Annotated in this window: 40 protein-coding genes and 1 tRNA gene (1 of these 41 only partly in view); 20 read left to right on the top strand and 21 right to left on the bottom strand. The window is 62.4% G+C overall.

Annotated features, from left to right (window positions below; translation table 11 throughout):
• Positions 1–845 (top strand): divergent polysaccharide deacetylase family protein (locus QQK63_RS14420; protein WP_284283234.1); only part of this gene is annotated, 845 nt, incomplete at its 5' end.
• Between the two features lie 19 nt (positions 846–864).
• Here the strand turns inward: QQK63_RS14420 and trpE are convergent.
• From trpE to ssb, 4 genes are all read right to left on the bottom strand, one after another.
• Positions 865–2,376, bottom strand: coding sequence for an anthranilate synthase component I (gene trpE / locus QQK63_RS14415; RefSeq protein WP_277828440.1), 1,512 nt, complete (start codon positions 2,374–2,376; stop codon positions 865–867).
• The gene (locus tag QQK63_RS14410; protein ID WP_277828438.1) at positions 2,376–4,229 is read right to left on the bottom strand and encodes a peptidylprolyl isomerase; all 1,854 of its coding nucleotides are present in this window, start codon (positions 4,227–4,229) and stop codon (positions 2,376–2,378) included. The genes trpE and QQK63_RS14410 overlap by 1 nt, the downstream gene beginning before the upstream one ends.
• A gap of 118 nt (positions 4,230–4,347) precedes the next feature.
• On the bottom strand, positions 4,348–5,535 hold the full coding sequence (locus QQK63_RS14405) for an aminotransferase (protein ID WP_277828436.1): 1,188 nt from the start codon (positions 5,533–5,535) through the stop codon (positions 4,348–4,350).
• A gap of 127 nt (positions 5,536–5,662) precedes the next feature.
• Entirely contained in the window at positions 5,663–6,187 is a 525-nt protein-coding gene (gene ssb / locus QQK63_RS14400; protein ID WP_277828434.1) for a single-stranded DNA-binding protein, read from the bottom strand.
• A gap of 211 nt (positions 6,188–6,398) precedes the next feature.
• Between ssb and QQK63_RS14395 the strand changes: the two genes are divergently transcribed.
• Positions 6,399–6,974, top strand: coding sequence for a lytic transglycosylase domain-containing protein (locus QQK63_RS14395; RefSeq protein WP_284283232.1), 576 nt, complete (start codon positions 6,399–6,401; stop codon positions 6,972–6,974).
• Here QQK63_RS14395 and QQK63_RS14390 read toward each other — a convergent pair.
• A complete protein-coding gene (locus QQK63_RS14390) occupies positions 6,966–7,562 on the bottom strand; it encodes an RNA polymerase sigma factor (RefSeq protein WP_277828430.1) in 597 nt (198 codons plus the stop codon). The two genes, QQK63_RS14395 and QQK63_RS14390, sit on opposite strands and share 9 nt — an antisense overlap.
• A 308-nt stretch (positions 7,563–7,870) precedes the next feature.
• Between QQK63_RS14390 and QQK63_RS14385 the strand changes: the two genes are divergently transcribed.
• Positions 7,871–8,137, top strand: a complete 267-nt coding sequence (locus QQK63_RS14385) for a hypothetical protein (RefSeq protein WP_277828428.1) — start codon at positions 7,871–7,873, stop codon at positions 8,135–8,137.
• 77 nt (positions 8,138–8,214) lie between these two features.
• Here QQK63_RS14385 and ilvN read toward each other — a convergent pair whose 3' ends face one another.
• The 3 genes from ilvN to QQK63_RS14370 all read right to left on the bottom strand — a co-directional run bounded on the left by ilvN (position 8,215) and on the right by QQK63_RS14370 (position 12,509).
• A complete protein-coding gene (ilvN, locus tag QQK63_RS14380; protein WP_277828426.1) occupies positions 8,215–8,775 on the bottom strand; it encodes an acetolactate synthase small subunit in 561 nt (186 codons plus the stop codon).
• 74 nt (positions 8,776–8,849) lie between these two features.
• Positions 8,850–10,538: a BCCT family transporter gene (locus tag QQK63_RS14375; RefSeq protein WP_277828424.1), complete on the bottom strand. Its 1,689-nt coding sequence runs from the start codon at positions 10,536–10,538 to the stop codon at positions 8,850–8,852.
• Positions 10,539–10,754: 216 nt separating this feature from the next.
• On the bottom strand, positions 10,755–12,509 hold the full coding sequence (locus QQK63_RS14370) for an acetolactate synthase 3 large subunit (RefSeq protein WP_277828422.1): 1,755 nt from the start codon (positions 12,507–12,509) through the stop codon (positions 10,755–10,757).
• 590 nt (positions 12,510–13,099) lie between these two features.
• Here QQK63_RS14370 and QQK63_RS14365 point away from each other — a divergent pair.
• The 3 genes from QQK63_RS14365 to QQK63_RS14355 all read left to right on the top strand — a co-directional run bounded on the left by QQK63_RS14365 (position 13,100) and on the right by QQK63_RS14355 (position 17,622).
• Positions 13,100–14,188, top strand: coding sequence for a TRAP transporter substrate-binding protein (locus QQK63_RS14365; RefSeq protein WP_277828420.1), 1,089 nt, complete (start codon positions 13,100–13,102; stop codon positions 14,186–14,188).
• 116 nt (positions 14,189–14,304) lie between these two features.
• The gene (locus QQK63_RS14360) at positions 14,305–15,216 is read left to right on the top strand and encodes a TRAP transporter small permease subunit (RefSeq protein WP_277828418.1); all 912 of its coding nucleotides are present in this window, start codon (positions 14,305–14,307) and stop codon (positions 15,214–15,216) included.
• Positions 15,217–15,270: 54 nt separating this feature from the next.
• Positions 15,271–17,622 carry a TRAP transporter large permease subunit gene (locus tag QQK63_RS14355; protein WP_277828416.1) on the top strand — a complete coding sequence of 784 codons (2,352 nt, stop codon included), beginning with the start codon at positions 15,271–15,273 and terminating at the stop codon, positions 17,620–17,622.
• A 275-nt stretch (positions 17,623–17,897) separates the two neighbouring features.
• On the opposite strand, the gene QQK63_RS14350 is transcribed toward QQK63_RS14355, so the two are convergent.
• The 3 genes from QQK63_RS14350 to QQK63_RS14340 all read right to left on the bottom strand — a co-directional run bounded on the left by QQK63_RS14350 (position 17,898) and on the right by QQK63_RS14340 (position 19,804).
• Positions 17,898–18,734 (bottom strand): arginyltransferase, encoded by an 837-nt coding sequence (locus QQK63_RS14350; protein ID WP_277828413.1) that lies wholly within the window; start codon positions 18,732–18,734, stop codon positions 17,898–17,900.
• Positions 18,735–18,847: 113 nt separating this feature from the next.
• Entirely contained in the window at positions 18,848–19,297 is a 450-nt protein-coding gene (locus QQK63_RS14345) for an RDD family protein (protein WP_277828411.1), read from the bottom strand.
• A gap of 78 nt (positions 19,298–19,375) precedes the next feature.
• Entirely contained in the window at positions 19,376–19,804 is a 429-nt protein-coding gene (locus tag QQK63_RS14340; RefSeq protein ID WP_277828409.1) for a DUF2852 domain-containing protein, read from the bottom strand.
• 167 nt (positions 19,805–19,971) lie between these two features.
• On the opposite strand from QQK63_RS14340, the gene QQK63_RS14335 reads away from it, so the two are divergent.
• Positions 19,972–20,061: transfer RNA gene (locus QQK63_RS14335), tRNA-Ser, on the top strand.
• Between the two features lie 578 nt (positions 20,062–20,639).
• Positions 20,640–21,545 (top strand): PRC-barrel domain-containing protein, encoded by a 906-nt coding sequence (locus QQK63_RS14330; protein ID WP_277828407.1) that lies wholly within the window; start codon positions 20,640–20,642, stop codon positions 21,543–21,545.
• 136 nt (positions 21,546–21,681) lie between these two features.
• On the opposite strand, the gene QQK63_RS14325 is transcribed toward QQK63_RS14330, so the two are convergent.
• The 10 genes from QQK63_RS14325 to QQK63_RS14280 all read right to left on the bottom strand — a co-directional run bounded on the left by QQK63_RS14325 (position 21,682) and on the right by QQK63_RS14280 (position 33,639).
• Positions 21,682–22,041 carry a PRC-barrel domain-containing protein gene (locus QQK63_RS14325; RefSeq protein ID WP_277828405.1) on the bottom strand — a complete coding sequence of 120 codons (360 nt, stop codon included), beginning with the start codon at positions 22,039–22,041 and terminating at the stop codon, positions 21,682–21,684.
• Positions 22,042–22,245: 204 nt separating this feature from the next.
• Complete coding sequence (locus QQK63_RS14320) at positions 22,246–26,562, bottom strand: chemotaxis protein CheB (protein WP_277828403.1); 4,317 nt, start codon at positions 26,560–26,562, stop codon at positions 22,246–22,248.
• Between the two features lie 500 nt (positions 26,563–27,062).
• On the bottom strand, positions 27,063–28,235 hold the full coding sequence (locus tag QQK63_RS14315; RefSeq protein WP_277828399.1) for an AI-2E family transporter: 1,173 nt from the start codon (positions 28,233–28,235) through the stop codon (positions 27,063–27,065).
• 707 nt (positions 28,236–28,942) lie between these two features.
• Complete coding sequence (locus tag QQK63_RS14310) at positions 28,943–29,470, bottom strand: sigma-70 family RNA polymerase sigma factor (RefSeq protein WP_277828397.1); 528 nt, start codon at positions 29,468–29,470, stop codon at positions 28,943–28,945.
• Positions 29,471–29,676: 206 nt separating this feature from the next.
• Complete coding sequence (locus tag QQK63_RS14305) at positions 29,677–30,168, bottom strand: YciE/YciF ferroxidase family protein (protein ID WP_284283231.1); 492 nt, start codon at positions 30,166–30,168, stop codon at positions 29,677–29,679.
• Between the two features lie 110 nt (positions 30,169–30,278).
• The gene (locus QQK63_RS14300) at positions 30,279–30,503 is read right to left on the bottom strand and encodes a hypothetical protein (protein ID WP_277828393.1); all 225 of its coding nucleotides are present in this window, start codon (positions 30,501–30,503) and stop codon (positions 30,279–30,281) included.
• A gap of 154 nt (positions 30,504–30,657) precedes the next feature.
• Positions 30,658–31,002 carry a hypothetical protein gene (locus QQK63_RS14295; RefSeq protein WP_277828391.1) on the bottom strand — a complete coding sequence of 115 codons (345 nt, stop codon included), beginning with the start codon at positions 31,000–31,002 and terminating at the stop codon, positions 30,658–30,660.
• Between the two features lie 696 nt (positions 31,003–31,698).
• Entirely contained in the window at positions 31,699–32,745 is a 1,047-nt protein-coding gene (locus QQK63_RS14290) for a DUF3618 domain-containing protein (protein WP_277828387.1), read from the bottom strand.
• Positions 32,735–33,136, bottom strand: coding sequence for a phage holin family protein (locus QQK63_RS14285; protein ID WP_284283230.1), 402 nt, complete (start codon positions 33,134–33,136; stop codon positions 32,735–32,737). Before QQK63_RS14285 ends, QQK63_RS14290 begins: the two co-directional genes overlap by 11 nt.
• Entirely contained in the window at positions 33,133–33,639 is a 507-nt protein-coding gene (locus QQK63_RS14280; protein ID WP_277828383.1) for a hypothetical protein, read from the bottom strand. Before QQK63_RS14280 ends, QQK63_RS14285 begins: the two co-directional genes overlap by 4 nt.
• 1,249 nt (positions 33,640–34,888) lie before the next feature.
• Here QQK63_RS14280 and QQK63_RS14275 point away from each other — a divergent pair.
• The 12 genes from QQK63_RS14275 to QQK63_RS14220 form a co-directional block, all read left to right on the top strand.
• Entirely contained in the window at positions 34,889–35,524 is a 636-nt protein-coding gene (locus tag QQK63_RS14275) for a helix-turn-helix transcriptional regulator (RefSeq protein ID WP_277828381.1), read from the top strand.
• Entirely contained in the window at positions 35,521–36,174 is a 654-nt protein-coding gene (locus QQK63_RS14270; protein WP_277828379.1) for a response regulator transcription factor, read from the top strand. Before QQK63_RS14275 ends, QQK63_RS14270 begins: the two co-directional genes overlap by 4 nt.
• 281 nt (positions 36,175–36,455) lie before the next feature.
• Positions 36,456–37,775: a nucleotide sugar dehydrogenase gene (locus QQK63_RS14265; RefSeq protein ID WP_277828377.1), complete on the top strand. Its 1,320-nt coding sequence runs from the start codon at positions 36,456–36,458 to the stop codon at positions 37,773–37,775.
• A gap of 7 nt (positions 37,776–37,782) precedes the next feature.
• Positions 37,783–39,243: a glycosyltransferase gene (locus QQK63_RS14260; protein ID WP_277828374.1), complete on the top strand. Its 1,461-nt coding sequence runs from the start codon at positions 37,783–37,785 to the stop codon at positions 39,241–39,243.
• Positions 39,244–39,270: 27 nt separating this feature from the next.
• Positions 39,271–40,404: an efflux RND transporter periplasmic adaptor subunit gene (locus QQK63_RS14255; protein WP_277828372.1), complete on the top strand. Its 1,134-nt coding sequence runs from the start codon at positions 39,271–39,273 to the stop codon at positions 40,402–40,404.
• Between the two features lie 70 nt (positions 40,405–40,474).
• Positions 40,475–41,905, top strand: coding sequence for a mannose-1-phosphate guanylyltransferase (locus QQK63_RS14250; protein ID WP_277828370.1), 1,431 nt, complete (start codon positions 40,475–40,477; stop codon positions 41,903–41,905).
• Between the two features lie 187 nt (positions 41,906–42,092).
• Entirely contained in the window at positions 42,093–43,439 is a 1,347-nt protein-coding gene (locus QQK63_RS14245) for a right-handed parallel beta-helix repeat-containing protein (RefSeq protein WP_284283229.1), read from the top strand.
• Positions 43,439–44,869 (top strand): MBOAT family O-acyltransferase, encoded by a 1,431-nt coding sequence (locus QQK63_RS14240; protein ID WP_277828366.1) that lies wholly within the window; start codon positions 43,439–43,441, stop codon positions 44,867–44,869. Before QQK63_RS14245 ends, QQK63_RS14240 begins: the two co-directional genes overlap by 1 nt.
• 10 nt (positions 44,870–44,879) lie before the next feature.
• Complete coding sequence (locus QQK63_RS14235; RefSeq protein ID WP_277828364.1) at positions 44,880–45,992, top strand: alginate O-acetyltransferase AlgX-related protein; 1,113 nt, start codon at positions 44,880–44,882, stop codon at positions 45,990–45,992.
• Positions 45,985–46,794, top strand: a complete 810-nt coding sequence (locus QQK63_RS14230; RefSeq protein WP_277828361.1) for a hypothetical protein — start codon at positions 45,985–45,987, stop codon at positions 46,792–46,794. The genes QQK63_RS14235 and QQK63_RS14230 overlap by 8 nt, the downstream gene beginning before the upstream one ends.
• Positions 46,791–48,119 carry an alginate O-acetyltransferase AlgX-related protein gene (locus QQK63_RS14225; protein WP_277828359.1) on the top strand — a complete coding sequence of 443 codons (1,329 nt, stop codon included), beginning with the start codon at positions 46,791–46,793 and terminating at the stop codon, positions 48,117–48,119. The genes QQK63_RS14230 and QQK63_RS14225 overlap by 4 nt, the downstream gene beginning before the upstream one ends.
• Positions 48,116–48,128, top strand: the 5' end (the start) of a protein-coding gene (locus QQK63_RS14220; protein ID WP_277828357.1) for an alginate O-acetyltransferase AlgF. Its footprint extends 614 nt past the window's final position; the window shows 13 of its 627 coding nt (coding positions 1–13); its start codon is at positions 48,116–48,118; its stop codon lies beyond the right edge, outside the window. Before QQK63_RS14225 ends, QQK63_RS14220 begins: the two co-directional genes overlap by 4 nt.

Genomic DNA, 48,128 nt, shown 5'->3' with positions numbered 1-48,128 from the left:
CCCCCGATCAGCCGCGCCGCCTGCCGCAGGTGCCGCCCGCCACCGGGGTGGCGCCCGCAGCACCCGCCCTGCCGCAGGCAAGCGCTGCGCCCGTGACGCCCCCGCCCGCACCGCCTGCCGACCTTGCGCCGCAGCCCGGGCCGGAGCCCGAAACCACGGCACCCAACGCGCTCCGCGACAATGCCGAAGCCTTCTCCGCACCCCCCGGCACACCGCTCATGGCCGTCGTGCTGATCGACGATCCCGCAACCCCGCTCGACCCCGTGGCCCTTGCCGATGTCAGCTTTCCGATCACCTTCGCCATCGACCCGACGCGCCCCGATGCGGCCGAACGTGCGGCGGCTTTCCGCGCCTCCGGATTCGAGGTGGTGATCCTCGCAGCCCCCGCCATCGCGCCGGGCGCAACCCCCGCCGATGTCGAGGTGGCCCTTGCCGACGCAACCGCGCAGATGCCGCAGGCCGTCGCGATGATGGATGACCCCTCGGGCCGCATCCAGTCCGACCGCCCGGTGCTTGACGCCACCATGGGCGCGCTCGGCGCCACAGGGCATGGCTTCATCGCCTTTCCGCAGGGGCTGAATGCCGCCGAACAGACTGCACGGCGGCTGGGCGTGCCCGGCACGACCTTCTTCCGCCTGCTTGACGACGAGGATCAGCGCGCCACGGTCATCACGCGCTTTCTTGGCCGCGCGGCCTTCGACGCCGTGCAGACCGGCAGCGTGATCGTCGCGGGCCGGACGCGGCCCGACACGGTGACGGCGCTCTTTTCATGGGCACTCGCCAGCCGTGCCGAGGGCGTGGCGCTGGCGCCCGTCTCGGCGGTCTTGACGAACCTTCCCGAATAGGGCGCGATCCCGCCGCCTGTCAGCGGTTCCCACGCCCCGAGAACAGGCCCGCATCCTCCGCCGCCCGGCGGATCGCGCGCGACTTGTTCACGGTTTCCTCGAATTCCGCCTCGGGGTCGCTGTCATAGACCACGCCGCCGCCCGCCTGGATGTAGAGCTTGCCATCCTTCAGCACGGCGGTGCGCAGGGCGATGCACATGTCCATGTCGCCGCCCGCGCTGAAATAGCCCACGCCCCCGCCATAGACGCCGCGCTTTTCGGGCTCCAACTCGTCGATGATCTCCATCGCCCGCACCTTGGGCGCGCCCGAAACCGTGCCCGCAGGCAACCCCGCCAGAAGCGCGGACAGCGCATCTTGATCCTCGCGCAACTCGCCCACCACGTTCGACACGATGTGCATGACGTGGGAATAGCGCTCGACGATGAATTCCTCGGTCGGCCGCACCGTCCCGATCTTGGCAACCCGGCCCACGTCGTTCCGGCCAAGATCCAGCAGCATCAGATGCTCGGCCAGTTCCTTCTGGTCCGCCAAGAGATCGGCCTCGAGCGCCCGATCCTCCTCGGGCGTGGCCCCGCGCTTGCGCGTGCCCGCGATGGGCCGGATCGTGACCTCGCCTTTGAACACCCGCACCAGGATCTCGGGGCTTGCGCCAACCACCTGGAAAGGTCCGAAGTTGAAAAAGAACATGAAGGGCGACGGGTTCGTGCGCCGGAGCGCGCGGTACAGCGCAAAGGGGGGCTCGGGAAACTCCTGCGTCCAGCGCTGAGAGGGCACGACCTGAAAAATGTCGCCCGCGCGGATGTAATCCTTGGCCGTCTCGACCGCTGCCAGATAATCGGCCTTGGCGAAATTCGACACGGGCTCGGCCACTGTGCGCGCCTCGCCCATCTCGCGGCTGGCCATGGCAGGCGCGCGTTCCAGATCGCGCAGCGCATCCGCCACCCGCTCGGCGGCCTGCGCATAGGCGGCGCGCGCCGACAGGCCCGAAGAAACCCAAGCGGGGGCCACCACCGCCACCTCGCCCTTCACCCCGTCCAGAACCGCGATGACCGAGGGGCGCATCAGCACCGCATCGGGCAATCCAAGCGGATCGGGGTTCACGTTCGGCAGGTGCTCGACCAGCCGGATCATGTCATAGCCCAGATATCCGAACAGCCCCGCGGCAGCCGCGGGCAGGTCCTCGGGCATGTCGATGGCGCTTTCGGCCAGCAGCGCGCGCAAGGCCTCCAGCGGGGGCGCGTCGCAAGGCTCGAAACTCTCGCGATCATAACGCGCCGCCCGGTTCAGGCGGCTTGTTTCGCCATGGCATTCCCAGATCAGGTCCGGCTTGCAGCCGATGATCGAATAGCGCCCGCGCACCTCGCCGCCGGTCACCGATTCAAGGATGAAACTGTCTCGCCCCGCATCGGTCAGCTTCATCATCACCGATACGGCCGTATCCAGATCGGCCGCCAGCCGCGCATAGACCAGCTGGTTCTTTCCGGCAGTCCAACCCGCCTCGAAGGCGGCGAAATCCGAGATCTGCGCCATCAGGGGAACTGCGTGTGAACGGCGTTGATCATCGACTGGTCCAGTCGGATGCCGACTTCGGCTTGCATCGCCTGCCCATAGGCCTCGAAAATATCCTGCGCCATGGATTGCGCCACGGTCTGCCCGATGATCTGTGTCAGGATCTGGGTCGTCGGATCATCCCGCGCGCCGGGGTTGATCGCATCGAGGCGCGCGATCAGAGCACGGTCCGCTCCCGGCACCAGAACCACGTCACCGGGCTGCGACAGGCGGAACACCTGCGCGACCAGCGTGGGGGGCGCATCGGGGATGAAATCCTGCCGCCGCACCGCGACCTCCGCCGTGACCGCGCCCAAACTGTCCAGCGTCGCGCCCGTCGCCATCTCGGCCACCATGGCCTCGCCCCGCGCGGCCAACTGGTCGCGCAGCACGCCCGCCCGCCAGCTTTCGACCACCAGCGCCCGCACCTCGTCGAAGGGCGGCAGGGTGGGGGGCACGACCTCGTCCAGCCGCAGGGCGAACAACCCGCCGTCGCTCAGTTCCAGCAGTTCGGGGAAATCTCCCTCCTCCGCCGCGCGCGCGGCCTCGCGGAAGGCGTCATAGCCCGCGATCCCCTCTTCCGAGGCAGGCGTCAGGTCGATGGTGCCCAGCCGCATCTCGGTGTCGGCAGCCAGTTCCTCCAGCGTCGCACCCTCGGCCAACAGGTCATCGACCGGATCGCGCAGGTCGTCGATCACGCGCCGCGCCGCCTCTGCGGCCAGTTCCGCGCGCAATTCCTCTTCCGCCTCTTCGAACGGCACTTCGGAGGCATCCAGAACCGCGTTGACCCGGAACAGCGCGGGCCCCAGCGCCGATTGAACCGGCCCGATGATCTCGCTCTCGGTGTCGCTGAAAATCGCCTGGGCCGCCTCCGCCGACAGATCGCCACGCGCGACCTCGCCCAAATCCACATCTTCCAGCGACAGGCCGCGTTCGGCCACCAGCGCGTCGAAATCCGTCTCCCCCGCCGCGATCGCGTCGAAGGCCGCCTGCGCCGCCGCCTCGTCGATGAACACCAGCCGCTCCAGCAACCGCCGCTCGGGTTGGCGGTAAAGATCGGCCCGCGCCTCGTAAAGATCGCGCAGTGCGCCCGCGTCGATCTCCACATCGTCCATCAGCATCGAGGGCGTCACCCAGGAATAGGTGATCCGCCGCGCCTCGGGCCGGGTGAAGCGGTCCGGGTTCGCCTCGTAATGGGCTTGCAGATCGGCCTCGCTCGGCGCGGGCAGACCACCGGGCAGATCCGCCTCGGTGATCGTCAGGATGCTGAAATCGCGTGTCTCGCCCTGGTAGGCGACCAGCGCCTCTGCAATGGCCGGGTCGGGCTGCAACCCGCCCAGAACCGCCACCTGCAACAGGCTGCGCGCGGTATCCTCGCGCATGTCCTCTTCGAAATCCGCGGGCGTCAGGCCGTTTTGGCGCAGCACCTGCTCATAGGCCTCGCGGTCAAAGGTGCCGTCGATCCCCTGAAAGGATTCGATCCGCGTGATCTCGCGCGCGACCGCCTCGTCGCCCACCGACAGGCCCATCCGCGCCGCCTCGTTGGCCAGCGCCGCTTGCGCCACCAGCGATTGCAACACCGCCTGGTCGATCCCCTGAGCCTGCAGGTCCGACAGTGTCACGGGCTGACGCGTCTGGGCGATGCGGGCGCGGATTTCCTGATCGAGCGCACGGGCGTAATCCTCGGCCGTGATCTCGATGTCGCCGACGCTGCCGATCCGGCTGCCGCCGCCACTGAACGACCCGATGCCGAACCCCGCAAGGGCCACGAACAAGAGCCCGAGGATGATCCAGACGAAAAGGTTCGAGGCCTTTTTCGCAACCGATTTCGCCATGGTGCGCGGGTCCTTCCAGTGGTTTGGTCCGTCAGGGCCGCGTCCGGCCCCCTTGGTGTCGCGGTTGATTACGCTCTCGCGTCCGGCGCGGCAAGGGTGGCGGCGCCTCCCCGCTTCGTCACAGGTCCAGCGCCGCGAGCCTGTCGACCACTTCGGCCAGCCCACCCGCATCGGCATTGGCAAAGGCAATCCGGAGCGTTGCCTCCGCCTGCCCGGTGCCGCCCTCCGCCTTGCGCGGCCCGAACATCGTGCCGGGCAGGACCAGCAGGGCAGCCGCATCCACCATATCCCGCGCCACGACGTCGGAATCCTTGGCAAAGGGATGGCGCACATAGGCGAAATACGCCCCGCAGCCCATCAATTCCCAACCCGACAGCCGCTGGAACCCCGCGACAAGCGCATCGCGCCGCGCCAATATCTCGGCCCGCTCGCCCGCCAGCCAATCCTTGAGGTTCCGCATCCCCCACAGCGCCCCGATCTGCCCCACCTGCGGCGGACAGATCGCGACGGTATCAAGGAATTTCTCCACCTCCGCCAGCCGCGCAGGCGACGCCATGATCGCCCCCACCCGATGCCCTGTCAGCCTGTAGGCCTTTGAAAAGGAATACAGATGGATCAGCGTGTCATCCCAATCGGGATCAGCGAACAGACCATGGGGCGCACCGGGCTGCGAATGGAAATCGCGGTAGGTCTCGTCGAGGATCAGCGCCACCCCCCGCTTGCGCGCCAGATCGAAGAAGGCGCGCAAGACCTCGGGCGGATATTCCCGTCCCGTGGGATTGTTGGGGCTGACCAGCACGATGGCCCGCGTCCGGCCCGTCACCAGCGCCGCCGCCCGCTCGGGGTCGGGCATCAGGTCATCGCCGGTGGGCAGGGGCACGCAAGCAACCCCTTCCATGTCCAGCCACATCTTGTGATTGAAATAGAAGGGCAGGGGCACGATCACCTCGTCGCCCGCGCCCGCCAGCGTCGACATGACGGCCGTGAAGGCCTGGTTGCAGCCGGCCGTCACCGCCACTTGCGCCGGCGTAATCGCGCCGCCATAGGCCTGCGACCATTGCGCCGCCAGTTCCGCGCGCAATTCCGGCATCCCCAGAACCGGGCCGTAGAAATGCGACGCCGGGTTCTCGATGAGCGCATCCGCCATCGCCCGCGCAAGGGCTGTGGGCGGCGGATCGACCGGCGCCGCCTGGCTGAGCAAGATCAGCGGCCGCTCGGGCGAAAATGTCTTGCCCTCGATCCAGCGCCGCGCCTCCATCACCGGGGGCGCAAAGGTGCGCGTGTAGGTCGGATTGATCGGTGTCATCTGCCCAAGGCCCATGTCCAAAGGCCGCCCCCGTGATCCGGGGCTGCCCGTCTTTGCTTCCAAAATACGCCCGCCGGAGGCGTCCCGCGCCTGCCGCGAAAGCAACGTTCAGGGTGTCTCGCGGTCCTCAGAACGGGATCTCGTCGTCGACATCGCTGCCGCCGCCACCGCCATAGCCGCCGCCCGACGACGGGCCGCCCCGGTCATCGGGATAGCCGCCGCCGCGATCATCGCCATAGCCGCCCGAGGCCCCGCCGCCATAACCGCCGCCACCGCCACCGCTGCCGCTGCCGCCGCCGTCACGCCCGTCCAACAGCGTCAACTCGCCCCGATAGGGCCGCAGCACCACTTCCGTCGAATAGCGGTCGGCCCCCGACTGGTCTTGCCATTTGCGGGTTTCCAGCTGGCCTTCGATATAAACCTTAGACCCTTTGCGCAGGTATTGCTCCGCGATCCGCGCCAAAGGTTCCGAAAAGATCGCGACCGAATGCCATTCGGTCTTCTCGCGGCGCTCGCCGGTGTTGCGGTCCTTCCAGTTTTCCGAGGTGGCGATGCGCAGGTTGCAGACCTTGCCGCCATTGGGAAAGCTGCGCACCTCGGGGTCGCGGCCCAGATTGCCGATCAGGATCACCTTGTTGACGGATCCGGCCATGTCTCTTTCTCCCCGTTCTGGCATGTGCTGGCCACCGCTGCGAGTCGGCGGCGCGTCCCGCTTAGATCATCCTGCCATGGTCAAGAAAAGGTTAAAGGCATCTTTCGGCCCGCGCAGCCTGCACGGGGACGCGCGGCATGGCGCTGGAATTTCCCCCCGGAATGCCCTATTTCTGCGCACCATGACGCCGTCCCGATCGCCGATGTCCCCTGTGCTGTCCCTTCGCCTGCTTGTGGTTGCGCTTGCGCTCGTGCTCACGGGTGTCGCGGCCCGGTCGCTTCATGCCGACCCGATGGAACGGATCAACCGCGCGCTCGGCGTTCTCGACAGCCGGGCATCCACGCAATACGCGGCCTCGGTCCGGCTACGCCCCGATTTCGACCCGGACGCAACCGCCATCCCCCGCTTCGAAGGCCGCTACGACGGCCCCTGGCTCGAAGTGGCCCGCGCCGCCGCCCGCCGCCACGGCATCCCCGAGGATCTGTTCCTGCGCCTCGTCCAGCAGGAATCGGGCTGGAACACCGAGGCCGTCAGCCACGCCGGCGCCATAGGCCTCGCCCAACTCATGCCCGACACGGCCGCGCTTCTGGGGGTCGATCCGCATGACCCTACCGCCAATCTCGACGGCGGCGCACGCTATCTCGCCATGCAATTCCGCGATTTCCGCCGCTGGGATCACGCGCTTGCCGCCTACAACGCCGGGCCCGAGGCGGTGCGCGAGCATGACGGCATCCCGCCCTTCGCCGAAACGCAGGATTACGTCCGGGTCATCCTCGGCTCATCGTGATTGCGCCTGCCGCCTCTGTGCGGCCCCCGCGGCCAGATCCTCCATGACAGCCGCCTCCGCGCCCAGCCCCAACTCCCGGCGCAGCGCGCGCCGTCCCCGCGACAGCCGCGAGGTCACCGTGCCAAGCGGCAGGCCCGTCTCCGCGGCGATCTCGGCATAGCTCAACCCCTCCACAGCCCGCAGCCGCAGGAGCGCGCGCTGATCCTCTGGCAACCGGTCAAGGGCAGCCAACGCCCGCCGTGCGGCCAGATCCGCCTCGGGATCCGCGCCCGCGTCCGCAGTCTCGTCGGGATCGGGTGCGGTTCCGGCATGATCGCCCGGCGGCACACCCCTTCCCCTTGTGCGGGCGCAATTCCTCAGCGTGGCAAAGGCATAGGCGCGCAGATCGGTGACAGGGGGCGCATCGCTCGCCCCCGTTTGCGCCATCGCCAACCGCGACCAGACCCGAAGCAGGGTTTCCTGCACCAGATCGTCGGCATCCTCCGCCGATCGGCTCAGGCGGCGCGCGCTGCGCCTCAAGTCTGGCAAAAGCGCGATAAAGGCGCGGGCCGTGGCGGGCGGACGCCCGGCGGGGCAGGGGGCTGTCATCGGGCGATCTCCTATCAAGGCCGATGGCCTCAGCACCGCCGATCCCGCGCCCCGGCACAAGCCCGCGCGCCCGCCAAGGCCCCCCTGCGCCATGCCCCGCCCATCCTCGGCGACCTTCCGCAGATCGCGCGCAGGCGCCGCCGCCCTCGGCAAGACGTCGCCCGCTGCCCGCGCTCTTTCCGGCAAGCCGCCGCCGCATGTGCCGCGCGGCGAGGGGGCGCGGGATCAAATCGCCGCTTTCCCGGTCTTCCTTCCCGAGGGCGGACAAACCGCCTTCGCTTCGCAACAAGGTCAAGGAGACCCGACACATGACGACACGCACCATGTTCCGCCGCGCCCAGCCGATCGCCTATGCCGCGCTCATCCTCGGGCTGGTGGGGGCAGGCCATGCCATGGGGCAGGCCCTCGTGCTCGATGCCGATGGAGACGGGATGGTCAGCTATGACGAGGCGCAGACAGCGCTGCCCGACCTGACCGAGGCCGAGTTTGCGGCCCTCGACGCCAATGGCGACGGGATGCTCAACGCCGAGGAAATCGCCGCCGCCGCAGACGCGGGCCTGATCCCGGCCGGCTGATCGCCCCGAGACGGTCAACAAAAGGGGGCGCGGGGTATCATCCCCGCGCCCCGATCATGTCTGGGGATGCGGCGGCCCTAGACCCCGCGCGCGATGGCCGCGACGCCGGTGCGCGCCAGCCGCACCTCGCCCAAGGGCCGCATCAACTCGCAAAAGGCATCGACCTTTTCCGGCGTGCCGGTGATTTCGAAGACGAAACTCTGCAGCGTGGAGTCCACCACGTTGGCGCGAAAGATCTCTGCGATGCGCAACGCCTCGACCCGGTGCTCGCCCTTGGCGATGACCTTGATCAGCGCCAGTTCCCGGCTGACGAAGGGGCCCTCGACCGTCAGGTCATGGACCTCGTGCACCGGCACCATGCGCTCCAGCTGCATCTTGATCTGGTTGATCACCTGCGGCGTGCCGCTCGTCACGATCGTGATGCGCGACCGGTGGCCCGCGCGGTCCACCTCGGCCACGGTCAGGCTCTCGATGTTGTAACCCCGCCCGGAAAACAGGCCGATCACGCGCGCCAGCACGCCCGCCTCGTTTTGCACCAGTACCGCCAGCGTGTGGGTTTCCACCGTGTCGGACATATGGCTGCGAAGATCGTAGGCGGAATGGCTCGACGAGCCTTTCTCGATGTTGAGCGGTGACATGGGCGGCCCCTGGCATGAAAACGGCCCGCCCGGTTTAGCCGGGCGGGCCGCGATGGGAAAGGGTGCAATTGGGCTTATTCGGCAGGCGCCGCCGCCTTCAGTACCCCGTGTTCGCTGCGCAGGCCCAGGTAGATGCACAGGCACAGCGCCAAAAGCACCAGCGTGAAGGGCAGGCCGGTCGAGATGACCATCGCCTGAAGCGAGGCAAGGCCGCCCCCGATCAGAAGCGCGATAGCCACCAATCCCTCAAACGTGCACCAGAATATCCGCTGCGGCACCGGCGCGTCGATCTTGCCGCCCGCCGTGATCGTGTCGATCACAAGGCTGCCACTGTCCGACGAGGTGACGAAGAACACGATCACCAAAACGATGGCGAGCGTCGAGGTGATCGCGGCCAGCGGCAGGCTTTCGAGCATGGCAAACAGCGACAATTCCGGGCTGTAGCTCTCGATCACATTGGCCATGACCGCCGACCCGTCGGGATCGGCCACCATGTCGTTGATCGCCGCCCCGCCAAAGACCGCCATCCACAACACGCAGACCAGCGAGGGGATGATCAGCACGCAGGTCAGGAATTCGCGCACCGTCCGGCCCCGGCTCACCCGGGCGATGAACATGCCGACAAAGGGCGACCAGCTGATCCACCAGGCCCAGTAAAAGGCCGTCCAACCCTCGCGGTAGCCGTCATCCTCGCGCCCGAAGGGGTTGGACAGCGGCACGATCTCTTGGGCATAGGCGACAAGTCCCCGGCCGAATTCGGTCAGGATCGTCGCCGCCCCCGCCGCGAAGAGCACGAACAGCAGCAACAGCACCGCCAGCACCATGTTGATCTCGGACAGGACCTTCACGCCCCCGTCCAGTCCCCGCAGCACCGACACCAGCGCAATCGCCGTGATGCCGATGATCAGGATCACCTGCACCGTCGTGCTGTTCTCGATGCCATAGACATGCTCAAGCCCCGCATTGGCCTGCTGCGCGCCGAGCCCGAGCGATGTCGCAAGCCCGAAGAGCGTGGCGAAAACGGCAAGGATGTCGATGACATGGCCCCACCAGCCCCAGACACGCTCCCCCAGAAGCGGGTAGAAGGCCGAGCGGATCGAAAGCGGCAGCCCCTTGTTGTAGGTAAAGAGCGCCAGCGCCAGCGCCACCACCGCATAGATCGCCCAAGGATGCAGCGCCCAATGGTAGGATGTGGCGGCCAGCGCCATCCGGCGTGCCTCCTCCACATTGCCGGCGATCAAGGCGCCATTCTCGTCAAAGGGCCTGATCGCACCCAGCGGCGCATCGCCCCAAGGCGTGCCGAAATAATAGGCCGGCTCCAAAACGCCGAAAAACATCAGCCCGATGCCCATGCCCGCCGCGAAGAGCATCGCGAACCAGCCCGCATAGGAATAATCGGGCGTCGCCTCCGCGCCGCCCAGCCGGACCTTGCCCACCGGCAAAACGATCAGCGCAAGGCAGAAGAGGACAAAGACATTGGCCGACAGCATGAAGAACCAGTCGAAACTCGACGTCAGCGCAGGCCTGAGCCAGCCAAAGAACTCCGCCGCCTGTCCGGGGGCCAACAGCGCATAGGCGACGAACGCCACCACCGACAGGCCCGAAATCGCAAAGACCGGGTTGTGGATGTCAAAGTCGAAGCGGCCGACGCTGCCTTCGATATTGTCCTGCCCGATATCGTATTCCGTCTCGATCGGGTCATGATGCCCGTCAGGCTCGGGAATGCCCTGAACGTTCAGGTCATCCGGGTCTGATTGTGCCATGTTCTGTCCCTTTCCTTGGGGCGCGCGGCGGGCGGCACGAGGCCCGCGCCGATGGTCGCCACCGCCCCGGTCAATGTTCAAAAACGACATGTGTAAGGTCGCTTTGTTACTATTGCCGCGCCCCGATAGACAACCCCATGCGCCCAATTCTTCCGAAAAACCAAAGAAAAACGGGCCCCGAAGGGCCCGCTTGTCCGTCTTGCGATAGGGTAGGGATCAGACCAGAACGCCGCCTTCGGCCCCGATCACACCCTTGGTTTCCGCCTCGCCCAAGAGCATCTCGTTATGCGCCTTGCCCGACGGGATCATGGGGAAGCAATTCTCGTGCTTCTCGACCAGACAGTCGAAGATCACCGGCCCCTCGTACGCCAGCATCTCCATGATCGCATCGTCCAGATCCTTGGGATCCTTGCACAAGATGCCCTTGCAGCCAAAGGCCTCGGCCAGCTTCACGAAATCGGGCAGCGCCTCTGACCAGCTGTGGGAATAGCGCTCACCATGCAGCAATTCCTGCCACTGGCGCACCATGCCCAGACGCTCGTTGTTCAGGATGAACTGCTTGACCGGCAGGCGGTACTGCACCGCCGTGCCCATCTCCTGCATGTTCATCAGCCACGATGCCTCGCCCGCAACGTTGATGACCAGCGCATCGGGATGCGCGATCTGCACCCCGATCGAGGCCGGCGTGCCATAACCCATCGTGCCGAGGCCGCCGCTCGTCATCCAGCGGTTGGGATCCTCGAAGCCAAGGAATTGCGCCGCCCACATCTGGTGCTGGCCCACTTCGGTCGTGATGTAGCGGTCGCGCCCCTTGGTCAGGGCCTCCAGACGCTCCAGCGCGTATTGCGGTTTGATCGTCGTCTCGGAATTCTTGTAGGTCAGGCATTTCACCGCCCGCCACTCGGTGATCCGACCCCACCATGTCTTCAGCGCGGCCTTGTTCGTCTTCGATCCGCGCGCCTTCCAGACGCGCAGGACCTCTTCCAGAACCTGCGTCACATCCCCGATGATCGGGAAATCGGCATGGATCACCTTGTTGATCGACGAGGGGTCGATATCGACATGCGCCTTTTTCGAGCCCGGGCTGAAATCCGCGATCCGGCCCGTGATCCGGTCATCGAACCGCGCCCCGATGTTGATCATCAGGTCGCAGCCGTGCATCGCCAGATTGGCCTCGTAAAGCCCGTGCATCCCCAGCATGCCCAACCAGTTCTTGCCCGATGCCGGATAGCTGCCCAGACCCATCAGGGTCGAGGTGATGGGGAAATCGGTCGCGGCCACCAATTCGCGCAGCAGCGCGCTCGCGCGCGGGCCCGAATTGATCACGCCGCCGCCGGTATAGAATACCGGGCGCTCGGCCTGTTCCATCGCTTCGACCAGCGCCTCGATCATCGCGGGATCGCCCTTGGTCCGGGGCTGGTAATGCGCGACCTTGGCCTGCGGCTTTTCCACATAGATGCCGGTGGCGAATTGCACGTCCTTGGGGATGTCGACCAGAACCGGGCCGGGGCGGCCCTGCGTCGCGATATGGAAAGCTTGGTGGATCGTGTCCGACAATTGGTCGGTATCCTTCACCAGCCAGTTCATCTTGGTGCAGGGGCGCGTGATGCCGACCGTGTCGGCCTCCTGGAACGCGTCCGAGCCGATCATGAAGGTCGGAACCTGCCCCGTCAGGACCACGATCGGGATCGAATCCATCAGCGCATCGACCAGGCCCGTCACCGCATTGGTCGCGCCCGGCCCAGAGGTCACCAGAACGACGCCCGGCTTGCCGGTCGAACGGGCATAGCCTTCGGCGGCATGGACCGCGCCCTGTTCATGCCGCACAAGGATGTGGCGGATGTTGTTTTGCTGAAAAATCTCGTCGTAGATCGGCAGCACGGCACCGCCGGGATAGCCGAATACGACCTCGACACCCTGATCCTTCAGAGCCTCGACCACCATTTTCGCGCCGGTCATCTGCCGTGTCATCGCGTTTGTCCTTTCCCATCGACATCATCGTCCGCGGTGCTTGTCGCGTGGCGCCCGCATGGCCACTGGCATAAAAAAAACCCCCGGCTTCGATCCGAGGGCGCATGGGAGAACGGTATGGCTGCCGTCATCGACCCATGCGCACGGTCCCTACAAGTACGAGAATGGAGATCATCGGTCCGAGCCTTTCGCCAAGTGAGCGGAAACTAGGCGTGGCCTCTTCGGGCGTCAACCGCAAAAGGCACCTTTCCTTTCGTGTGGCAGGGCCTTCGCGCAACGAACGGAAAGCACAAAGCTTGCGCGCCACAAGATTCGTGCTTGCCTGCGGCTGCGGCCCGATGCGGCGCGTGGTGCTGCCATCCGTCGCAAGTTTTGCCGCCATTTTCGCCGGGGCGGCTCAACTTCTAGGTGAAAAAGCCGGCAAAAGGGCGATTTTGGTAAGATCATTTTACAAAAAGTGTCGGTTCAAGGTCGAAAACCTGTTTCCGGACCGGAATCGCCGCGCTAGGGTGCGCCTACTTCGTGGGGCCAACCCACGACTGCGGCCCGAGGGGGGCCGTGGGAATTCCATCATCCGGGGAGGATACCATATGGATCGTCGTTCGTTCCTCAGAACGTCCGCACTTGGTGGCGCGGCCGCCGCCACCACCACCTTGGCTGCACCCGCCATCGCGCAGGGCAACCGCACGCTCACCCTCGTCACCTCCGTGCCTGATGGCTTCGCGGTGTTCGACGACGCGGCACAGCTCGCCATCGACTACATCACCGCGATGACCGACGGCCAGCTGTCGTTCAACAAGATGCCCGCGGGCAGCCTCGTGGGCGCGTTCGAAGTGTTCGATGCCGTGTCCGCTGGTCAGGCCGACGTGTATCACTCGGCGGAATACTACTTCCTCAACCAGCACCCGGCCTTCGCCTTCTTCACCGCCGTGCCCTTCGGCATGACGGCGCAGGAAATGGCCAACTGGTACTACCGTCGCGGCGGTCAGGAACTGCACGACAACCTGTCCTCGCTGTTCAACCTCAAGCCGCTGATGTGCGGTCAGACCGCGATGCAGCCCGGCGGCTGGTTCAACATCGAGATCAACTCGGTCGAAGACCTGCAGGGCCTGCGCTTCCGTATGCCCGGGCAGGGTGGCCAGGTGCTGGGCCGTCTGGGCGCCTCCGTCCAGAACATCCCCGGCGGTGAAATCTACCAGGCGCTCGCGTCGCGGCAGATCGACGGCGCGGAATGGATCGGCCCCTACGCGGACGAGCGGATGGGCTTCCAGGAAGTCACCAACATCTACTACGCCGCAGGCTTCCACGAGCCGGGCTCGACCCTGTCGCTGGTGTTCAACCTCGAGATCTGGGAATCGCTGACCCCCCAGCAGCAGACGATCTGCAAGGTCGCCTGCGAGGCAGCCCACGCGCAGAACACCGCCCTCTCGCTGGCCGAAAACGGCGCCGCACTGGCCCGTCTGCAGGCCGCAGGCGTGCAGGTTCGCCAGTTCCCCGAAGACGTCTGGGATGCCTTCGGCACCGCAGCCGCCGAAGTCCGGATGGAGAACATGGGCGACCCGATCTACGCCGAGATCGCCAACAGCGTCTTCGCCTCGATCGAGGAATCCTCGGGCTGGTACGAAATCGCCGACGGCGAATTCATGCGCCAGCGCAACCGCGTGAACAACGCGGGCTGATCCGGGCCGATGCCTACCACCGTCCGGCCCCCTCGCGGGCCGGACGGACCCATTCTTGCCATGACCAAGACATGTGACGCGCCCCGTGCCGGGGCCGCGCGCCAGGGGGCCACCGCATGATCGACTTCATTCTTTGGGTGCTTCAGAATATTGCGCTCGCGCCGTATTACCTGTTCACCGCGATCACCAATCCGGGGGCATGGCTCGACTGGTCCAACCCCGAAGCGGTGATGCGCTTCATCTATTACGGGGCCTCGGTCGAACTCTTCTTCGTGGTCTTCACCACCGCGCTCGTCATCACGCTTCTGGGGATGTTCTGGAACCGCGAAATCCTCTGGGTCGCGGTCCGCATCCTCGAAACCTTCGCCAATGCCGTCGGGCGCACCGCCGCGTGGGCGGGCCTCGTGATGGTGCTGGTGCAGGTGATGATCGTCTTCCTGCAGCGGATCTTCCGGGTTGCGGAAATCCAGCTCGGGCCGCTCGGCACCGCCTTCGCGCAAGATCTCAGCTGGTGGGCCGAGGGTTTGAAATTCTACAACGCCCTCGTGGTCTGCCTGTGCGTCGCCTACACCTTCGTGCAGGGCGGGCATGTGCGCGTCGACCTCGTCTATTCGGCGGTGAAGTTCCGCACGAAAAAGGTGATCGACATGGTCGGCTGCCTGATCTTCATGCTGCCCGCGATCACGCTCACCTATCTCTATTCGTGGTTCTTCATGTGGCGCCACTTGATGACGCCCTCGGTGACCTCGACCTCCGATCTCGACCGGATGGTGGCGCAGTCCCGCATCTTCCGCTGGAACGTCGAAACCATCGGCTTCAGCCCGAACGGCTTCAACGCCTATTTCCTCTTCAAGATCCTGATCGTGCTCTTCTGTGCCATGGTCTTCATCCATGCCATCGCCTTCTTCTGGCGCTCCTACCTCGAATGGGTCGAGGGCGAAGGCAGCGAGAACAAGTATCTCGACCGCGACAAGACGGGCGACGAGGCCGAAGATCTCGAGCACGCCATTCACTCAGGGTCCACCTGATCCAAACGACACGCCGCCGCGATAAACCGCGCTCGAGCAAAGGGACGTAACAGCATGCTTTTCGGATTGGATGGGGTCGAGATCGGTCTTGTGATCGTCTTCCTGACTCTCTTCGCCGCGATCCTGACCGGCTTCCCGGTCGCTTTCGCCATCGCCGGCGCCGGCGTGATCTCCTTCGCGATCATCGCGGCGCTCGATAGCGCGGGCCTCCTGATCCATCAGGCCATCGACACCGGCTCCGCCGAATACCGCGCCCTTGTGGCCGAAGGTGTGGTGCGCGACGCCATATCCGTCTTCCGATACCCCGAATTGCCACGGATCGAGGAATCGGTGTTCCCGGGTGGCTGGGAACAGGCGCTGGAACGCAACATCTCCTTCATCGTCAACCGCATGAACGAGCGTGTGATCGCGGGCCAGTCGATCGAAACCCTTCTCGCCGTCCTCATGTTCGTGATGATGGGTATCGTCCTCGAACGCTCCAAGATCGCCGAGGATCTCCTGACCACCATGGCGCGCGTCTTCGGGCCGCTGCCGGGCGGTCTGGCCGTCTCCATCGTGATCGTGGGGGCCTTCCTCGCCGCCTCGACCGGGATCGTGGGCGCGACCGTGGTGACCATGGGCCTCTTGGCCTTGCCGACCATGCTGCGCAACAACTACTCGCCCGAACTTGCCACCGGCGTCATCGCGGCGTCGGGCACGCTCGGCCAGATCATCCCGCCTTCGATCGTCATCGTTCTTCTGGGCACGCTGGTGGGTGATCTCTACGCCACCGGTCAGGAAACCCGCGCCGTTCTCGCGGGTTGCACGGATGCGCTGACCTTCCTCGGTCAGCCTGCCGTTCTGTCCGTCGGCACGCTCTTCCAGGCGGCGCTCTTGCCGGGTCTCTTCCTCGCACTCCTCTACGGTCTCTATGCCTTCGGCTTCGCCCTCCTGCGCCCCGCCTCCGCACCGCCGGTCGTGGTCGAGGGTGGCGGCGGCGAACCCATCACCCGCAAGGAAGCGCTCACTTGGTATCTCTTCGCGCCCGTCGGCCTGATTTTCGCCGTGGTTCTCGCGGCCTCCGGCGGCATCATCGGCGGTCAGTCGATCACCGTCTCCGACTATGCTGAACAGGACAATAGCGGCATCCTGCGCACCGCTGTTTCCGAACAATGCCAGGCCTCGATGATCGACCTGCACGGCCAGGAACGGTGGGACGAATCCGTGGCGGCACGCTCCGCCATGGCGGATGCCGGCCAGACCGGCGAAGCCGTTCTCCTGACCGAAGAGGAACTGGTCGAAGCCCGCGCCGCGGCCCTCGAGAACGCACCGCCCATCGGGTCGGGCGTGGCCGTGGTCTTCACGCTGCTCTCGCTCGCCCTGATCCTCGCGCGCGGCGTCTCGCCCTCCTCCAACCCCGCACCGCTGATCGCGGGCGGCGTGGGCGTGGTTCTGGCTCTGATCGCGGACATCCTCTTCATCGGTCCGCTCTCCTCCAGCGGCGCGACCTTCACGATCCTCGCCATCCCCTTCCTCGTGACGCTCTACGGCGCAAGGGTGGCCATGATCCGCCTCTCGCAGAACGAGCTGTTGCGCGTGGTCTTCCCGCCGCTCATCTTGATCGTGGCCGTTCTGGGCTCGATCCTCGGCGGCATCACCAACCCCACGCCCGCCGCGGCACTGGGCGCGGCCGGCGCGATCATGCTCGCCGCCTACCGCAAGCTGAAGGAAGAGAATGGCAAGTCCAAGATCGTGATCTGGGCCTCTTTCGCCCTCGTCATCATGATCCTCTTCGGGGTGAACTTCGACCTGCGGATCACGCGCTCGGATGTGCCGCTGCAAGATTGGGTCGCCTATGTCATCGCGCAGGGTGCCTATCACTTCGCCTTCTTCGGCCTGCTCTACAGCTGCTGGGTGCTGTTCCGCTCGAACATCCTCAGCCCGGTGGTGCGCGAAACGGCCAAGGTCACCTCGATGGTCTTCACCATCTTGATCGGCTCGCAGCTTCTGAACCTCGTGCTCATCTCCTTTGGGGGCGAGCATCACATTCAGCAGTACCTGCGCAGCTTCGACAACGAGATGGTCGTCTTCCTCGTCGTGATGCTGATCCTCTTCATCCTCGGCTTCGTGCTCGACTTTCTCGAGATCATCTACATCGTGGTCCCCATCGTGGGTCCGGTGATCTACGGCGGGACGCTCGACCCGGCTTGGGTGACGATCATGATCGCGGTGAACCTGCAGACCTCCTTCCTGACCCCGCCCTTCGGCTTCGCGCTCTTCTACCTCCGAGGGGTGGCGCCGAAATCGGTGACCACGGGTCACATCTACCGGGGTGTCATCCCCTTCGTGGGTATCCAGGTGATCGGTCTGGGCCTCCTGTGGCTCTTCCCGGGCATCGTGACGATCCTGCCGAGGCTCCTCGGCTAGGGCAGGGCACCGCCCCCTGCACCACGACACGCGAAAAGGCCGCCCCGAACCGGGCGGCCTTCTTGCTTTGCAAAACGTTAATCCTGAAACCGGTCCGTTAACTTACGTAAAGGCCCCGCGCGGTCGACAAGGGTGCCTTAACCCCGATCATGGTTACAATTTGCCTGCTCAGGCTGTCGCTCGTTCACCTTCCGTCAGGAAATGTCCCGCGGCGGTAACCCTTTCGAAAGGATCGGCCTGTGCCGTTAACCAATTGTCAGGGACTTTGCGGCCCCTCACTCCTCAGAACGGAGGTCGGGCAGCGTAATCTGCGCCACCTGCTGCGCGATCGGATCGACCGACAGGGGATGGGTCTGGTTCGAATAGCCGCCCGGGTCTCCGATGGGCTGCCACTGCCCGTCGACATAGACTTCCAGCGCCGGGAAACGGGCCTTGTAGCCCATCTTGGACGAACCGGGCACCCAATAGCCAAGGTAGACAAAAGGCAAGCCCGCCTCGCGCGCAAGCGCGACGTGGTCCAAGATTACATGGGTTCCCAAGCTGTCGCCCATCCGGTCCGGATCGAAAAATGAATAGACGAGGCTCAACCCGTCATCGAGGATATCGGTCAGGCAGACCGCCACCAGCGGCGCGTCCTCACCATGGCTCGGCGCGCTTTCGTCGCGGTATTCGATCACGCGTGTCCTGACCGGCGTTTCCTCGATCATCGCGGCGAATTCGAACACATCCATATCCGCCATCCCGCCATCGGCATGACGCGCATCCAGATATCGCCGGAACAGCGCATATTGCGCCTCCGTCGCCCAGGCGGACCGCGCCCCGCGCCGCAACCCTGCGTTGCGCTTCAGCACCCGGCGATGCGCCTTTTTCGGTACGAAATCCGCCACCCGGATCCGCGCCGAAAGACAGGCCGCGCAATCGGTGCAGGACGGGCGGTAAAGGACGTTCTGAGACCGTCGAAACCCCTGCTTGCTCAAGGCGTTGTTGAGCTTTTCCGCCTGTTCGCCCTGCAGGGCCGTGAACAGTTTCCGCTCCCGCCGCCCGTCGAGGTAGGGGCAGGTTTGCGGAGCCGTCACGTAGAATTGCGGCGCGATGGGAAGGGTGTGACGCATGGACAAGTTCCGGCCGGGGCCGATGGATCAATTCAGCCAGAGGGTGCACCAGCCCAACGGGCGGCCGCAACAGTTTTTTAGGCAAGGATCGACGCGTGCGATCGTCACATCCGTCACCGCAGCGGGCGGTTTATGGCAACCGATCCGATCAACAGGTCATGCAAGCCTTGGTGGCGCGCGCCAAAGGCCATCATCACGATGGAGATCACCTGCAAGATCACGAAGCCCGTGGCCACCATATAGCCCAGAGTATGCAGCAGCGCCTCGCCCCCGGTCAGCCGCGCGCCGGTCGGGCCGCGCAATTCAAGGTTCATCACCCGCATGCCCCATGTCGCCGAACCGGACGCGACAGTGCCCGCACGGTAGAGAAAATTGACCGCGATGAAGGTCACGGGCCAGATCCACCACAGGGCCGACAGCGTCAAAAGCCCCAGAACAAAACTGATCGCGGTCACGACGATCACGTCGATCACCCAAGCAAACAGGCGCTTTGCAGGCACGCCATCGTAAAAGGCGCGGTCATAATCGGGGTCAGGCAGGGCGGTGTTCATGGGCAGGGACATGGCGCGGCTCTTGCGAAAAGAAAAGGGGAAAGGGCGCAAAAAAGCCCCGCCGCTACGGCGGCGGGGCGGGGCAGGGCTTCAGGCTTCAGCCGTATCGCCCGTCTGGCGGCCGCTCTTGGCACGGTCATCCATGAACTGGTCGAACTCCGCCTTGTCCTTGGCCTCGCGCAGCCGCTGGAGAAAGGCCTCGAAAGCTTCCTGCTCCTGTTCCAGACGACGCAGGGTGTCAGCCTTGTAGGCGTCAAAGGCGCTGTTGCCCGAGGACCGCGTGACCCCATGGCCCTTGATTGCGGTGCGGTAGCGGGACGAGCAGGAGGAATTGAACATGCGTTTGCTCCAGATCATGTAGGCAAGAAGGGCAAGGCCGAGCGGCCAGAACAGGATGAAGCCCAAAACCATCGCGGCGATCCACGCGCCTTTGCCGCGCGCATCCAGCCAATCCTCGGCTTTGGAAAACCAGCCGCGTGCATCGGGCACGGGGCCGGTGTTGGTCAGGGTGTCGGTCATCTGGGGCTCCTCTGCGGAATGTTAATGTGAAAGACATTTACACAGATGGGAGCCCACCTTCCGCCATCAAGGGGTGCGGATGAAAAAAGTTAAAACGCTTCACATAAGCGGAAACCGACGCTTCGCTCTTGCCTTCGCGCCCATGCCTGCGCTATCCCGCCGCGAACGGACAGTTGGCCGAGTGGTCGAAGGCGCACGCCTGGAAAGTGTGTAGGCGGGGAACCGTCTCGAGGGTTCGAATCCCTCACTGTCCGCCACTACCCTTTCGTTAACGATTTGATTTCCCGTTTAATTTCCCCACCGCATCCTCAGCAGGGTATCGCGCGGGGTATCAATTGGCGCTGGAACAACGATTCCGATACGCCAGACGTTTCCGTCACAACCGATTTTAAGCCACCCGGCGGTTCAAGGCGAGTCATCGGGCCCCAAGCCCAGGTTTGGTCGCGAAAGGCCCTTCGAGAACCTCCTCGATCTGCTTCCCGTGCCGAATGCTGTCTCCCAAAAGTCGATCGGCCAAGGCGATGAGCCATTCCTTATGAAGGTAGAGCCAGGCGTGGGCTGCTGCTTCGGCCAGGCGCAGGTGCTCGTCGGTGCGCTCGCGCGCAGCCGTCGCGCAGACAACTGCCCAGCGACGCGAATGTTCCTTCGATGAATGCGGCTGTCGTTGCCCCTAAGGGTGCAGGCAGATCTCCGCTCAGCGGGAGGGGGCGGAGCACTCCGGGGTCATCGGGCGATCACGGCAAAGGGAACGGACATCGCCAGCGGGCGTTGTCCTTGATGTTGGGCGAGCAAGCGGTCGGCAATCGATCCGCACTTCGCCCAAGGAGGATTTCGCATGAAAATGCTGCTTTCCACGACCGCTCTCGTCATGGCGCTGTCGGTGCCAACTCTGACATCAGCGCAAACCCAAGCGCCGACCCAAAACCCCAATAACGAGCAGCAAGACACCATGATGCAGGGGTTTCTGGACCAGCGCCGCGCTACTGACCTTTTTGCCTCGGAGATGATGGGCCACGACGTCTACGCGCGCCGAACCACGGAGGGCACAATGCGTTCCGCAGACGGTTCGATGCGGACTGGAGGCGATAGGCACTCCATGGCGATGATGGATCGTGTCGAACTGGATGATATGGATAACATCGGTCAGATCAACGAGATCGTGTTGTCGAACACCGGAGAGGTGCGCGCCCTTGTGATTGGCGTTGGTGGCTTCCTCGGCATGGGCGAGCATGATGTTGCGGTGGCAATGGAACAGATCAGCTTTGCCACTGACGCCGATGATCGCTCCGAGATGTATATTGTGGTCAATACCGGCGCCGAGGTGATGCGCGATTACCCCTCGTACAATCGTTCCACCCTCGCGATGTCGGATGGCCAACAGGAGGGCGACGACGTCCGCGCGGACGAGACCGGCTTCACGGCACCTCAAATGACGCGTGAGGGCTACGACCGTGTCGAAGCTACCGAGCTTTCGACCGACGTGCTGATGGGAAAAACGGTCTATGACGTGAACGACGAAGATGTCGGTGAGGTCACGGACATGATCATCAACGACGCCGGAGAGATCACCAACGTTGTCATCGATTTCGGCGGATTTCTGGGGATCGGTAGCAGTCAGGCATCGCTGACCTTCGACGAGTTGACCATCCTGTCGACCGAAGGATATGGCGACGTTCGCATCTACGTCGATGCCACTCGCGAGCAGATCCAGGCCCTGCCGCAATATCAAGCATCCAACTGACCGGTTCGCCTGTCTGACCCTTGCGGACCTTTCCGCAAGGGTCAGGCGGTGTGACTTTGATGCCAGCTGACGAAAGAGGCCGCACAATTCGTTTGTGCGGCCTCATTTCAATCAAAGGTAGACTGAGTTGCCGATATCACATTTTGTGATGCGGCATCGCCTTCAGCTTTTCCTTGGTCGTATCGAGATTGACCCGCAGATCCGAGCCATCTGTTTCCCGCAGGATTGTCAGGTCGCCAAACGGGATCAACACGGAATGCGCGCCCATGCCCAGAAATCCGCCGACATCGATTACGGCATGGTTGATCTTCCCATCCGTTCCGACCTTCAGCGCACTGATTGATCCGATGGTTTCTTCGTCGCGGCCATAAACGTGCGCGCTTTTGACATCGGCGGTCGTAAGGTCATGGTTGTTTGCCTGGGCGTAGCCATCACGGACAAAACCGTAGGCGCCGCCCGTACCCATTCCGTGCTTGGTGTTTGCATGATCTGTCATGGCGTTCTCCTTGGATCCCGAAGCTTGGGATAGCTGGAAACAGGTGCCCCCTGCCGGGTTGCGAATTGTCCCCTGTCCGTTGCGTGCCAATTTTTGCCCTCGGGCACGTCAAGTTCGCAGCGGACCGGATACATCAAGCAAACGCGCGGTCTGGCAGGAGCGTTCCGACAGTCAGAGAAATAGCCGTGCAGGATCGCGATGGGATCAGTTGCCCACCACATCTGCCAACAAGGCCAGCCGCACCAGTTCCGGCAGCGATGCCGCTCCGGTTTTGCGCATCACCGCGGCGCGGTGGTTTTCGACCGTGCGCTGATTAATTCCGAGGTCGGCAGCGATGATCTTGTTCGGGACGCCTTCCAGGACCTCTGCCATGACCTGACGTTCGCGTTTGGTCAGATCCTCGAACCTCAGACGCGCTGCCTTGCGCGCCTCACCCGGTTGGTTGCCGTCCTTGCCGTCTTTGCCATCCTTCGCCGTCGCAAGTGCATGCTGCACGCTGGCCAGCAGGTCGGCGGCACTTGCCGGCTTTTCGATCAGGTCCGACGCGCCGGCCTTCATGGCGGCCACGGCTAGGGCTGCGTCTCCGTGTCCGGTCAGCATCACGGTGGGAAGTCGCGCCTTTTCCGATCTCAACCGGTCGATCAAGGCGACACCTTTCATACCGGGCAGCAGGTTGTCGATCAGCAGACAAGCGCCGTTCCCGGGTCGTGGGGCCGCGAGAAAATCCTCGGCTGAGGCGTAGGTCATGACCATGTAACCTTCTGCCTCAAACAGACGACGCATGACTTCGCGGACAAACGGATCGTCGTCGATGACATGAATGCTCGTTCTGGACGAGCGTGGGACAGGGTCGGACGTCCCCCGTTCGGCACGCGCCGTCCTGATAAGGTTTGAAATTTTCGCCAGCAGGACATCGGGCATCACAGGTTTGGTGACCTGATGGCAGGACGAGGCCGCGATCCTCGTCAGCGTGTCGGAGGTGATGTCGCCGGTCAAGATCACTGTGGGCACCGCTGTGCCGAGAATTTCTGGCAGATCCTGCGCCAGCTTCAGGCCGGTTGCACTGCCGTGCAGGTCGTAGTCCGTCAGCACCAGATCCGGTACCGTGCCTGCGCTGCTTGCCCATTCTGCCGCCGACTTCGAATTCGACAATGCAATCACCTGATGTCCCCCTTTTTCGAGGATCTCCGCCAGCAGACCACGCAAAGGCTCTTCATCTTCGACCAACAGGATCGTTCCCGTTTGCACGATGGCATCCTGCAGGGTGGCCGCATTCTGGATTTCATCCGTACCCGTGGGCCCGGGTTCAACCATCGGGGCCCTGATCATGAAGGATGACCCTTTGCCGGGGGTCGACAGGACCGAGATCGGCTGATCCATCAATTCTGAAAGGCGCTTGACGATCGACAACCCAAGGCCAAGACCGTTCCCCGCAAGCTCGGTGGTGTTTTCGCCCTGATGGTAGGGATCAAAGATCTTTCCGGTTTCCGACGCGACAACGCCGACGCCGGTGTCGCAGACCACAATCATCAAGTCCGCTCCACGACGTCGGCATCCGAGCAATATGCCGCCCTGAGGCGTATATTTCAGCGCGTTGGATAGAAGGTTGCGGAGCATCTGCACCAAAAGCTGTGGATCGGTCCTGACCCAAGCCGTGCAGGGCGCGACCTTTAATTTCAGCCCCTTGATCTCGCAGGCCGTGCGGAATTCTTCCGCGAGCCTCTCCAACAGCGGGCCGATAGCGACCGGCCGCATGTCAGGGCGAACAACACCCGTTTCGATGCGGTTAACATCCAGCATTGAATCCAGCATCGCCGTCATTGAGGTCAGCGTCAGATCCATCAATGCGGCCAATCGGGCCCCTTCGGTCGACCGCTTGTTGCCTGACAAAAGGTTGTGCAGCAGCGCCATGGATTGCAGCGGCTGTCGCAGATCATGGCTGGCAGCGGCAAGAAAGCGCGACTTGGCCTTTGTGGCCCTGTCGGCTTCGGTCATGGCGGCTACCAGGTCGGCATTGATGTGCTTGCGCTCAGTGATGTCGACATACGTGATGACAATCCCCTCAACTCGGCCGCCCTCGGTGCGATAAGGCTGCGCCCGGCGCAGGAGCCATCGCTCTCCCGCGCTCTCGATCTCCCGCTCGATAGGTTCGGATGAGGTGAGCAGACGGCGACAATCCGCATCCAGATCATCATCTCTGGAGACCGAGGCGAGGTCCGACAGCGGTCTGCCCACATCTGTCGAGATCACCCGGAAGATCTGACGCGCGGCGGGCGTGAAGAAGCGTATCTTCAAGTTCAGATCGAGAAACAGCGTGGCCACATCGGTGCTGTAGAGGACATTTTGCAGGTCGTTGGCGGTGGTGCGGTGCCGTTCAAGGGTTTCTTGCAATTGGCTGTTGAGCGCGGTCAGTTCCTCATTGAGTGATTGAAGCTCCTCCTTTGAAGCCAGAAGTTCCTCGTTGGTGGATTGGAATTCCTCGTTGACGGACAAGGCTTCCGCAGCGTCGGCACCATGGGCCTCAACCTCTTTCTCCAGATCGCGCAGCGCATCGGACAGGTCGCTCCGCGCGGCTTCCAGATCGGCCTCGAGGTCGCCCGTGTGCCGGGCCTCGTCGGCGGCTGCCTCTGCGTCACTGGTTCTTGGTGCTGGGTTGGGGGTGTCGATAAAGCACGCGAGCAGCATCGTTTCCGCACCTGCTTTGACGGTGTGCAGGGCAATGTCGAACCCATTTTTTCCCAAAATGCGCCCGCCCGAAACGGTTACCGGGGAGGTGTCGACGGTGCAGGCCGCTGCCGCTGCCCTAACACGCGCTCGAAGTACCTTGGGAAGCATGCCAATAAAGCCGGGATCGGGATGGCCCTGTGTGATCGTGAGGTATTTTTCTGTCGGACCCAGAAGATACAGGACCTCGAGCCTTGCGTTCATCAGGACTGCGGCTGGGGCGTATTGTTCGATTACGATGCGGCGGCATAGATCAGCCAATGCCCCGCGACGCACAGGGGCAATTTCGTTCGGCACTGTAAGGTCCGTTCGTATGCCGTTGGTGAAGTTGAGATCGGCATGTGAGCTTTTTCCGACCCGACGCCAGAGCCTTGCCGACTTGTCTTCGACCGCAAAGCAGCCGTCACTCGCCCCTGGCATCTCAGCGGCGCCCAGCAACAGAAGGCCGCCGGGTTTCAAGGCAAAGCAGCAGCGCGCGATGACGCGCTTTTGGGCCTCGGGGCCAAGATAGATCAGCACGTTGCGGCATGACACGAGGTCAATCTTGGAAAATGGCGGGTCCGACAGGAGGTCGGCGACGGTGAAAACCACGACATTCCGCAATTCTGTGCTTACGCGCCACCCGCCTTCTTCTTCGACAAAGAACCGTGCCAGCCGTTCCGGGGAAACCGCCGCCGCAATTTCTTTGGGATAAAATCCGGCCCGCGCCATTGCGATCGCTTCAGGATCGATATCAGAGGCCAGGATCTGAAGTTGGCCGTTGAACCCCAGATCCTGCATCACCTCAAGGCAAAGCATTGCGATGCTGTAAGACTCTTCGCCGGTGCTGCAGCCTGCGACCCACACGCGCAGTGCGCGACCAGCGGGAAGCCCCTTGAGGAGTTCTGGTATCGCCTTGGACGATAGATGGTCGAAAACGGCTGGATCGCGGAAAAAGCTTGTGACGTGGATCAGCAGGTCCGCCGAAAGGCGAACGCGTTCCGCAGCATCCGCTTTCAGCATCGTGAGATAGCCCCCTATCTCGTCGGCCCCCAGCCCGACGAGAGCCATCCTCCGAACGATGCGGCGCTCAAGCGTTCCTCTTTTGTAGAGCAAAAGATCCTGTTCGGCATGATTTCCGATGAAGGCGATCAGGTCATTGTATCCGGGCTTCGCGCCTTTGGGGGGTGCGGGATCGACCTTCTGGCCTTTCGCGGGCATGGCGCCACCAATGATCCTGTCGGCAAAGCGCGTGATGGCATTAGCCATCTGGTCTGTTCCCAGCACCTCGGACACCTTGCCGGTGGCAAGTGCGCTATCGGGCATCCCCGGATAGCCCGCCTCTTTGGGGTCCTGCACGATGACAAGGCCCCCTGCGTCATGAATGTCTGCGATCCCGGATGTTCCATCCGAACCGGTGCCCGACAAGACGATACAGGCAGCAGAGGGCCCGAGGTCCTCGGCAAGGGATTTCAGCAGAGCGTCGAAGGGTAGGCGCACGGCCTTGCCGCCTGCGGGTGCGGTCAGGTGGATGGTCCGCTTGGCGACCGTCAGGAAGACCCCGGGTGGAATGACGTAAAGGCAACCGGGCTTAAGCTCTTGCCCCTCGGAGGCCTGAATGACGTCAAGGTGGGTGTGGTCGGCCAGAAGATCGACCATCATGCTGTCATGGGTCGGGTCAAGGTGAAGGATCAAGATCAGCGCGGCGTGCAGATCACCGGGCAATTCGCCCAGCATGGCCCGACAGGCCTCCAGCCCCCCGGCCGAGGCCCCGATGGCGACGACGGGAAAATCTTCTTGCGGTCTTTCCTTAAGCACTGGCTGTTCCTTTTGGGTTCACCGCCAGGGACGCGTCTGGATCGGGACAATACTGTCCTACACAGATCTGGCAGCCTAAGTGCTAATCCGGGGATAGCACATCCCTGCGCGACTGCACATCAGTGATTGCGCTGCCAAGGCCCGGCAAGAACCGAGCCGTCAGCGGTTACTGCGTGGCATTGACCACGCCGCCGCACCTGACCTCATCAATGTCCCAAGGTGTGTCTGAGAGGATCCACAAAGGGGATCGTGATGTTTGAGATTGCGCCAGGTCGCGACCTGGCGTGGATCCAGACCTTCGACCATCACACGGCCGTGCGGCTAGGATATGACGCTAACACACGCCGGACCGATCAGGCAGGCGCCGATGCGCCAGAAACACTGCTGCACAAGCTCTTTTGCGCATGGGGCGGAGCCAGATTTTGCGTTAACGGTGCGCGGCATTCATGTCAGCAATCCGAAACCTTGGCCCTCAAATGGTCAGACAATCACTGCGGTTTTCAGGTGCTTGGTCTTTTTGGTTCGGTCAACGTCCTCACCCCAACGCTCAGTCGTTGCATGAAGGCGACGGCCACGATCAGTGCGGGGGTTGCAACCAATGCGCCGGCCGCGCCCCATAGCCAGGCTCCGAAAAAGATCGTGGCAAAGACGGCAATCGGGGCGATCTGGATGCGCGCGCCCACCACCATAGGGGTTACGATGTGACCCTCGATGACATTAAGGACGACCACGGCGACAAAGGGTGCGAATGCGAGAAGGGGAGGTGCGTCGGATGCAATCCCGACACCCAGCGTAACCAAAGCAAACAAAGCGATGCCGATGAACGGCATGAAGTTCAAAAGCCCTCCTGCCGCACCCCAAAGCCCTGCATTCGAAACGCCCAGAACCTGAAACGCCACGGCGATGCAAACGCCGAGACCAAAGTTCACCATCAAAATGGCCAGCAGATAGCGGGCGACGTTTGTCTGGACATCGCGCATCGCCCTTGCAACGGAGCGCCGTGTCGAGGCATCGGCGAACACCGCCATGCATGCCCTGCTCAGCATGGCGCGGTCGCGCAGCATGTAGAACGTCAGCATGGCCCAAAACACCGCGCCCGCGACAACACCCGGCACGCCAATGGCCCATCCTGCCATCAGGTTCTGGCTCCCTTCGACCAACCTGCTGACGGCGTCGCTGTCCGCCTCTGGCGCAGGTGCGCCATCCGGGTTGCCTGTGGGTGCCTCCGGCCGGGCCATAGCGGAAACATCGTCAGCCGGTGCGACCATGGGAGGAGACAGTTCGGCAAAGATCCTACGCAATCGCGTCTCGATCTCCCGCAGGATCTCCGGCGCGCGCTCGTTCATGGCCTCAGCCGAAGGCATAAGGAGATATGTACAGCTTGCCACGGCTCCGAGAATCCCGCCCACAACAAGTGCCGCGCACAGCGAGGGTGGGGCGCCGGTTCGACCCAGCCATTTCACGGCGGGAGTAAGTGCTATCGCAGACAATAGGGCAAGGACCGCAGGAACCGCGATGAAGCTCGCAGCATCGAGTGCGGCTATCGTCAATATGCCGGCGATGATGACGAGCAAGGCAGTTGGAAGCCTGTCACGGCCACGCCCGGGAACCTTGTGGTCGGCCTCCCGTGTTTGTCCGGTGGTGGATGGACGACTTTGCGTCGGGTCCGTCATTGACACTGAATACCTTTTACGGGTCACGGCAAACGGGCTGTCCAGATTGTGCTGGTACAGCAGGGTCCTCCTTTTTGGCGTAGCAACCCGTGCTTCTGGTGGGTGGAGCGCTTCGCCCAAGCGGTCTAGCCACAGAGTTTTTTACAAGTGTGGCGTAGGCTCAGCGCATGGTGGCGCGGCAGCTTACGAGTGCGTCGGGGCCGCGCCACGCGAAGCTGGATGCCGCTCCGGCGATGGTCTCACTCTTGACGATAGGCATGGCGGTCGACTTGCCGAATGCCCTTACCTCGTATGGACCTGGCCGGTGTCCGTGCGCACGATTGCACGCTCCGATGTGGTTCCTAGGGCAGAGTTGACAGCCCTTTCTGAAGAACGGAACCCCGCTGCGACAATCAGAAACATCAGACCGAAGATCCCGATCGCGATGAAAAGCCCAAACATGGTGGTGTCTCCCAAGGTTTTGCCCGGCACCCGCCCGTTTGTGGGGTGCTTGGCGGGGTGCGCCCGGCGCGCGGCACGTTGCCGGGGAATGTTAAGCCTCATCAAACTCAGCAAAGCGCGTGGGCGTCATCTTGCTGTTAAGGGCCGGCCGAGAACGGCAAAGCTTGCCCGGGGCGCGGCAGCAGACCTACCAATCAACAGACTGGTCAACGACTGTTCCGGTCGAGGGGCGACGTGAAAGTCCCGGCCTTGGAGGAATTCAAAATTCATCCAGATCTGGCCTGCCGGGTGCCAGCGGGCATCTCGTCATGGGCCAATATCACGCTCAACGCGGCCCTGCTCCTACTTACACGGCTTTTGATCGTGCCGATGGTGCAGCCGCAGGCATCGGCGGCTTCCAGTTGTGAGAACCCGTAAGCCCCCATCAACACCAGCGGCTGTCGTTGGGCACAAGGCAATCGTCCTATGGCTGCGATGAGTTCCTTGAGCGCGATCACATCGACCTGGCACGGCGCCTCTGCGAGGGCTTGGGCGTAGAGACCATCCACATCCTCAACCTCGTGGCGCAGTTTGCGTAGATCCGAGAAGAACGTGTTGCGCATGATGGTGAAGAGCCATGCGCTCAGATTGGTTCCCGGTTGATAGCTGGTGCGATTTGTCCAGGCCTTCAGGAGGGTCGCTTGAACCAGATCCTGCGCCCGATGCTCGTTTGATGTAAGCCTAAGTGCATGCCGCCGCAGCGGTTCGATCTCAGGCGGCAGAAGGCCATGAAATGCATGCTCGTCATCGATCATCGGACTATGCGCCTTTGGTTGAGCGCCAACAGACAGGTCTTCCACACAAAAGGTGGCTAGACGCCTGACAGGGCGGAAATGGGCCCACGTTTCGAGCGGGGTCATCGCGACATGCGCCAAAGCCCATAAAGCCCTCGTGGTCGCTTTGGATGATTTCCTCCACATGGCCTCAGAACCATGTGGGGGCTGTCTGGTCCCGTCGCCGGTCAGGCGGCAGCTTCCGCGTTGAGATGCGTCTCGGCCAACTTGGACAGCGCCTTGTCGGCACCGTATTCCTGATCAAGCGTCTCTTTCAGGAGGGCCGCTGCGTTGGCATGGTCAAGCTGCTTGGCCCAAGCCACGAGAGTTCCATATCGGGCGATCTCGTAGTGTTCCACCGCTTGCGCGAGCGAGATGAGGGCCGCGTCCATCGCCTCTTTATCGTCGATCTCGGCCATCAGGTTCTCGGTTTCCTCGACGAGGCCGATCATTGCATCGCATTTCGCGCCACGAGCCGGTTTGCCAAGAATGTCGAAGACCTGCTCAAGACGCGCGACGTGGTCTTCAGTCTCTTCTTGGTGCGACGACAGGATGGCTTTCAGGGTGGGATCGGTCGCCTTTCGCTCCATTTTCGGCAGAGCCTTCAGGATTTGGCGTTCAGCATAAAGCACGTCCTTCAATGTATGAAGGAAAAGGTCACCAAGATTTTTGATTGTCATGGGGGCAGCTCCTGTGAAGGTTCGATCTACCATCCCGATGTTTGCTACACCGAAAGGATAGAATGGATTTTCGAAAATAGACGGTGGATGTTCGAGATCGTCTCTCTTGGTTATTGATCGTCGCGCCATTTTTTTCCGGTCAACATCAACTCAAAGCAATCAAGCGGCTCCGGAGATTCCGCTGATTTCACTCTTTCTACCTTGGGAAGCTTTGCATGATGCTTCGCAAATACATTCACGACCTGAGGGGAACCAGGCTCCCCATTTGTCCGATAGGCTTCGACTTCTTCCGCCAGCATGCTGATAAAGAGATCAACCTGAATGTTCTTGTTCATCTGGGTTTCCTTAGTCACAGGACTCATGTCTTATGACCTGCATTGATCATAGAAGCAGAGCGAATATTATCACGACGAGGAGTGGCGCTCCGATCAGCCAGGCGATAAGGGCGGGCATGGATTTATCCTTCAAGAGATTGTATTTTATGGCACGTCAATTCCGTGCGACTAGCACGTCCAGCCCAAGGCCTTCGTCCCGATGCCCGCCACCGGCGGTCGCGGAATAGAAGGCCGCGATCGCGCCGCTCAGTAGCGTCGCAGCCGCGATGAAGCCGAACACGACCCCCGCGACCCGGGCATCTTCGACCGCGTCGAGGGCGGCCGTTCGTGCATCCGCTATTTCGCTCTCGATCTCGCCGACACGGGCAAGCGCTGCATTTGGATCAAGGTCTGTATTGGCCGCGAAGAGCTGCGCGAGATAGGCGCGGTCGCGGTCGGCAAGGGGTGCTGCACTTGAGAGGGACGTCGTATGGTTTCGCGGCGGGTTTTCAAAAGTCATTGGACTATTTCCTAGGATGCGGCCAAGTTTTCAACGCAGGCTGACAAAACCAAGCAAGGCCACGACGATGATAATGACGCCAACGATATAGACGATCTGATACATAAGCGGCTTTTTCACTTGAGTATGGTTTCGGCATGTTCCGAGATGCGCTTTGGTCAAGCCTGCTGAATTTATGACATGCCGAAAGCAGCGCGCGTTTTGTGCTGACACCAAATCGTGTTTGGAATTGGCTGGATGGCCCGAACTGGTATTTGCCAGCATAGACCTTTGTGTGGGCCGTGTGACTTTCTATCAGCCGTGGCGTGGACCACCCAGCCTGTTACGAGGTACGTCGTTATCAAGAACCAACCATTTACATCACAGGCAGAAGCAAACGAGGTTACTTCTTCGTCCACATTACGGAGCTCGTCAGGATGCCGGTAGAACCGGAATCTACTCATTTCCGTTGCAAGGGACTTTGCCGTATATTGCGCATCTAAAGTTCACGATGTGCAGCCGAGCCCAGACCTGTCACGGTCTCACAAACGCGTTGGGGTGGCCTCCGCAGTCTCTGACTCCTTTAGCCCTGACAGGAGCATTGGTCCGGATGTGGCTTCCGGATAAGACATCATTGGATAAGGGGAACGTGGGAACCGGACATAAGTAGGGCGGACAAATCTGCCCGCCCACATGTCCATCAAGCTTCGCTGCAGCTCACATGTCTCGTTTATCGGCAGTGCCGGTGGCGCTGTTCCAGACGCGCCCGGCTGCATCAGACGCGTGATCGGCGATGACATCACCGGCCGTTTTGTCTTCGGGCAGCAGATCCCCAATGGCCTCACTGAAGTCATCAAGGTCGTCGCGCACCTCGGAGGCTACGGTCTTGCCGACCTCCCGGGCGGCGGCCATTGCCTTGTCGCGTTCTTCGCGGAATACGGCTTCGGCTTCGTCGAACAACCGATCGCGGCTCTCGCCCATGGTGTTATCCTCGACCCTCGTGTGGGGCAGCATCGCGCCAACGGCAGCGCCTGCGGCCACGGCCAAGGCACCCACCACCAGCGGCTGATCCTCGAAGAGGGTGGAGGCCCGGCGCATCCCCTTGTGCATCATGGCCTCAGACGAGACGCGCACCTCATGCGCAGCGCGACGGGCGGCGACCACGCGCGACTTTGCTTCCCCGGACAGATCTTCGAGGCCATGCGACAATCGTGCCGTCAGGTCCAAAGTCTTGTCGCGCCAATTGCCTGCCGCATCCGACATCCCATCACCGGCCGTTTCGGCCGCGTCGCGAACCCGTCCCAGAATGCCATCTGATGTGTCGCCGCGGTCCGCGGAGCGACCAACACGCCCCCTAGCGAGGCTTTGCGCGTCTGAGTCGGGCAAGGCATCGGTCTTGCCATACCATGACGGATCACTCTCGGTGGCATGGCCACCGTTCGACCAGTCGTGATCGGCCTTCCGGCGCGATGATTGGGGCGAACGGTGCTGTTCGTCCCGTTGGCCTTCGGATCGGTCCTTCCCCAGAAAAAGCCAAGCAAGGCCCATACCGATGACGGCAATAGCAGCGGGGTTGCGGCCCACCGTCTGGCTGACCCTCCGGCCAAGCTCACCGCCCTGGTCACGGGCCATGTCCGTGATGTCGTTTAGGATGGTCTCAACCGAGAACTTCTTTTGCAGATCGCGGAACGTGTCGCGCATCTCTGCGCGTTCGGTGACGATATCGCGCTCGATGTCGTCGGGAGTGCGGGTGTCATTTGGCATGGATACTCTCCTTGATGGCCGCCGCGTCGCGTTGGACGTTGCGGGCGGTGCGGGTCGGCGCAAAGCCGATCTGGTGGAGGGTGGATCTGGCGGATCGGAAGATGAGCAGCGCGACCAAGATCAGGGCCGCGCCGACGACAAGGGTGGCCCAATGGGGCGGCAGACCGGCCCAGATCACCAGGGCCACAAGCGACATGGCCAAAAGGTTGAGGCCTGCAATGCCCAAGGCAACGGCCAGCGCCATGGCGCCAAGCGATGCGCCGACTTTGTCGAGGTTCTGCGCGACTTCGGCACGGGCCAGATCGACCTCGTTGCGCACAAGGTTGCCGATATGTCCTATCAGGTCGGACATCATGGAACCTGCGGATTTGGGTGTATCCGTGGGGTTCATGGTGCGGTCTGAACGGCTTGGGTGTTGGGGTTGCCTTCACTGACGAACGCTTGGACCTGCTTCTTGTGATCCTTTGCCTTCTGCCTTCCCTCGGGCCCGCTATGGGCAGAAGCCTTTCCGTAGCGGCTGGCGACGAAGCCAAGGAATGCGGCACCGCCGAGAAACAGGCCCGGGTTGCGGCGGCCGAGATCGCTGACCATCTCGACGATCTCTCCAAAATCCTTGTCGCGGATCGCGTCCGACGCATCGGCAATGCCTCCGGCGATCTGTCCCAACGTGCGTTCCTGTGCGGACCCATCCCGCAGTTCTTCGGCGGCATGGCGAAGCGCGTTGGCCACATCCATGACCTCGGTCGCCACATCTGCCTTGGCATCATCGGCCCGTGCGCGCGCTTCGGTCATGGTCTGATCATAGGTATGAGAGACTGCGTCCCGGAGGCTGGAGGTGACGCTTGTGCCTGTCGATGCAGCGGCTTTGCCGGCTTGCTTGGTGTCATCGGTCATGAGATCGGCCTTTCTGGCGATTGGAGATGCGCGCGTGTGACCGGACGGGAGAAGCCCGGAGGCCCGAGGCAGTCAGTGCAGTCTTTTCGAACCTTTCCGAAGCAACGCGACCGCAGGCCGCTGCGTTCCGAAGTTCTTTGTCGGTGCAGCCATCAGTTCATGACGAAGGCCGGTTTGCCGTGCTTTGACATGTGGCGTTCGAGATGCTGACTGCACCACCCGGTTGCCTCGGCATGATCGCGGCATGAGTAGATTCCGGCGCTTCAATCGCCTTCGGCGGCGCGTAAGGTAGAACAGAGGTATGGTGCCCGATACGTCAGTACCGAACGAGTTTCCGTCCCTGATATGGCTTGCTCCACATCGTCATGTCGACGGCTAGGGCCGGTCGACACCTTAACCGCACATGCAGGTGGACCTAGAATTGGGCCAAGACAAAATCAATCACGGTGATCCGTTCCCGGCCTACTCGGATTTGATGAAAGCCGCCCGGCACCATGTCCTGCGCACGAGTACGGCAAAAGATCTCCGCGCCCTGATCCGTCGTCTTGAGGAGGCCTGCGAAAAGGCGAGGGTAGCCGCGATCAGCGCGTTGCATTCGCCTGCTTCCCTATCCGAAGGTGGCAAAAGCACCCGCCATAATTTTGGGTTCGCAGATCTTTACTCTGCGCTCCGACGGGCAAAAGCCGAGCTGGCCGCGCAAGGTCCGGGCCACTCCAAAGGCGCACCGCCGAAACCGTCGAGGCGCCCGCAATCGGTCGAGCCACCAGCGTCATCTCTCGGCGCGGCAATTCTGGCGCAACAAAAGGCGCGGGGATGAGTTGGGTGCCTTTAAGGTTCTTCGGTTCATCGATTGCGCGGAGCATCGGGTTTGTCATGCGGGCCTCGTGAGATGAGACAGTGCCGCCTTCTCGTCCACGCGGGGCAAGCTTGCTGCCAATCCCGCGCAGATTGAAGGAGGCGCCTCGGATTCTTGTATGTTTGCGCGCCAACCCGAGCGTGCAACCAGAGCAAGTAAGGGGATAGAGTCCCCGCCCGCGCGTCCATCCACGGGAAAAGAGAAACCTCGGCCATCAGCTGATTTCGCAGACCAAGACAGGGTCTGAGTAGTTTCCGGGCCTAAACGCGAGATGTTTCGCTTGGTAAAAAAGCCTTCAACGCGCCATTCCGCGTTTTCGACACGTTATTTGTTCTTAGCGGTAAGTTTGTATCATGTCCCAAAAGCCTTGTATTTTTAATGAGTTGCAGATCGATGGATGACCGTCAGATCCCAACTTTGATAATTTGTGAAAGAAATCGCTTTCTGGCCGATAGCCTGCGCAGTGCTTTCAATCGTTGCGGGGTCTTCAAAAGTTTAGTCCACTCAGAAAATGGTGGTTCATTGATGGACCTCGTGGCGCAGGTCCGGACCTGCGCTGTCCTTATCGATCCTGATTTTCTCCCAGCCAGCCCAGCGGACTTCGTGCAATCCCTCGCGCAGGCCAATCATGAGTGTCGCGGGATCGCGTATTTTTCGCCAAGCGCTCGGTCGTCGGCTGCCGCCTGTGTACAGGCGGGCTTTGGGGGCGCGGTGTCGCAGCTGTTGCCGATCGAGGATCTCGTGGAAGCGTTGCGGACGGTTTTTCTGGGCGGCATTTACGTGGACAGCGGCCTTGTGAGCGCCCTTGGAAATGATGATCACGTTGGGTGCCTAGACAGCCTGAGTGGGCGCGAGCAATTTGTTCTTGAGCATGTCGCGCGTGGGCACAGCCACAAGGAAATCGCGCGCCTCCTCGCACTCAGCATCAAAACCGTCGAAACGTACAAGCTCCGCGGGACGCGAAAGCTGGGCCTCTCGCGCAAGTCATCTATCGTGGAATATGCACTGCGAAACGATTGGCTGTCGTGAGCCGACACGATCAACGGCCGGTGCCGTTGATTGTCGTTGTCATAGACGAAAGTCCGATCTTGGCCGAAGCGCTATCGCGGGAGATCCGGGACGCCCCGGTTGCCGCGACGTCGCAAGTCGTGGCGCTGAACTGGACAAGGCTCGATGACCTTTTTGCCCTGAAGCCCGACATCGTCGTGCTGGACCTTGATCGCGCCATTGGAGGACCGGAACGGTTCATCCTGCATTTGCGGCGCCACTGCCCAGATACCGTGTTGCTGTCTTACGGATCGACCCTGTCGCTCAAGGTGTCCCGCCGGTGTATCCAGCTGGGTGTGCGCGCCATGCTGCCCCGCAGCGCAGGGTCCCTTCAACTCAGGCAGGCCTTAACGGTGGTTGTGGGCAACGGCCTGTATATCGACCCGGTCTACAAGGACCTCGTCATGGAGCCCGCGTTCGAGGTTGGCCGCGATGCCAAGCCGTTGAGCGACCGCGAAAGCGTGGTCCTTCGAAGGCTTTCGCAAGGCATGAGCCAAAAGCAGGCGGCGGCAGAGCTCGGGTTAAGCCAAAAGACCGTAGAAACCTACAAGGCCCGGGGTATGGGAAAGCTGGGATTGCGCACCAGATGCGATCTGGTACGCCACGCGATCGCCGAAGGTTGGCTAGACTAAGCTCTAAAGTTAATTGAAGAAAACTCATTTGAAACAAGCGTTTGGGTACGGCTCCGGCGCGAATGCCTGTGCGGTGTTCTGCACCGTGCGATTGCACGGCGCCGTCGCCACCTGTCTATCAACCGGCACGTCGACTGATTGGTTTTTGTGAGGTTATCCCTACAGGCGCTGACGGTCTTCCCGACTCTCCGTTCACCCTACCGATCTCTAGTCTGGTTCTCGAGCAAGGACCTGCCGAGACGGTGGTTAGGGTCCGCAACGCGATGGTGAAAGAGGGACCGATGGCAAGGATTAGCGTTTTTGGAATAGGGTATGTGGGCGTCGTTGCGGCAGCGTGTCTTGCGCGCGACGGGCACGAGGTCGTTGCCGTCGACCTTGACCCTGCGAAGGTGGCGACGGTGAATTCCGGGCGCTCCCCCATTGTCGAAAAGGGTCTCGATGACCTCATCGCGGCCGGGGTGGCATCAGGTCGGTTGCGCGCCACGACAGACGCCGCCGATGCCATCGAAAACACGGAAACCTCTTTCGTCTGCGTCGGCACCCCGTCAGAGCCGGACGGCTCGGTGGGTTTGGGATATGTCAGATCTGTCTGTGCCGACATCGGTCAGGCGATAGGCATCAAGAGCCGTCCGCACCGGGTGGTGATGCGATCGACCATCGTGCCCGGCACAATGCAGGGCGTTTGCATACCGACGCTCGAACAAAGTTCTGGAAAACGTGCCGGCCAGGATTTTGGCGTCGGTTATTTCCCGGAGTTTCTCCGCGAAAGCACCGCGATCGAAGACTACGATGATCCGGGGCTCGTTGTCTTCGGCGCATTGGACGAGGCAACCGGCGACTTCCTGACCGAATTGAACGCCGCGCTGCCTTGCGCCAGCCACAGGGTCGATCTGCCCACGGCCGAGATGGTCAAATACACATCGAATGCTTGGCGCGCGGTCAAGATCAGCTTCGCCAACGAAATCGGCAATGTCGCCAAAGCGGCGGGCCTCGACGGGCAGCTGGTGATGCGGCTTTTGACCAGTGATGCCAAGGTGGCGGTTTCGGCGGCCTTCCTGCGTCCCGGCTTTGCCTTCGGCGGCTCCTGCCTGCCCAAGGATGTGCGTGCGCTGGCCCGGCTTGCCGAATCCAAAGGCGTGGAGACCCCGCTGTTGCGCGCGGTTCTTGTCGCAAATGACGCGCAGATCGGCCGTGCCGAGGACATGCTCAAGGCGTCAGGGGCGAAGTCCGTTGGTTTTGTCGGAGTGAGCTTCAAGGCCGGGACGGATGATCTGCGCGAAAGCCCGCTTGCCGATCTCGCTGCGCGTTTGATTGAGGCGGGGCAGAACGTGCGTATCTATGACCCGTATGTCTCGACCGCGTTTGAGACCGATCCCGAGGCTGCGGGACGTGGCAATGCCGTGGTCCCAGATCTCAGTTCCCGCATGGAGCCGTCTATCGCGGCACTCATTGCTCACTCGGACATCTTGCTGGTCGGCAATACCTACGAAGAAGTCCAGCCTGACCTGATGGCCGCCATGGCGCATCAGAAGATCATCGACTTGACCAGGATTGACCGCACGGCGGTGTCGAACGGTCGGTATCAGGGCATCTGTTGGTGATGCCGGGATGATTGGCCATCTTGCATATTTGGCGGCCCTGGTCGCCCTGACCACCGCGGTCACAAGCCAAGCGACAAGCAATCTTTCGCCAGCGCTGTTCGTGATTGGGGCGATTGGCCTTTGGCGTTATTCTTGGGCTGCGGTGAATTTCGGCCGAGCGGCAGTCTACATTCTCTGGGCTTATCCAAGACAACGTGCTGGCGCTGAACGGGCCTATGCCGCCCGATCCGGTCCTGCGCACGCCTATTTCATGGTCACGACCTACAAGATCGAAGCGTCGATCACGACACGGGTCTACCGTTCGATTTTTCTTGCCGCAGCGCGCTCGGAGGGAGGCGCGACCATCGTCGCCTCGGTCGTGGATGAGGCTGATTCACGTATCATCCAAGACTTGTTCGAACGGCTTCAGGGCGGGTCTGGCAGTGTAAAGCTTATCGTGGATCGCATTCCCGGCACGGGCAAACGCGATGCCATCGCCCGGTCACTTCGGCTGATCGGACGCGAGGCGCCCAGTCGCCGGGACGTATTGATCTTCGTTGACGGAGACAGTTGCGTTCCCGTCGACATCGTGGCGCGCGCAGCCCCGTTCTTTACCAATCCTCGGGTCGGCGCGCTTACCACCGATGAGGGCGTCGAGATCCCCGACGACCCCTTGTTCCGCAACTGGTTCAATCTGCGCTTCATGCAGCGGCAGGCGATGATGTCCTCGATGGCGCTTGGTGGCCGGGTCTTGACGTTGACGGGGCGGATGTCGGTCGTGCGTGCCGACCTCGCCACTGACCCCTCCTTTATCCAGCAGGTTCAATACGACCGCATAGATCACTGGCGTCTTGGCGAGATCCGATTCCTGACCGGCGACGACAAGTCGACTTGGTTCTGGCTGCTCTCGCGGGGGTACCACATGACCTACCTGCCGGATGTATCCTCAATCTCGATGGAGACTCAGCCGCTTGACGGGTTCTGCGAAAGCGCTTTTGTCCTGATGCGCCGGTGGTTCGGAAACATGATGCGGACAAATGCGCGCGCCCTGTCGCTCGGGCCGGGTCGCATCGGTGCGTTCACCTGGTGGTCGATCCTCGATCAGCGCCTGTCGATTTGGACCACGTTGGCCGGTCCGATCGCAGTTCTGGCAACCGCGTTCTTCATCGATCCGCTGGTCATACCCGCCTATTGCGCCTGGGTTATGTTCACCCGCTACGTCTTCTGCGCGGTGCTGTCGCTGTTTCGCGGCGGCGGCTTTCCGATCATCTACCCCCCGCTTTTGTATTTCAGCCAGATCAGCGCAGCCGCGATCAAAAGCGGTGTGATCTTTCGTCTCGACCGCCAGAAATGGACCCGTCAGGCCACCAAGCAAACTGCCCCTGTCAGTGCGGCCATCTGGCTGCGCCACGCCACGTCGACCGGCATGCAGGCGCTCGCCCTCGGATGGCTGGCCCTCGGTGTCTTCGTGATGACCGATATTCTTTGAAATCCAGGAGAACGGGAGAGTGCCAAAATGACCGACAGACCGTTTTCCGCCAGCAGCGTGCCACTGATGGATGATGCGCAGCCCAACGGCGTTTCCAAAACGGATACCTTGGCGTCGCTTGACGGCGCGGTCCCAAGGTCGGGTGGCCCTGAGCATCCGCTCATCTCCATGCCCTTTACGGCCTACATCGATGGCCGCCAGTTCGCAGGTAAGGCGCTGTCGCTTGTAGAGGCTCAGGTAAGCGGTCTTGCGGAACAGGGCCTGGAAGGCGGCAACCGGTTGGTCAGGTTGGCGTTTGAGTTTCACGGTTTTTCTGTGTCTCTCGCACCACTTATGCGGATCGAACGCGTCTCGTCCGGCTCCCTGATCCTGCATTTCACAGAGCCGACAGGCCCCCACTTGCCGCAGTTGCGCTACATTCTGAACGAATACATCTCCGGCAATCTCACGACCGTTGGTTCTGTCATTTCCGCGGGCACGATGAGCGAGCCAAGCGGCGAAGGCGTGCGACCACCGCGCGAAAGCTTCGTGAAATGGATCATATCCTCGGCTGGGACGGTGTTTGCTCTAGTCGCCACCGCCGCGCTTCTCGTCACCGCGTGGCTCTTGGTCGATCATCGTCTTTTTATCACCGAATTTCAGACCCCTGGACACGTAATAGTGGAAGGGGAGACGCTGCGAGCGGTTGCCGACGGGCAGATCGCCTTCCTCGATCTCGAGGCGATGGAGGGCGGCGTGGTTGTCGCCATCGCGGCAACCTCGGGTGAGACCCTGTCACTCGCCATGCCGTGCGATTGCGAGGTACTCGCCATCGGCATTCGCGAGGGCAGCACGGTTCTGTCCGGCGAGGATCTCGTCCGGCTGATCGAACCATCCGCGCCTGTGGTGATCGAAGCCGAACTGCCTGCCATGGATGCCGTGGCTCTTCTTGCAGAGGGACGTGCCGAGTTTCGTTTTGCGGGTAGCGCTTGGCGTGACGCCACGCTTCTGGACCGAGATTTGGCAACAGTCGACGGCAGGGGCACCGTCTCAGTCCGTTTTGCACCTTCAGAGCCGCTCGAGGCTGGCCGCATCGGCGGCTTCGTCGAGATGCGTTTGGTTCACGACCGCTCTGCCTTCTTTCTCCAGCTCACTGAACGGGGTCTGGACTTCACCCGATAAGGCACCCGCAAGCCCAACGATGACGGACAACGCATGTACATTCTGACATTTGCAGAAAGGAACGAGGGTCGTGTTTAAAATACATCCAGTGATTTTGTCCGGTGGTATGGGGTCTCGTCTCTGGCCCATTTCGCGGGTCAGCAGCCCAAAGCAGTTTCAGACCATAGACGGCAATGGTGGGCCAAGTTTCCTGCAGACCACGGTGCTGCGTCATTGCAATGATGCCTTCCATGCCCCTCTGATCGTCGCCAACAGCGATCAATCGGCCATGATCGATAGCCAGATGTCGGCGATCGGCCTTAAGCCCCAGATCATCGGCGAACCCGTCGGGCGCAACACAGGCCCGGCCGTCCTGGCCGCGGCGCTTCACCTGCGGCGTCGCGATCCGGATGCGATGCTCCTTGTTCTTCCTTCCGATCACGTGATCGACGGCGATCTGAACGGGACCATCTTGGAGGCGTCGCGCGGCGCCGACGCGGGGCGGATCGTCGTGCTGGGTATCGCCCCCACTTACGCGGAAACAGGTTTCGGCTACATGACCTCGGGGGGCGTGGTCGAGGGTTATCCCGCACTTCATCACGTGAGCGCCTTTGTTGAGAAGCCCGACCTTCAACTTGCCCAGGCCTTGATCCGCGAGGGCCGCTCTTTCTGGGCAACCGGCATTTCGATCATGCGAGCGGATTTGATCATTGCGGAATTTGCGCGGCTTGAACCCGAGACGTTGGCCGCTGTCGAATTGGCCCTTGCGAATGGCAAGGAGGTCGGGACGACCCTTCACCTGGACCGCGGACATTTCACACGCGCCCGCTCCGAGCCGACCGAACGCATGATCTTCGAGCATTCTCCGATGGTCGCTATGGCGCCCGTGTCGGTTGGTTGGAACGATGTTGGCGCATGGTCGGCGGTGCATACCATCGGCACCAAGGACGCCGACGGGAATGTATTGTCCCCCGAGGTGCTCACCGTCGATACCCACAATTCCCTTGTGCGGGGATGCGGACGATTGATTGCCGTCGTGGGACTGGATGATGTGATCATTGTGGACACGCCCGACGCGCTTCTGGTGACAAATCACCAGAACGCCCAAAAGGTGAAGGATGCTGTAGCGGCACTGAAGACGACCGCGCGGCCTGAAGTCGAATGCCACCTCCTGATCGCTGAGGTGGGCATCTTGTCCGGCATGGACCGCCTGACCGTTCCCTTGGGCGATGCCGCTACCCCGACAGGGTCAAGTACGGCTGGGACGGTCATCATCGTGGCCGCCGGCCATGCGATGATCAAGGTTCATGGAGAGACCTTGACCGTTGGCGCCGGAGAGCCGTTGATCGTGCGCCCCGGCGAAAAGGTCCGCATCGTGAATGCGGGCGACGATGTGTTGACCCTCGTAGCAGTCGAGCTTGGTGAGGCGCGGGCCGTACAAAAGTATGACGGCCTTCTGGCGCTCGATTGCATCGATGGTTGGCGCGATGAGCGGGTTCCACTGGATCGCCATTTTGCTTAAGCGCATCAGCATAGGCGCCCTGTTGGTAGCCATGGCCATCCCGACAGCGCCACCCGCCACAGCTCAGACCGATCAGCCAATTTCGGCCTCCGAGGCGCTGGAGGCCGGTCTGGCGCGGCGTGATCGCGCTTTCGCGTCCTATGGTATCGCGCCCCCGATACACCCGCCGCTCCATGATACGTCGGGCATGACCAGCGCGGCCATCAGGCAGGCGACCGATCTTTTGCCCAAGATCGCGATATCGGATGTTCGGCTCGGCCTGATGCAGATGGCGCTTGCCGTCGGTCCGGAAGGTCAGGCCGAAATCTATGCCGCTTTGCCATCCGCCAATGCCCCCGCGCTTTACCTGCGAGAGGGCCGGGCGACGTTGGCTGATCTGGTCATTCTTGCCGCTGAAGCCGGGCATCCGAACGCACTCCGCAGTGAGGCCGGGACATATACGGCAAGCGTGCCCATCATCGTTCTGGCCGGCGCTGCGCTGGCCGTGGTTGACAGAGAAACGCTTGTTTTCTCCGGGGAGCACGGCGGCTTTCTCCTGTCGTTTGGCAGCCTCTCGATTGTGGGAGCGACCATAACCGCCGACATCTCGCAACATGCAATCGGCCCTGATGCGTTTCGTCCCTTTGTCGCCAGCTTGGGAAGCGGGGGCCTTAGCGTACGAGACAGCCGATTCAACGGGCTTGGCTTCGGCCCGTCCCCGGCCCTGTCGGGCCTGTCTGTAGCAACCGCGGGGCTTTACGGCGCACACACACCTTCGGTCATCTCGCGCAGCATCTTCACGGATCTGGGTGGGGTCAGCGTGGTAGACAGCGACAGTGTCATGATCGAGGGAAACTGGGTCGCCGATGCCCGTCAGACCGCAATCCGGGTCGAAGGCTCTCAGGGCGCCAGTTTGCTTCATAATGTCGTCACCGGGACACAAGGCTCTCATGCCGTTCGTCTGAGCGGGCCGGGCCGGATGGTCGAGGTGCGAGAAAACATCCTTTCTGGCGGGGACTATGGCGGCCTGCGGCTCGATACAGGGGTCGCCGGGGTCGAGGTCAGCGGCAACCTGATCGAGGATTTTCGCGGCGAAGGCGTTGCCGTCGTGCAAGGTGCGCGATGTGTCTGGTTGCAGAGCAACGTGATCCTCGAGAACGGCGGCAATGCGGTGCGCGCAGAGGCAACGGGCGATCTGGTGGTGACGGGCAATCTGTTGCTCGCCAATGGCGGCGCCGGGCTGGCCCTGAGAGAGGGTATCGAGGGCTCGAGCACCCTGATTGTAGGGAATGTCATCGCAGACAACACGGCCGGTCTTTACAGCGCGACCGAAGGTCATCTGCGGTTGTCGGGCAATGATCTTTCGCAGCAACTGCCGCGCCTGCTTACCGGTGATCTGGCCCAACACACGCCGCTGCTGCTACGTGCGATGCGAGCGGGCAGCATGGCCGATCTGGATATCCGGCATGTGACCGCCAGCCTGTCGGTCACGCCTGCGGCCGCTGATGCCTCTGTGCGCGCCTTCGCTGCCTGTCAGGGCGGGGAGGCAGGCTGATGGTCTTTTCCTCTGAAATCTTCCTATTCTTGTTTCTGCCGAATTTTCTGCTGATCTACTACCTCGCGCCGATGCGCTGGAGGTCTGGCGTACTGCTGGCCGGATCCTACCTGTTCTATGCTTGGTGGCGGATCGACTTCCTCGGATTGTTGGTACTGACCACTGTCTGGACATGGGCGCTGGGCCGCGCAACTCGCGCGAGTTTGCGGACCGGCAACCTACGCCGCGCCAAGACCATGACCGCGATCGGGGTGACCGGCTGTCTCAGTGTTCTGGGGGTCTTCAAGTATTTCAATTTCTTCGTAGACAGTTTCGCTGGCCTCCTTGGGACCACGCCCGAGGCCATGGGGGTGCATTGGCAGATCCTGCTGCCTATCGGCATATCTTTCTATGTCTTCCAATCGATCAGTTATCTTGTGGACACGTATCGTGGCGATGCCGACGAAGACCCGAGTTTCATCGACTTCGCAGCTTTCATAGCGCTGTTCCCACAACTGATCGCTGGCCCCATCCTGCGCTACAAGGATCTGGCCGACCAGTTCCGGCACCGGGAACACTCGTTGGATCTGTTCACTGCGGGGATGCAGCGGTTCTTCATCGGCCTCGCCAAGAAGGTGTTGCTGGCGGATGCGGTCGCGCCTCTGGCTGATCTCGCGTTCCAAAACCCTGATCCGACCGCGCCGATCGCATGGGTTGGGGCCTTGGCCTACATGCTGCAGCTTTACTTCGATTTCTCGGGCTATTCCGACATGGCAATCGGGCTTGGCATGATGATGGGTTTTCGCTTCATCGAGAATTTCGACACGCCCTATGCCTCGCGCTCGATCACCGAGTTCTGGAAGCGCTGGCATATCAGCCTCTCGGTCTGGCTGAGGGATTACCTCTACATCCCGATCGGTGGCAACCGGAAGGGCGCTGCACGAACCTACGTCAACCTTATGGTCGTCATGGTGTTGGGCGGGCTTTGGCACGGTTCGGCCTGGACGTATGTCCTGTGGGGTGCGTGGCACGGCGGCTGGCTTGCGGCCGAGCGGTGGACGGGTCTGGCCCGCGCCACAGGCACTTGGGCGCTGGGCCGGACGTTGCTGATCGTTCTTTTGGGCTGGGTCGCCTTTCGGGCGGCAACCTTGGGTGACGCTGTCGACATGTATGCCGGAATGATCGGGTTAAACGGCTTCGACATTGCACAGGACATTCGCTTTTCCATCACGCGAGAGATGTCGGCGGCGCTGGGCCTCAGCATTCTCGTGGCCGTGCTCGAGCCGAAACTGAAAAAACTGTCGTTCACGCATTTTCAGCCGCAGTCCGGCGGAACGATGACGGTCGTCAACACGTTGGTACCAACGCTGGTGGTGACGGCGATAGCCATGCTCGCGATCCTGCGGCTGGCCGAGCAGAGCGTTTCTCCCTTCCTTTATTTTCAGTTTTGAGGAGCGATTGATGCAAAAAATCTTGTCCTTCGCTCGCACGCTCCCGGCAGTGGTATTCCTGACTTACGCCCTCGTGGCCAATCTCGCAGTGCTGGAGCGCGATTGGTTCCGTCCTCCTCCCGAGAATGGCGGCTGGCTGAACGGCGATGTCACGGTTGCCTTCGGCGACCAATATGAACAATCGCTTCCGCATCGACCGCTTGCGCAGGGCTGGCTTGGAGCGGCGCGCTATCTTCTTGCCGGCGAGGGGCGCGAGGGGGTGCTGGTCGGGCGCGATGGCTGGCTGTTCACCAGTGAAGAGACACGCCTTGCAGACCCGCAGCAGATTTTGAGGGCGGTTGATCACGTCAGCATGATCGATCGTCAGTTGAGCGCGGCCGGCAGCCATCTTGTTGTCGTGGTGCTCCCCGCCAAGCTCGACATCGCGCGCGCTGCGGTTGTCGGGGCGCTTCCGGTCGAGGATATGGCAACGCAATACGCGACTTTCGTCGCCGCGCTGAGCGAACGCGGTATCAGCGTGGTCGACACCCGCCCGGCACTGGTCGCCGCGAATGACGAAAACGAGCCGGTTTTCCTGCGCACCGATACGCATTGGAGCCCACACGGCGCCGCATCAGTTGCCGAGGCAGTTGCGGCCTCGGGGTTTATACCATTGGGTGCATCAACCTTCCGGCGTGTCGCTGCGACACCGGTGGTTTTCGCCGGCGATCTCGTGTCCTTCGTCACGACCGATCCAATCGCCTCGCGCCTTGGACTGGTCCCGGAAACGGTCGTGCCTTGGGTGGCAGAAGATACAAGCCCAGCCGCCGCTGGGATCTTCGCAACTGACGCCCCGGACCCCGACCTTGTCTTGATCGGCACAAGCTACAGCGCGAATGCAAGCTGGAGCTTCGGACCAGCTCTAACTCTCGTGCTGCGTCGTCCGCTGATCAACCTCGCCGAGCAGGGACTGGGCCCGATCCGGACCATGGCGGCATTCGTTGCTGCGGACAGTTTCACTCAAGCCGCTCCTGCGACCGTGATCTGGGAATTCCCGGTTCGCTACCTCGCCGACCCCGGCATCTGGCCTGACGTCACACCCATCATGGCGCTCGCAAGTTCAGGAGCACCCTCCCATGACTGACCGTCTGGGTACCGTGTCCCTGGTAATCGCCTCGGTCGTCTTTTTCGGGCTCGCCGCTGCGGCCTCAGCCGCGCCACCCCTGCAAGCCGGGCCACGACTGGATCCAGTGTCGAACCCAGGTGTGGTGCTGGTCTGGGACGACAGGATCACCCAGACGCTTGACCTGCCAACCTTGTCCCTGCAACAGGCCCGCCGCCGGATGCTGGCGGGGCAGAGCATTAGTTTCGAGGACATGCGCGCGCTTGCCGATCATGGCGACGGGCTTGCCGCGTTCCGCTATGCCAACCGGTTGATGGACTTGGACCGGCCCGATCTGCTGTCCGCCGCGGCCCTTTATTACGCGGCGGCGGCCCTCACCAACCGGGATTATGCGGTCGGGCCGTTGATCCGGCTGCTGCGGCGGGAGGACGTGGCGTTTTCGCAGGCACGCCTCCGCCATCTCGAAAACGTCTTGCGGACCCTTGCCGACAGCGGGAACGAACCCGCGGCAACCGCGTTGATGGCTTTCTATAGTTCCGGCCACCCGTTCGGGCCGCATCGCGCCGACGCTGCCGCGATGCAGAGCAACCGGGCAAGGTCCGGCGATGCGGAGGCCGCCCTGGATCTGGTGATGCAGTTGATGTCGGGCCAGGGCGTGGCCGGGGCCAGCCCGCATGACATCGAGGCCTGGTTCGCTACGCTGGAAACCAGCGGCGATCCCGGCCAGCGCGCGACGGCGCTGAACATGCGCCGCCTCTATGACGCTGATCCGGCTCGATACATCGCCACTACACCCACCGCTTTGCAGGAGGATCTGCCGTGACCAAGCGCGCTCGCATGGGCCCTATCTTCGCGTCCGCATTGCTGGCGACACTCCCGAGCCACGCGGTCGCTCAGGAGGTGCCATCAGGGTCCGCCTTCGGCTGTTCGATGCTTGACTCGCTGGAACCCGTCCCGGTCATCGAGGGTCTTGATGGAATGTTCTTCCGCCTCACTGACCTACGGATGAACCATCCTCTGTCCGACAGGTCCATCGACTTGATGGTGGCGTTTTCCAACGCCTTGGCCGAGCGGGGTACGACACTCATCTATGTGCCTGTTCCGACCAAGGGCTTGGTCATGCCCGACCTGTTGCCGCCCGAAGCTGCAGCCTACGGCTTCGACTTCGAGATCGCGACGATGATGTATCTGCATTTCGTAGATCGTTTGCGGTCAGCCGGTATCGAAACGGTCGATATTCAGACCCCGCTGCTGGAAGTGGGCGAGCCTGATTACCCGTTCCTCAGGACGGATTTTCACTGGTCGCCGTCTGGCGCGCGGGCCGCCGCAGTTGCCGTGGCCGAGGTCATTAGGGCTCGCCCCGGCTATAACGATCTTACGCCGGTGCCTCACGTGACCGCATCCATAGGGCCAAGGGAAATCGCCTCGGCGTTCCGCCGGTCCGTCCAAGCCCGTTGTCGCGATCACATACCACGCGCCGTCACGGAGGCCTTCGAAACGCAGCCAGTCGATGGTGGCTTGTCGATTGGAGCAGGCATCTTCGCTGCCGAGGCCAGACGGCCAGGGATCATGCTGGTCGGCACCTCCATGTCGCAGACTTCCGAATTCAACTTCGACGGGTTTTTGGCCGAGGCGGCGCAGCTTGATCTGACAAACTACGCCGTGACGGGCGGCAATCAGTTCGGCGCGATGCTTGGCTACATGATGTCGGGTGATTTCGCCTCCAACCCTCCACATTTCCTCGTGTGGGAGAACCCGATCTACAACAACCTGGGAGAATTTGGCGGTCTTGCCGTTCGAGAAATCATCGTGGCGGCGGTCAATGACTGTGTGCCCTTGACGACAGTCACCACCGAGGCGGGTGTGCTCGTTGCTGAAGGGCCATCCATATCTCTGTCCGAAGGGCACTTCTTGCGCGCCGATGTCGGAGCATCGGGGGCTTATTCCGCAGAATTCAGTATCGTAACCGCGAATGGCATCGCCCAAAACGCCATCGATCGCACGCGGCGCGGCGATCCCACGCCACTCTTCTATCTGGACGCCGGTCATTTCGGCCAAGTGGATCGCATCGAGGTTCGGTTCGGCCGACCGATCGGTGCGTCGGCGTCCGTTTCACTTTGCTCCGATGGAGGGACTTCCGCATCATGAAACGCATCT

It is taken from the genome of Roseicyclus marinus, assembly GCF_030163795.1.
GTDB lineage: Bacteria > Pseudomonadota > Alphaproteobacteria > Rhodobacterales > Rhodobacteraceae > Roseicyclus > Roseicyclus marinus.
The sequence above is the reverse complement of the archived record's forward strand: the minus strand, read 5'-3'. Positions and strand labels throughout refer to the sequence as shown.

Coding starts and splice junctions, on each gene's coding strand:
- trpE (WP_277828440.1), bottom strand. CDS start 2,376: ATGGCGCAGATCTCGGATTTCGCCGCCTTCGAGGCGGGTTGGACTGCC.
- QQK63_RS14410 (WP_277828438.1), bottom strand. CDS start 4,229: ATGGCGAAATCGGTTGCGAAAAAGGCCTCGAACCTTTTCGTCTGGATC.
- QQK63_RS14405 (WP_277828436.1), bottom strand. CDS start 5,535: ATGACACCGATCAATCCGACCTACACGCGCACCTTTGCGCCCCCGGTG.
- ssb (WP_277828434.1), bottom strand. CDS start 6,187: ATGGCCGGATCCGTCAACAAGGTGATCCTGATCGGCAATCTGGGCCGC.
- QQK63_RS14390 (WP_277828430.1), bottom strand. CDS start 7,562: ATGACAGCCCCCTGCCCCGCCGGGCGTCCGCCCGCCACGGCCCGCGCC.
- QQK63_RS14385 (WP_277828428.1), top strand. CDS start 7,871: ATGACGACACGCACCATGTTCCGCCGCGCCCAGCCGATCGCCTATGCC.
- ilvN (WP_277828426.1), bottom strand. CDS start 8,775: ATGTCACCGCTCAACATCGAGAAAGGCTCGTCGAGCCATTCCGCCTAC.
- QQK63_RS14375 (WP_277828424.1), bottom strand. CDS start 10,538: ATGGCACAATCAGACCCGGATGACCTGAACGTTCAGGGCATTCCCGAG.
- QQK63_RS14370 (WP_277828422.1), bottom strand. CDS start 12,509: ATGACACGGCAGATGACCGGCGCGAAAATGGTGGTCGAGGCTCTGAAG.
- QQK63_RS14365 (WP_277828420.1), top strand. CDS start 13,100: ATGGATCGTCGTTCGTTCCTCAGAACGTCCGCACTTGGTGGCGCGGCC.
- QQK63_RS14360 (WP_277828418.1), top strand. CDS start 14,305: ATGATCGACTTCATTCTTTGGGTGCTTCAGAATATTGCGCTCGCGCCG.
- QQK63_RS14355 (WP_277828416.1), top strand. CDS start 15,271: ATGCTTTTCGGATTGGATGGGGTCGAGATCGGTCTTGTGATCGTCTTC.
- QQK63_RS14350 (WP_277828413.1), bottom strand. CDS start 18,734: ATGCGTCACACCCTTCCCATCGCGCCGCAATTCTACGTGACGGCTCCG.
- QQK63_RS14345 (WP_277828411.1), bottom strand. CDS start 19,297: ATGTCCCTGCCCATGAACACCGCCCTGCCTGACCCCGATTATGACCGC.
- QQK63_RS14340 (WP_277828409.1), bottom strand. CDS start 19,804: ATGACCGACACCCTGACCAACACCGGCCCCGTGCCCGATGCACGCGGC.
- QQK63_RS14330 (WP_277828407.1), top strand. CDS start 20,640: ATGAAAATGCTGCTTTCCACGACCGCTCTCGTCATGGCGCTGTCGGTG.
- QQK63_RS14325 (WP_277828405.1), bottom strand. CDS start 22,041: ATGACAGATCATGCAAACACCAAGCACGGAATGGGTACGGGCGGCGCC.
- QQK63_RS14315 (WP_277828399.1), bottom strand. CDS start 28,235: ATGACGGACCCGACGCAAAGTCGTCCATCCACCACCGGACAAACACGG.
- QQK63_RS14310 (WP_277828397.1), bottom strand. CDS start 29,470: ATGATCGATGACGAGCATGCATTTCATGGCCTTCTGCCGCCTGAGATC.
- QQK63_RS14305 (WP_284283231.1), bottom strand. CDS start 30,168: ATGACAATCAAAAATCTTGGTGACCTTTTCCTTCATACATTGAAGGAC.
- QQK63_RS14300 (WP_277828393.1), bottom strand. CDS start 30,503: ATGAACAAGAACATTCAGGTTGATCTCTTTATCAGCATGCTGGCGGAA.
- QQK63_RS14295 (WP_277828391.1), bottom strand. CDS start 31,002: ATGACTTTTGAAAACCCGCCGCGAAACCATACGACGTCCCTCTCAAGT.
- QQK63_RS14290 (WP_277828387.1), bottom strand. CDS start 32,745: ATGCCAAATGACACCCGCACTCCCGACGACATCGAGCGCGATATCGTC.
- QQK63_RS14285 (WP_284283230.1), bottom strand. CDS start 33,136: ATGAACCCCACGGATACACCCAAATCCGCAGGTTCCATGATGTCCGAC.
- QQK63_RS14280 (WP_277828383.1), bottom strand. CDS start 33,639: ATGACCGATGACACCAAGCAAGCCGGCAAAGCCGCTGCATCGACAGGC.
- QQK63_RS14275 (WP_277828381.1), top strand. CDS start 34,889: ATGGATGACCGTCAGATCCCAACTTTGATAATTTGTGAAAGAAATCGC.
- QQK63_RS14265 (WP_277828377.1), top strand. CDS start 36,456: ATGGCAAGGATTAGCGTTTTTGGAATAGGGTATGTGGGCGTCGTTGCG.
- QQK63_RS14260 (WP_277828374.1), top strand. CDS start 37,783: ATGATTGGCCATCTTGCATATTTGGCGGCCCTGGTCGCCCTGACCACC.
- QQK63_RS14255 (WP_277828372.1), top strand. CDS start 39,271: ATGACCGACAGACCGTTTTCCGCCAGCAGCGTGCCACTGATGGATGAT.
- QQK63_RS14245 (WP_284283229.1), top strand. CDS start 42,093: ATGACCAGCGCGGCCATCAGGCAGGCGACCGATCTTTTGCCCAAGATC.
- QQK63_RS14240 (WP_277828366.1), top strand. CDS start 43,439: ATGGTCTTTTCCTCTGAAATCTTCCTATTCTTGTTTCTGCCGAATTTT.
- QQK63_RS14235 (WP_277828364.1), top strand. CDS start 44,880: ATGCAAAAAATCTTGTCCTTCGCTCGCACGCTCCCGGCAGTGGTATTC.
- QQK63_RS14230 (WP_277828361.1), top strand. CDS start 45,985: ATGACTGACCGTCTGGGTACCGTGTCCCTGGTAATCGCCTCGGTCGTC.